The following is a 52,673-nucleotide window of genomic DNA, read 5'->3' as shown; positions in this document are numbered from 1 at the left end:
TTAATAAAATATTAAGTTTCACTCGTATAATCGCAGGGATATGGCCTGCAAGTTTCTACCGAATTACCGTAAATGATTCGACTATGGGTGAGTAATGGATCTTGTTGCATAATGGACGGCTTTTCCCATTCATTTTTCATTCATGCCCAAGAAATATTGCTTCACTCCAAAAAAGTGCCGCAATGTTTCCTGGGCTTTTTTATTTGCCGGGAAACGATTGCCTAGTTTATGGGTCAATAAACATCCACGATTGGGAGGAACCTTCATGCAACTTTTAAAGGAAAAAATCTTGTCCGAGGGTCAAGCTTTATCAGAAGACATTTTAAAAGTAGATTCATTCTTAAACCATCAAATGGATCCTCTGCTAATGAAAGAAATTGGTAAAGAATTCGTAAAACGTTTCGGACAAAAGGAAATAACGAAAGTGCTGACCATTGAATCTTCAGGCATTGGACCTGGTTTGATGGCTGCGTTAGAATTGGAAGTTCCGCTAATTTTTGCACGTAAACGTAAATCACTTACTTTAACAGATGATTTAGTGACGGCGTCCGTACATTCTTTTACAAAAAAAGAAACCAACACAATTACGGTTTCCAATAAATATATTGAAGCTGGGGATAAAGTTTTGATCATCGATGACTTCCTTGCGGTCGGACAGGCAGCCCGGGGCTTGGTGGATATCTGTAAGCAGGTTGGAGCAGAAGTGGCCGGAATTGGCATCGTTATTGAAAAAGCATTTCAAAGTGGTGGTAAGGATCTTAGGGAACAAGGTTTTCATGTGGAATCTCTTGCGCGAATTGCAAAGTTGAAATTCGGTGAGATAACGTTCGCTGAGGAAAAGGAAGGGGCAACCGCCAATGTCTAATCAATCACCATTGAAAGTTGCTTCCTTAGGATTACAACATGTTCTTGCAATGTACGCAGGTGCAATTGTCATTCCATTGATTGTCGGTGGGGCACTGGGATTGACTGCAGCACAGTTAACTTATTTAGTATCGATTGATATTTTAATGTGTGGAATAGCAACCTTATTGCAAGTGTGGAAAAATAAATTCTTTGGAATTGGGCTTCCGGTCGTCCTAGGCTGCACATTCACAGCAGTTAGCCCGATGATTGCAATTGGTACGCAATATGGAATCAACTCCATTTATGGATCTATTTTGGTGTCGGGATTGATTGTCGTTTTAATTAGTAAATTCTTCGGAAAACTGGCAAGGTTCTTCCCACCCATTGTCACTGGTTCGGTCGTTTTGATTATTGGCATTACGCTCATTCCTGTTGCAATCAACAATCTTGGCGGAGGTCAAGGGGCTGCTGATTTCGGTGACTTGAATAATGTAGCTCTTGGCTTTGGAACTCTATTATTCATCATATTCATGTATAAATTCTCAACGGGATTCGTACGCTCCATTTCTATTTTATTGGGGCTGTTAGTCGGAACTTTTGTAGCTTTCTTCCTTGGAAAAGTGGATTTTAGCTCAGTGGTCAGTGCCACGTGGCTGCACTTGCCACACTTCTTCTACTTCGGCACTCCGACATTCCACGTCACACCGATCATTACAATGACCTTGGTGGCGATTGTCAGCTTGGTGGAATCGACTGGTGTTTATTATGCCCTTGGTGAAATTACGGACAAAGAGATTTCAGAAGACGATCTAGCTCGCGGATATCGTTCTGAAGGTCTTGCCATCATGATTGGCGGTTTGTTCAATGCGTTTCCATATACGGCTTTCTCACAAAATGTGGGATTGATTCAATTGTCAGGCATTAAAACAAGGAATGTCATTTATACGACAGCAGGTATCCTTATTTTCATAGGTTTTGTTCCGAAAATTGGTGCATTCACGACCATTATCCCTTCCTCCGTACTTGGCGGTGCAATGGTTGCGATGTTTGGTATGGTGATTGCCGCTGGAATAAAGATGTTGAGCAAAGTGGATTTTGCTTCCCAAGAAAATTTATTGATCATCGCTTGTTCAGTAGGCATGGGCCTTGGGGTAACAGTCGTTCCCGAGTTATTTGCCCAAATTCCTCAAAGCTTTCAAATCTTAACGGAAAACGGTATTGTAGCCGGAAGTTTGACAGCCATTTTCTTGAATATCGTCTTTAACATCGTCCCGACAAAAGGGAAAGTAAAGGAAGAGCGTATAGAAGGGCAAAAAGTAGCCTAATTAAAAATTGATTCGGTAAACTTGATAGATTCACCTAATAGATGTCCCCTGATCCTCAAACAATTGAGGATAGGGGCATTTTTTTATTTTGCCCGGAGATTGATCACAGATCATGATTTTTTCATGAAATGGGGTTTTGTCAGATAAAAGGAAACTCTCTTCACTTTTTGAATATATTGATAGTATAAGTTCAGGAAAGTAGTGATAGAGATGGAGAAAAAATATTGTATTCATTGCCGGACCATTTTAAGTCAGGAGTACAGGTGCAGAGTGTGTGGAAAAGAGGAGTTTCAAAATATCATTATTCAAGTACAAAATCAATCCTCATTAAAGAAGGGAGAATGAAAGCCCCCCCTTACCGAGTATTAAGGTAAGGGGGTTTTATTATTTATGACTACATTTCAATCATTAAGATGATATGAATCGTACCTGCCCCATCCATTGAAATGGGTAAATGGATTGCTTCGTTAAATCCATACATTTTGGTTTTGCCCACAATGACAGTGGGCGGTGTAATATCCATTATTGTATCCTCGCTAGCTAAAGAGGTGGCGACATTGCCTGCGAGCATATTGCCGAGTTCTGCAGCGAAAGATTCAAGCATTTCACCTTCTAATGGCATGCCAAACATGCTTTCACCTATCTTGCTCATGCATCCGTTTGTACCTTCGATGATTAATCTTCCACAGATATCCCCTGTCATCCCATGAGGACGCTAATGGATTCCTGTTCGAAAGGCTGTCTAATGAGGGATGGCTTTTGAATGTCTAAAGAGAAAGGAAGAACGGACTTGACCGCCAGGATGGTTCCGTTTAAAACTTTTGTAATTATAGCGTTGATTTCCAAATTCAATCCCCAGTTTGTATGGTTATGTTCTCTATTTTAACAATAAAATAGGTGTTTTTACCTATTTTTCGAGAAAAAAATAAAAAAATAATAAACCATCAATAAATATACCCATTAAGCTATAAAGCATAAAAGGGTTTATGGTGGGTATATTAACCATATAAAGAATAATAAGGAGTGGGTTCATGCCATATTTATTATCTGCATCACATTTAAAGCTCCCATATTTGCTTTCACAGGAAAAAATAATGGAATTTTCGAGAGAAATATTCGGACCTTCATTTAAGAATATTGAAAGATTACTAAAGGCCTTTAAGAATGGCCAAGTAGAAAATCGTTATTTTACAAATGATCTTGATTGGTTTAAAGAGGAGCATACTTTTGCCGATCGGAATGATTTATACATCAAGCAGGCGGTCGAGTTTGGGAAAGAGGCGATAGAAAAATGTCTAGCAAACACAGAGTTTTTAAAAAACGAGCTGCAGGCAAATGAACTAGATGCTTTTTTTTATATTTCAAGCACGGGGATGGCTACCCCGACCATCGATGCCAGGATAATGAATGAGCTCCCATTTAACCCGCATGTCAAAAGAATTCCGATTTGGGGGCTCGGATGTGCAGGGGGAGCGAGTGGACTATCGCGTGCATTTGAATATTGCAAAGCATACCCGAACGCAAAGGTCATTGTCTTAAGTGTGGAATTATGTAGTTTGACATTTCAACGGAATGATATTTCCAAAAGTAACTTGATTGGAACCTCCCTGTTTTCTGATGGAGTAAGCTGTGTCTTGGTTTGCGGCGATGAAGTGCCATGTGAACAGTTTTCAAGAAAAGGACGTCATTTAAAATTTTTGGATTCCCAATCTACGCTTATGCCGAATTCTTTGGATGTAATGGGGTGGGATGTGAAAGACCAAGGTTTATACGTGGTCTTTTCAAAAGATATCCCTACTATCATCAAAGAGTGGCTTAAACCGAATGTCCAAGAATTTTTAATGGAGAATGGGTTGGAACTCCAGGATATAAAAGATTTCATTGCTCATCCTGGAGGAAAAAAAGTCATTGATGCTTATCACGAAGCTCTGGGATTCGATGAAAGAAAGACGGCTGAATCAATGAGTGTATTGAGGGAATTTGGCAATATGTCCTCTGCTACCATATTGTATGTCTTGGAGAGGTTCATGCAGCGCGGCGGAAATGAAGGTGAGTTGGGCTTGGCTGCTGCATTGGGTCCTGGATTTTCATCGGAACTTGTGTTAATGAGGTGGAAATGATGATATTCGCCATTTTCATTATTTTGATTGCCTTACAGCGCATCGTTGAATTATATATTGCCAAACAAAATGAAAAACAGCTGAAAGTGGACGGAGCCGTAGAATACGGTAAGTCCCATTACAGATGGATGGTTCTGATGCACCTAAGTTTTTTTATAGTTCTCATTATTGAAGTGAACGTGTTTGAAAGGAATGTCGCTGGTCTATGGCCGATTTGGCTGACCCTTTTTCTGATTGCACAGTCAGGAAGGATCTGGGTAATCAGTTCTTTGGGGAAACATTGGAATACAAAAATTATAGTGGTTCCTAATGCAGAGGTAGTCATAAAAGGTCCTTATAAATATTTTAAACATCCGAACTATATCATAGTAGCAACCGAAATTATTGTTATTTCCTTATTATTTAGTGCATATTATACAGCAATCATCTTTAGTTTATTGAATGCATGGATGATGGCAGTAAGAATACCCCTTGAAGAGAAGGCACTAAAAGAACATACGGAATATTCTGTGGTTTTTAAGGGAAAATAATAAAAATTTCAATTTCTTATTGAAAATGATTATCGTTCGTGATAAGATTCTAAATGAAGATGAAAATTATTCTCAATCACATATCGATAAATTTTTTAATGAACTTTAAAGCTACCCAATATATTAGAGGATGGTGTATGTAATGGTCTGGTTATTCATTATATTGACAATCGCTACATATAGTTTTGTGATGAAACATGTATTAAGTAATATTCAAAAACCTGCAAAGGCAGTAAAACCTTATAGAGAGTCATCAGTGGAAAGCCAAGCTGCATTTAACCCCACCCCTACAACCAGGTAAACAACCTGGTTTTTTTTGTGCTTTCAAGACTTATACCCAAGGTATATTCAAACGATTTGAATCCACTTTGAGTGGTTTTTTGAACATGGCCTGTAAAGATTCATATAGTAAAACTAAAAGCTGACGGTATGAATAATGAACGAAATCGTTTACAATAAGAGTATTAAAATGACGATAGATTAAGGGGTATGGATTCATGATTCAAGAAACATTAAAACAACAGTCTAAATTGGGGATTTTGACTGCCATGTATGAGAAATTTCAATCGGCAGGTGATACAGGCAACGCTGATAAACTAAAACAGTTAATCATGAAAGTGAATAAAGAGGAGTTCATCATTGCTTTTTGCGGGCATTTTTCTGCTGGAAAATCAAGTATGATCAACTTTCTCCTTGATGATCAAGTATTGCCTTCAAGTCCTATTCCAACGAGTGCCAATACGGTTAAAGTCCAAAAAGGTGAAGATTATGCCAAAGTCTTTTATCATAATCAGCCGCCTGTCTTATTTCCTGCACCTTATGATTTTAAAGAGGTCAAGAAATTTGCCAAGGATGGTGATTCAGTATCGGCAATAACAATAAGTTCCAATCATTTCTCCCTTCCGGATTCATGTGCGATCATGGATACGCCAGGTATCGATTCGACTGATGATGCACATAGAGTTTCTACGGAATCTGCCTTGCATCTTGCAGATGTCGTGTTCTATGTTATGGATTATAATCACGTACAATCAGAAGTGAACTTCCTTTTCACTAAAGAATTGTTAGAAGCTGAAAAACCGACATACTTAATTATTAATATGATTGATAAGCATGATGAGAACGAGCTTAGCTTTCAAGACTTCAAGCTCTCCGTTTCTGAAGCATTTGCGAACTGGAATGTCTATCCGGATGGGATCTTTTATACGTCTGTAAGAGATTTGAACAACAGCGAAAATGAAATAGAAGTGGTCCGCCGATTTATATATGAAATGGCAGGCAAAGGTCAAAATGATGGGAAAGATGCCATCATGCAATCGGCTAATGCCCTTGTGGAAAGGCATCTTAGTTGGCTGAAGGAGCAGTTTGAAGAGGAACATGCCGATGATTTTGAAGTATTGGCAGAACTTCCTCACGAAGAGCGAATTCACCTGACGAATCAAGTGGACAGCCTATTAAAAGAAAAAAATTCATTAACTGGACGTATAGAGGGTATCAAGTTCCAATATGCCGATGCATTAGAAACAATTTTGAAAAGTGCGTACATCATGCCCGCGTCTACACGGGACCTAGGTGAATCTTTCTTGGAATCGGCACAGCCGGATTTTAAAATGGGATTATTATTTGCCAAGAAAAAAACGGAAGCCGAGCGTGAGATACGGATCAAAACGTTCTTGTCGGATTTACAAGAAAAGGTGAAAACCCAGCTTGAATGGCATCTTAAGGAGTTAGCGGTTAAAACGCTTAATCAAGCGGAAATCCATGATTCAGCACTTGAAAGTAAGGCTCAGTCACTTCAAATCGAGGTCACGGAAGATTACATAAAAAACTCCTTGAAGCCTCAAGTTGATATTACGGGTGAATACGTCTTAAACTATACGAATGATTTGGCCTCAGCCATCAAAAAGAAAGCCCGTGATATATCAGAAGAATTATTGAATAATGTGGTTGCCGTTATGGAAGGAATAGTTGAACAGCAGTCCATATCCATCGATAAGGAGCTTGAAGGTTTTTCTGAATTTGCGGAAGCCCTGAAAGTTACTGCGGCAATGAACACGGAAATCGAGTTTCAAACGGAACGATTTGAGGCCATTGCCAATCAAACCGAATCATTAGTCGATGAACGCGATATCGATATGCTATTAACACAATGGAACGAAGAAGAAAAAAATATTACAGTCAAAATCATGAATACCGATGAAGGAAGTACTCCAATGCCATTCAAGGTACAACCTGAAACGGATCAAGATAAAGAAAACAAGGAAGCTGTACCATCTGTGACTGTTACTTCATCGGATGCTCCTGATTTACGCGGCAAGGAAAAGCTGATGGAAACATCAACGAGTTTACAGCAGGCGGCAAAGCTGATTCAACCGTTGAGAGGGTTTCAGTCACTTTACAAGGAATTGACAGATAAGGCAAAACGCTTGGAACAGCAGACTTTCACGGTTGCCCTTTTCGGTGCATTCAGTGCGGGTAAATCTTCCTTTGCCAATGCGTTAATGGGAGAAAGCGTCCTTCCTGTTTCACCTAATCCGACAACTGCTGCAATCAATAAAATCATGTCTTCCGACGCTGAGCACCCACATGGCACAGCAACCGTCAAATTAAAGACAGAAGTCATGCTGCTAGAAGATGTAAGCCTGGCTTTAGCTGCTTTTGATAAATCGGCAAAGACACTAGATGAAGCCCATCATTTAGCAGGGCAAATCATTGAAAAAGCAGGGGAAGTGGATAAAGGGAAAACACATTTATCCTTCCTTAGGGCTTTTCATCAAGGAATGCCCCAGCACAAAAATGATTTAGGAAATGTAGTCACGGTTGATCTTGAAGGGTTTAAACGTTTTGCTGCAGAGGAATCCAAGTCGTGTCTTGTTGATTTGATTGAATTGCGTTATGACTGTGAAATGACAAAACAAGGGATGGTGCTTGTTGACACTCCTGGGGCGGATTCGATAAATGCCCGTCATACAGGCGCTGCTTTCGAATATATCAAGAATTCTGACGCCATCCTTTTTGTGACCTATTACAATCATCCATTTTCCCGGGCAGATAGAGAGTTCTTGATACAACTTGGACGTGTGAAAGATTCTTTCGCCATGGATAAAATGTTCTTTATTGTCAATGCTGTCGATCTTGCACAAACAACTGACGAATTGGACGAAGTGATGGATTATGTCACAGATCAATTGAATGGATTCGGTATCCGTTTTCCAAAACTGTTCCCGCTTACGAGTAAAGGAGCGTTGTTGGAAAAACAAACGCCTGGTTCATTTAAGCATTCGTTCCTTCCGAATAGCGGAATTTCGAAATTCCAAAACCAGTTCGATTCTTTCATCGAAAACGATTTAACTGGACTTGCCATTGAATCAGCTAAAGCGGCTGTAAAAAGAACGGAAGAACTGCTCAGTGATGTAATTACAGCTTCCAAGCAGGATGAAAAAGCCAAACGAAAAGCCCTGGAGTCCCTTTCAGGTGAGGCACAAGCCATTACGGAACTTCTCTCCGTCATAAAAGGAGATGCAGAAAAACAACGCTTGAAAAAAGAAATTGATGAATTGACTTTCTATAGCAAACAACGGGTCTTTTTCCGGTTTAATGATTTCTTCAAAGAATCGTTTAACCCAGCCGTTTTAAAGGATGATGGAGGGGATCTGAAAATTGTCCTCAAGCAAGCCCTTAAGAACCTATTGGAGGCGTTAGGCTTTGACCTTGCCCAGGAAATGCGGGCGACAGCCTTAAGGACAGAAATGTTCGTAAATAAATTGTTGAATGAGAAACAAAGCGGTTTGCTTTTGCAAATGCAAAAAGTAAGAAAAACACTATCATTACAGCCTTATGAACCAAATGATAGAGAGTCCCTTGAATTTACTGGTGCTTTTGACCAATTGGATACGGGGGAATTCAAAAAGGAATTGTCGTTATTTAAAAATCCTAAGTCTTTCTTTGAAAAAAATGAGAAAGTGAAAATGAGTGAAGGACTTCAGCAGCGTCTGGATGAACCTGCCCTAGTGTTCGTGAAAGAGCAGGGTGAACGGATCTTCGATATGTATAAAGATGTACTTGATCAAGAGTTACTGGCGATTCAAGAAGAGTATAAGACGGAAATAGCGGATATCTTTGCAGGTTTACGTGCAGCTTTAGAGGAAAAGGTCGATATTCCTTATTATGAAAAAGCAGTAGCGGAATTGGCAAAAATGCAATCGAAATAGTAACGAGGTTCCATTCATGAAAGAAATCCTTATTTCTCGATTGAGATACCTAGAAAAGCAAGAGAATAAGATCGTATTGATGGCTGCTGTTACTGGCAGCCATTCTTTTGGTTTATCCTATATGCTCATAAAGATAAACGAACATACCTCAGTTTGAGTCAGCCCGTTCAAGTGATTTAATTGAAAGAAGGCTGATACGAAGGCTGGGTAATATTTTAATCCTTTAGTCATTCGGTAATAATCTGTTTGTGAATAGCTTGATTTAGATTTGATGGATCAAAATGATAACGTGGATGGCTCGTATATTTAGGGATAAACAAAAAGAAGGATGTACAATCAACAAGAAAAGTGAAAAGAATCTTTCGTTATTAGAAGGGAAATCACTTTCCTTAAAGAATGAAATAAATAAGCAGCTTAATCAATATGAAATAGGGGGATTTGCAGATGGGGTATATAATGGAAAAAGAAGAACTGTTACCGTTGTTGAATTCAGTAGATATCAGAATATGTGACTGTCGCTTTAAGCTAGGCTCTCCAGATGTTGGGTATAGTGAATACGAAAAAGACCATATTACCGGTGCAGTTTATTTCGATCTTGAAAAAGACTTATCGGGGGATGTTCAAGAACATGGCGGAAGACATCCTCTTCCTGACCTAAAAACGCTTAAAGATAGACTGGAATCCAAGGGAATATCCAATGATACGATACTTGTTGCTTATGATGGAGGGGAAGGTTCCTTTGCTTCGAGGTTTGTCTGGCTCCTGAGCTATCTCGGACATCAGAAAGTGTATGTACTTAACGGCGGATATCGGGCCTGGAAGGATGCGGGCTACCCGATTGACACGAATCAAAAAGAGTATACTTCAACAGAATATCAAATAGATTTGAATGAAACCGTTTTTGCATCTTATGAAAAAGTGAAGGATTATACAACGAAGAGGCCTGATGATACCGTATTAATCGATTCAAGGGAATCTAAACGGTTCGAGGGGATCGAGGAGCCGATTGATAAAAAAGCCGGACATATACCTGGTGCAGTCAATAAGGTGTGGACGAAGGTTCTGGAAAATGGCTATTATAAGAAAAAGGATGACCTTCAGGCGAATTTCACAGACATCGGCAAGGATAAGGAAATCATTGTATATTGTGGGTCCGGTGTAACCGCATCTCCCAATTATGTCGCTTTGAAAGAAGCGGGTTTTAAAGATGTGCGAATATATATTGGCAGTTTCAGTGACTGGATTTCCTATGATGATAATCCTATTGACTGATATTGTTTCCAATTAAACGTCCCTTAACAAAGTGGACAGGTATGGTAAAATGGAAGTACATCATGATAGAGGTGATAATGTGTTAATGAAAGAAAATGAGCAGCATCCTTCCTTTATGCTTGTCGATGGGATGGCGCTATTATTTAGAGCTTTTTATGCAACGGCAGTTACTGGTCAGTTCATGATTAACTCAAAAGGCATTCCGACTAATGCCGTTCAAGGATTTTTGAAACATATGCTGACGGCGGTGAATCATTTTTCACCTAGTCATGTAGCAGTTTGCTGGGATATGGGCAGCAAAACTTTCCGTAATGAATTATTTGATGGATACAAGGCTAATCGTTCAGAAGCTCCAGTCGAAATGATTCCTCAATTCGAACTGGCGAAAAAAGCGGTTGAAGCATTTGATATTCCGAACATAGGGCTCTCCGGATATGAAGCGGATGACTGTATCGGGACGATTGCGAAGGCATCTGCCCAACATAGCCGAGTGGGTATTTTGACAGGCGATCAAGATATGCTCCAGTTAATAGATGAAAACATATCCGTACTTTTGTTGAAAAAAGGGTATGGTAATTATGAAGTGCATAATCCCGATAGCTTTTTTGAGTGGAAAGGGATCACGCCAAGGCAAATGATCGATTTAAAAGCTCTAATGGGTGATACAGCTGATAACTATCCCGGAGTTAAAGGAATTGGGGAGAAGACAGCGTTGAAATTATTGATTCAGTACCAAAGTATTGAAGGGATTCTTGAAAATGTAGCTTCATTGACGAATGGCCAGCGAGCTAAGATTGAAGCCGCCGTCGATATGCTTCATTTATCCAGACAACTTGCAGAAATAAAATGTGACGTACCCATATCATGTTCTTTGGATGATGCGGTCTATCAGTATGATCGTGAGAAGGTCAAAAGTCTGGCAAGGGATCATGAATTCAGGGCTTTACTTCGTATGATTTAATAATGGTACAAAGCGAAGGCTCTCAGTATGTAGAAAAAAAGGTTTCGGAATGGTCTCATTCCGAAACCTTTTTGATTTTTTATTGGATTTGTAGCAGTTTTAGTAAATATTCATTTTACGGACAAAGTGATTCGCTGGCACCAGTTGATCTCGCTGAAAAGAATCATGTTTAGAAAGCATCCTTATCCCCTCAAGTTTAATCCTTCTATTTTAATAAAAAAAGACTGTGGAGTAAGTTCTATCTAAATATTAAAATATTGGAAAGGAAGGTACGAGACTCCTGCTTAAAAAAGCGCGTCAACGGGAGACCCCGCAGGCGCCGAGGGCGGACCGCCCGCGGAAAGCGAGTGCCTGTAGTGTAAATAAAAAACTCTAGGCAAACTCGATTTTCATCGAGTTAGTCTACAAACTGAGGAGCTACCCAAATGGAGCTCCTTTAATTTGCAGGATGAATTTTTTGTCGAAAAATGGATAGTCAAAATCTTTTATTTACGGTAAGATGAAAATAAGGCAAGAAAGATGGAGTGATGCAAAAAGTGGGGAAATCAACAGAAGAGTATGTTAGTTTTTTAGAAGGTAAGGGGTTCACTTTCGGTAATGACGCCATTGGTTTTATTTATTTTGGTAAGCGCTACACGGACGCAAGTGATATATTAGTCAATGCTGCAATAGAATTGACTTTGAAGGTTCAAAAGAATTTTGATGGTAGCTTTTATATCTCGTTTTTGGAAAATTTAAAACAAAATGGCATAGAAACACGTAGCGCAGCGGTATCGTTTGCAAAAGACCAGGGGTTGCTAAAATAAATCGGACTTCGTTATTTGGAAGTCCGATTTATTTATTTAGATTTTCAAGAAAACTCCTGTGTTATCGTTTTCTTTTTCCTCGAAGGAAGCTCAGCAAGAATCATCCCTAAGAAAATGAATGCGCATCCGATGATGGAAGCGGTAGTCAATTTCTCCCCAATCAGTATGTATGAGGATAAAGCAGCAAAAACGGGTTCCATAGAAAAGATCAATGCCACTCTTGTAGGCGTCGTATAGGCTTGGAAAAAGGTTTGAGCGAAAAAAGCGAACGCCGTCGCAAGGGCTGCCGTGACAAGTAAAGCAGTCCAGACGTCTTTCTGTAACATGACCTCCGAGCTGAAGATGACAGAATGATTCTCTTTGAAAATCAAGGCTGAAACAAAGGATAATAAAGATACGGTAGAAATCTGTATCAGCGTCAACGGTAAAGCGGGAAGCGTCTTGGCATACCTAGCGGTTGTAATGATCTGCATGGCAAAACTTATTGCGCATAAAAATACCAGTAAATCACCGATGTTCAAATTTGAACTGTCAGCGAAGGTCATTAAATAGAGCCCAACTGTTGCGGCTGCAACACCTAACACTGTATTGCGGGAAAGCCTTTGCTTTAAAAGCAGCAGAGAAAAAACAGGTACCATGACAACACTTAATCCCGTTATGAAGCCCGTCTTCGCTGGTGTTGTATAATTCAATCCGACCGTTTGAAAACCATAACCAAGAAAAAGCCAAACCCCGATATGAATTCCTGCTTTAAAAAGGCCTTTATTCCAAGTCTTTCCCCTATTGTGAAAAGTCAATGAATATGGGATGAGCAATAAAACTAAGGCCATGAAGAAACGGACGGCATTAAATGTGAAGGGGTCAAGAAATGACAAGGCGTTTTGAACCATGACAAAAGTGACACCCCAGATAAATACAACGAATAATAATGAAATATCAGCTGTCTTGTTCATGGACTTCCTCAATCTTATTTAATCGAATCGCTCGCCTAGCCAACTCATCAGCGGACTTGTTTTCGAGATTTGGAATCCATTTCATGAAAAATAACTCAAGCTCGTCGGAAAGGGTAAGCGCTCGATCAAGTAATGGGGCATACTTATTTTTTGCAAATCTTTTTTCAATGGCTTGGTTGATGGCTTGGGAATCAGTCCGAAAAGACACGACTTGATATTTATTGGCTATACAAATTTCTAGTGCTTTAATTAAAGCATGATACTCCGCTTCATGGTTTTCCATCATTCCAAGCGGAATGGAATGCCGCTCGACCACTCCGTTATTATTGATGAAAACACCTGCACCACTTGGACCTGGATTGCCCGCACTGGCACCATCAATATACACTTCAATCATGATGTGCTCCTCCTTTTCGTTTAAGTTGTTAATATGCTATGATTAAAAACTATTTCATATAAAAATATTAAGATTGAAACATGAGAATTTCAGGCTGATATGGGAACTATAATTAAAGAAGTGATTCAATTGCTTACATTATATTATAAATGGTATTACGAAAGATAGGTATCAAAATTGTACGACTGTACTGCTTGAATAGTGAGATGATAAGGAGCTGGAAATCTTTGAAGGTAATTATGCAATGGACATATCATGCTTCAAAAAAACCATCCGCCGATTTCGTTTCGGATTGGCTTGATGCCGGTATTGCACTAGTCATTACAGAAGACCTTGAAAAGGCAGGCAGGCTGAAAGAAGTGGAATTCAAGGATGAATTCGATACAACATGGACAAAGAAGGAGTTAAAGAAACTCTTAACGGAAGTTGAGGAAGAACCGCAGGATGTGACGGTTTATTTTGATGGTGGTTATCAAAAAGCAGAAGGGGTGGCGGGAATTGGTGTAGCCATTTACTTTCGTCAAGGTAAAAAGTTTTGGCGTTTACGCACTAATGTAAAACTGGAGCAATTCGAATCCAATAACGAAGCGGAATATGCAGCCTTTCATGAAGCCGTTAGGCAGATGGAAGAACTTGGGGTCCATCACCAAAGCTGTGTATTTAAAGGGGATTCGCTTGTTGTTTTAAATCAACTTTCCGGTGAATGGCCCTGTATGGAAGAAAACTTAAATAAATGGCTGGACCGCATTGAAGCGAAACTGGATAAGTTAAAGATCATCCCGGTCTACAAGCCAATTTCACGTAAAGAGAATCAGGAAGCAGATCGATTGGCCACTCTAGCTTTACAGGGAAAAGCCATTTTCAGCAAATCAGAAATTGCTGAGTCAAAGGAGCCATATCAACAATGAACAGGAAAAAAATATATGAAGAAGTAGAAGATGTGCTCGCTTCATTTTGCCAAGATTGTTTTTTACGAAAACATTTTCGAAAAGAGAAGGGGCGTGCTTATGCTCACCAGTTCTGTATATCAGAATGTACAGTTGGTGAGAAGTTAAAACAGCTGGGCAATGAACTTAGCGACCGCTCGTAAATATATGAAAACTGTTTTTATAAATACATGATTACATGAAGGATATGGTATTATAGGTAAAAAATAGAGAAATGGTGTAGGCGCTGAAGAATAGAAACGGGAAGCCGAATAGTAAATGGATTCCACCTCTTACGATCCCTGAAATTGATTTCATAATGGAAGAAATGAATTAAGGGAAAGAAAGTGAACCCGCTTTAACTGAATATCATGTGCAACCTAAAGTGAAAATCCTTAAAAGGTAATGAAGGAAACATACAGCAGAAATCGGTTGAAGTAATTAAGTCGAAAATTTCACCTGCCATTGTGGAGGCTGCAAAGAATCCGGATATTTATTACCCTTTCGAAGAGGTGCAAACAAAGAACGAGTACACTTATAACCATAATATCGGGGTCGGGATCATTGGCACTTATCTAGGGATGAAGCTTGGATTATCGAAAGAAAGCCTTTCCGAACTGACATTGGCCGCCACCCTGCATGACGTGGGCAAAACAAGCATTCCCGAGAGTATATTGGAGAAATCAGGGAAATTGACAGCGACAGAATATGAAGAAATGAAGCGCCATACCATTTATGGGTATGAGTTACTTAAAAATATCCCTGACGATCATTATGATCAATCCAAACGATCCCCTTAAAGTTTTAATGAAAACAAGTACAGGGATCATAGATTTACGAATGGAAAAGGAGATGCAGATCGAACGGATCATAGGTTAACAAAAAGCCCGATTATAAGAAATCGGGCTCTTGGTCATTATGCTTTACCGAATCGAAATAGGCTTTGAGCATCACTTTATTTTCGCTGAAGTCTGCAATCGTATATTGGTCAAGGACCTGTAGAAAAGCGTCCAAGGCATTATTCAGGACAAATTTCAAAGAACAAACAGGAGAAATCACACAATTATCGTGATCTTTAAAGCATTCCACTAAATAAAAATCCTCCTCGGTCTTCCGTACCAGTTCACCTACATTTATTTCAGCAGGTGATTTTGCAAGCCGGAAACCGCCATTTCTTCCACGTATCGTCTCTATATATCCTAATTTCCCTAGATTATGAACAATCTTCATCAAATGATTTTTAGATAGTTGATAAACCTCTGAAATTTCTTTTATATTGGATAATTTGCTTTGGTCGTGGGAAGCTAGGTAAATCAACACTCTAAGTGAGTAATCGGAATAACTCGTCAACCTCATGTTTTATCGCCTCACATTCTATCCCCATTTGACTATATCATAAATGTGAACATTTTATAAACATGAAAACTTATTTCTTGAAAAGATGTATTAGAAATATTGCTTTAAATACAAATTCGTTTTAATATAAACATGTATTTAAAATACTTGTTAATGAAGAGAGGTTTATCTATGCTATCCCAGAAAACGATCGATATTATCAAATCCACTGTACCTGTTTTAGAAGTACATGGTACAACTATAACAACTGTATTCTACAAAAATCTTTTCGAAGCACATCCTGAATTATTAAATGTTTTCAATCACGCCAATCAGAAAAAAGGGCGTCAGCAAACTGCACTTTCCAACACGGTTTTGGCTGCAGCTAAACATATAGATCAACTTGAAACGATATTACCTGCCGTAAAGCAAATAGCACAAAAACACAGAAGTCTCGCAGTTAAACCGGAACATTATCCCATTGTAGGACAATATCTATTAGGTGCTATCAAGGAAGTATTACAAGATGCTGCTACAGAAGAAATTCTCCAAGCTTGGGGAGAGGCCTATGGAGTCATTGCCGATGTATTCATTAGCATCGAAAAGGAAATGTACGACCAAGCTTCCAATCAGGTCGGTGGATGGTCGGATTTCAAACCATTCACTGTGGTTGAAAAAGTACGAGAAAGTGATGTAATCACTTCCTTTTATTTAAAGCCATCAAATGAAGATGAGGTTCCATCATTTCTTCCTGGACAATATATCACCGTTCGTATCGAGATACCAGGTGAACGATATTTATTCAACCGTCAATATAGTTTGTCCGATGTACCAGGAAAAGATTACTTCCGGATTTCCGTTAAAAAAGAAAAGCCGGGAATCTCTCCTGATGGTAGGGTCTCTAACTACTTACATGAATCCATTCAGATGGGCGACAGTATAGACGTAACGGCTCCTGCAGGTGATTTCACGATCGATTTGGAAAAACGAACACCTGCAGTATTCTTGAGCGGAGGCGTTGGCATAACACCTTTCATGAGTATGGTCCATGCCGTAGCTGAACAAAAACCTGATCGTGATGTCCAATTCATTCATGCGTCCGATAATGGTCATTTACAGCCGTTTAGAATGGAATTAATAGATATTAAACACAAGCTTGCCAGCTATCAATTATCCTTTGTTTTTAAAAATCCGAGTGAGGATGATAAGAACATGCCGAATTTTGAGAAGGAAGGGTATATCGATAAGGAATTATTGAGCCGTCATGTAAAACCTGAAGCTGATTATTATGTGTGTGGTCCTGTTCCTTTCATGAAAGCCATCATCACTTACCTAAAAGAGTTGGGGATCGACTCGGATAAAATTCACTATGAGTTCTTTGGACCGGCCATAGCGTTATAAGGTTCATTCATCTTAGGAATGTTATTGACATCAAGAAGATAATTTAGCATACTATATTAAAACCATGAACGTTGAGAGAAGATTAGTATGCGAGAATTACTGTGACAGAGAGCGGCGTCAATTGCTGGAAGACCCGCGACAGGAAAGCGCAGAACCTGCTTCTTGAGTCCTATGCAAAACATAGGCGCAGATCCTGGCGTTAACAGGCAAAGTGGAATGCATCAACTTGCATTCAATGAAGGTGGTACCACGGAGAGAAGCCCTTTTCGTCCTTATTTCAAGGATGAAAAGGGCTTTTTTTCATGTCTATGCTATTTATTGGAGGAAAAAATCGATGGAAAAGAAGCGCATCGTTGTAAAGATAGGAAGTAGTTCTTTAACGAATACACAAGGTGAAATCGACCAAAACAAATTTTCCGATCATATCCAGGCTGTGGCAGCATTAAGGAAAGCGGGACATGAAGTGGTCCTTGTTTCATCAGGTGCGGTAGCGACAGGTTTTCGCAAGCTCGGATATCCTACGAGACCTGTCACTCTTAAAGGGAAACAAGCGGCTGCAGCTGTAGGGCAAAGCCTATTGATACAGTCATATATGGAACAATTAGGGCACTTTGGAATCGTTCCAGCGCAGATTTTATTGACACGGAAAGATTTCTCGAAAAAAGATCGATATCAAAATGCATATGCAACATTAATGGAATTACTTGAACGCGGCATACTTCCAATTATTAATGAAAACGATACGGTATCGGTCGAAGAGTTGACATTCGGTGACAATGATATGCTTTCAGCCCTCGTGAGCGGGTTGGTTCACGCTAACCATTTGATCATTTTAACGGATATTAATGGGCTTTATGATTCCAATCCCCAAACAAATCCAAGTGCCAAACGATTTGATAAGCTTTCCGAAGTTACGGCGGATTTATTGCAAATGGCCGAAGGAGCTGGTTCCAGTGTTGGTACAGGTGGTATGAAATCGAAGCTGATTGCAGCCCAAACAGCACTGTCTCTGGGAGTGAAAGTATTTATCGGATCTGGTGAAGGGAGTGAAAAACTTCTTACGACCCTGGAGGGCAATGGTGATGGCACCTATATCGGCAATGATGTCTTGACGACTGTAACGAAAAACAAACAGTGGATTTCCCTTCATTCACAAGTATCCGGAAAAATATTCGTTGATGAAGGTGCTGAAAAGGCTTTAGTTTCAAATGGCAGCAGTCTATTACCGGCTGGGATTTATGAAATTAAAGGTGTGTTCAGTAAGGGGGATGTCGTCGAGGTCTATGGTGCAAATGGATTATTGGGGCGGGGGGAGGTTCTTTATTCTGACGAAGAATTAAAACAGGCTATGGGCAAGCGGACAACCGAGCTTGTGTTCACATCCATAGAGGTCATCCACCGCGATAAATGGGTGAAAGCATAGGGGAAGATCAATTTTAGCGAAGGAAAAGGGGGCAATTTGAAAATGAGTGAAGTGATTGCGAAAGGAAAGGCAGCGAAAGCAGCAAGTTTCCAGCTAATTGGATTGACAACGGAAAAGAAGAATGAAGCACTTGAGAAAATTGCCAAGCAACTTATTATCGATAAAGATTTTTTGATAAAAGAAAACCAAAAGGATCTGGAAGATGGCAGGAAAAAAGGCTTCAGTGAGTCTACATTGGATCGAATTATGTTAAATGGTAACCGTATAGATGACATGGCTGCGGCCATTATGCTTTTAATCGATTTAAATGATCCAATTGGGGAACAATTGGAGACGATCGAAAAAGAGAATGGTTTATTAATTAAAAAGTTACGGGTGCCGATCGGTGTAATCGGGATGATTTATGAAGCAAGGCCGAACGTGACCATCGATGCAGCTACATTATCCTTGAAAACGGGGAACGCCGTCCTATTAAGGGGCAGCTCGTCAGCCAAGAACTCGAATATGGCCCTAGTCTCTTCCATTCATAAAGCTTTAGAGAAAACGGAAATTCCAGTGGACGCTGTTCAGTTAATCGAGGATACAAGCCGTGAAACCGCTAAGGAACTTTTTCATCTTAATGAGTATTTAGATGTTTTGATTCCCCGCGGTGGAAAGAATTTAATTGAAACGGTCATTAAGGAGTCCACTGTTCCCGTCCTCGAAACGGGGGCAGGTAATTGTCATATTTTCATTGATCAAACGGCAGATATCACCATGGTTGAGAAGATTGTATTGAACGGTAAAACACAGCGGCCTTCCGTATGCAATGCAATTGAGAGCCTTTTAATACACGGAAAATGGTTTGAAGAAAATGGAAAACGAATTTTGGAAATCCTCGACGAAAAGGGTATTGAAGTTTACGGAGACAAAGCAGTTTGTAACGCTTTTCCGAAAGCGAAAACGGCTACGGAGGAAGATTGGTCAACTGAATACCTAGCATTGAAAATCAGCGTGAAAGTAGTAAACGGTGTATCGGATGCCATTGAACACATTAACCGATACGGTACGAAACATTCCGAAGCAATCCTAACAGAAGATGAACAAAACGCTTCCTTATTTTTAAATAAAGTAGATGCAGCAGCCGTTTATCACAATGCTTCCACTCGCTTTACAGATGGTTTTGAATTCGGTTATGGAGCAGAAATCGGCATATCCACGCAAAAGCTTCATGCACGTGGACCAATGGGTTTACCTGCCTTAACATCGAGCAAGTATTTCATTTATGGCCAGGGGCAAATCCGGGAGTGACATTCATTTTTGCATAGAAGGTTATTAAAACTCAATTAAGGGTATTGTATAGTACATTACTTTTAAAGGAGCAGATACTTATGGACAAGAGGTTTATAGCAATATATGAAAATGAAAATGAAGCGATTTCGGCAGTCGGAAATTTAAAGGAACAAGGATATAACTCCGATCAAATATCAGTAGTAGCAAAAAACATTGATAACTTACCAAATGAAGCTGAGGAAGTCAGCCCAGCTAAGACTGATGGATTGGTAGCTGGGGCAGCAGCTGGAGGAGCTGTCGGATTGACTGGCCTACTTATTGGAATGAGTGCATTAGCCGTACCGGGAATTGGTCCGATTTTGGCAGCAGGCCCGATTTTCGCCACGTTTGGCGGAGCGGCAGCCGGTGCAGCATCAGGAGCAGGCGGATTGAGGAAGCCATTATTGGATATTGGACTGAAGGAAGCGGAAGTCGATAAATATGTGGAAGACATCAAGTCCGGGAAAATCCTTGTCATTGCCGATTCTTCGTTAGTTCGTAAGTAAAAATCACCATGGAACAATTTAAGAAGATTGACAACAAACCCTGTCCTCAAATACCCAATATGTGTTTATTGAAAAACCCCGTTCAGGATTTCTTGAACGGGATTATATGTTTTTAGCCTAATTTTATTATCAGTTACTAAAAAATCAAAAGGAATTCCCCATTTGTATGAAGAATATAAGGAATATGTACTATTAGTGTGAAAGGAATGAAAATTATGAAAAAAATAGGTGATGAATAAAATGATATACCAGTAATTTGTTTTTATACTGAAGTTCATGTTACATGCGTATTCTAACGATGAAGATCAGAGGAACATAAACATTCGAAGAAAAAGGTTAGTGGCGTTTGAATGTGACACCCATACCCCTTTAAATAGGTGACTAATGTTTTTGGATCATTATCAAAACATTCGAAAAAACCCACGATAACAGGGTTTTTTATTTTTCAAAAGAGATTTTTCATAAATGAAATATCTAAATAAATTGCGGACGATTAATTTTTTTGGAAAGTGCCAATTGGTAATCAGGATAGCAAGCCATTTAATTTTCATATGATTGAAAATTTTGCTTGCCATTCTTAGCTATCTCGATTATTTCAAGTCCATGTTTAATGCTAGTAGATAATATCCAATAAACCTATATGATTTTGAGGTGTGTGCTTTGATAAAAATTAAACTCGTTGTTCCTCGAAAAGGGTATATAACGGACGCTTTTGAAAGATTTGAGGAATTCAACCAATTGGAAGAAGCGGAAAATAATGATGATGGTTCAGTGAAGTTTGTGTTAGAGGAGGTAGTTGTGGATGCTGATCAGATTGTGAAGCTGAAGCTTGATGCTGATGTAGTCATCTCACGGGGATTAATCACGAAGCTTTTAAAGGAATGCAATGAATTAATTCCTATCGTTGATATACCTGTACAAGGTATAGATCTCATTCGTTGTCTGTATGATTGCAAGGCACGTTTTGGCAGTAAAAAAGTGGCCGTTATTGGAGCGTTAAATATGATTTATGGCGTGGAAAACCTTTCTGATATCGTTGATTTGCCAATCCAGTCCTATATATTAAATGATATCGAGTCCTCCGCCAGTTTAGTAGATTTAGCGGTCAGTGATGGCTGTGAGGTGGTGCTAAGTGGTTTAAGTACCTGTAAATATGCTGAAGAGATAGGATTGGGAGCCATTCTCGTTAATACTGGAAAGGAATCATTTCGGCAGGCGTTGATCGAGGCGAAAAGAGTAGCTCTTGTCAGTAGAAGGGAACAGGAGAAGACCAAGCGCTATCAAACGATTCTTAATTATGCCTATGAAGGGGTTATTGCTATAGATTTAAAAGGGCAAATATCTGTATTTAATACGGCGGCTCAGGAGATATTATCCATTTCCAAGGGGAACTTAATTGGAAATTCTATATATGAAATAATAAAGCATGGAAAATTTCGTGATATGTTTTTAAGTGACGATGAATACGAAAAAGATATCGTTGCTTACCAATCTATTCAATTATCGGTAAAAAAAGTTGGGATATTTTTAAAAGGTAAAAAAGTGGGGGATATGGTCGCCTTTCAAGATGTTACACGCATTCAGGAAATGGAAGGGAAATTCTATCGGAAGTTACATTTACGCGGACATGTGGCTAAGTACACATTTGATGATATATTGTATCGGGGTCCCGAAATTAAGCGGACGATTGAAACAGCTCAACATTATAGTGAAGTAGATTCAAACATTCTTATAATTGGAGAAACCGGAACGGGCAAGGAAATATTCGCCCAAAGCATACATAATCATAGCAGCCGGAAAAATAAACCGTTTGTAGCCATTAATTGCGCGGCGCTTCCCGAAAATTTATTGGAAAGTGAGCTCTTCGGATATGCAGAAGGAGCTTTCACGGGTGCTATGAAAGGCGGAAAGCAAGGATTTTTTGAACTTGCTCATAGAGGTACCATCTTTTTGGATGAAATAGGGGAAATCTCCCCAAAAATGCAAAGCCGGCTGCTCCGTGTCCTGCAAGAGCGGGAAATTATGCGCATTGGCGATGATAAAGTAATTCCGGTTGATGTGAGAATTGTGTCGGCAACGAACAAAGACCTCATGCAAATGGTCAAAAGTAATGACTTTCGCGAAGATCTGTATTATCGCTTGAGTGTACTGGACCTTTTATTGCCTCCACTTCGGGAACGCAGGGAGGATATTCCGTTATTGGTGAATGCTTTTATTCAGAAAGGTCATTCGGATCAAAAACAAATTAAGATTACGGATGCTGCCAAGAAAAAGCTGAGTGAAGAGAACTGGGAAGGGAATATTCGCCAATTGCAAAATTTTTGTGAGCGATTAAGCGTTCTTTATAAAGACAAGTTAATTGATGTGTACGATATCGAAATGTTTTTTCCGAATAATAGTAAAAAGAAAATAGTGTTGAAACAAGAGGAAGAAAGCGGGATGTCGCCTGGGATACATTTATCCGAGCGTGAAAGAATTGTTCAAACGTTAATAAGGGTTAATTATAATAAGGGAAAAGCTGCCTCTGAGTTAGGGATGAGTCGCACGACTTTATGGAGAAAGATGAAAAATTTACATATTGAAACAAATTGAAACATAAAGAAACAAATTAATTCATTTTGAAACAATTTGTTAACTTCATTTATGTCTTGATTAAGAACGAAAAGGCTTGTTTCTTGGATAATACTGATGTTTTTTATGTTGGCACAATTATTGTATATATACAAAGGAGTAGGAAAGATTTATCCTTCCGGGTTAACAAGAAAGGGTGGTGGGCATGTGAGTCATTTAGTGTATATTCCACAAGATATTGAGAAAGAGGGCAAAAGTTATTTAGTGGAAAGAGGCTATAAGATTAAAGTAGGGTCTGACCTGGCGCAAGAAATTCTAATCGAAGAAATCAAGGATTGTGATGCAGTATTAACGAGATCGACGGCTGTAATAAATAAAGATGTTATTCAAGCAGCTGAAAACCTCAAAGTAATCGCTAAGTATGGAGTGGGCTTGGACAATATTGATATCGAAGCAGCTACAGAACGTGGCATTTATGTAACAAATACGCCAGAGGCAAATGCGAATGCTGTAGCTGAACATGTAATGGCATTGATTTTATCATTGTCCAAAAACTTAAACTTGGCTGATAAAGAGCTGCGCAGTGGGAATTTTGCTATCCGTAATCAACTTTTTGGCATGGACTTGGAAGGCAAGACTTTGGGGATTATTGGACTAGGTAGAATCGGCAGAATACTGGCCAAAAAGGCTTCGAAAGGCTTCGATATGAAAGTAATTGGCTACGACCCCTATGTTACAGCCGGCATGGACTCGGAATTAGAGATAGTAACAGATTTAGAATGGTTATTCAGAAACTCTGATGTTATAAGTCTGCATCTGCCGTTAACGAAAACAACGAAGGGTATAATCGGAAGCCGTGAGTTTACCTGGATGAAACCTTCTTCCTATTTTGTAAACGCTTCCAGGGGCGGTGTAGTGAAGGAAAGTGATTTAGTAAATGCTTTGCAAGCGGGCAAAATTGCCGGCGCTGGAATAGACGTGTTTGAAGTTGAGCCTCCTGATAAATGGAATCCTCTTTTTAAATTGGATAATGTGATTGTCAGTCCTCATAATGCGGCATTGACGAAGGAAGGTTCGATACGGATGGCTGTACATGCTGCCATGCAAGTGGAACAAGTTCTTACTGGTGTAAAACCGAATTGGGCTGTAAATGAGCCCTTAACTAAAGGGGTGTCAATGTAAGTACACGTATGTTTTTTAAAATAGCAAGGTATTAAAAAGTTCAGGTTGGCATTTGTTGATAAGGATGGTGAACAAATGAAGAAAATGATCTATGTGATAAGTGTGATACCAGCACTCGGCTCGCTTTTTGTTATCAATCGAATTGAACCTTATGTTTTAGGAATGCCATTTGTTCTTTTTTGGGCCATATTATGGGTATGTCTTACATCTGTATTTTTGATGATTGCTAATAAACTTGATCCTGCAACTAAGGAGGAAGAAGACTGATGAATGCAGCCCTGCTTGTTATCTCTTTCTTTCTCGTTCTGTGTATTTGGTTAGGACTTCAAGCACGAAAAGGTAAAAATATGAGTTTGGAACAATGGGCTATAGGTGGAAGAGGTTTCGGCAGCTTTTTGCTCTTCTTTTTGATTGCAGGTGAAATGTTTACGACATATACGTTTCTGGGGGCCAGCGGCGGAGCTTATAGATCCGGTATGCCTCCTGCCTTATACGCTTTCAATTGCTTCTATTTTGTAATCGCCTATTGGCTGTTGCCGCCAATTTGGAGGTATGCCAAAAAAAACAATGTCATATCTCAATCTGATTTTTATGACAAAAAGTACAATAGTCCGGCTTTAGGTATTCTTGTGGCGGTAATTAGCGTTATTTCAATTATTCCTTATCTGATTATGCAGTTGAAAGGGTTAGGAATAATCGTATCGGAAGCCTCCTATGGCTCCATCTCTCCTAATGTGGCTATAGTTGTAAGTGTAATTGCAATCACAATTTATGTAACGGCTTCAGGAATGCATGGTGTAGCATGGACGGCCGTCATTAAAGATATCATGATTTTGGCAGTTGTCGTCTTTATGGGGATTTATTTTCCACTTCATTATTACGGTGGTTTGCAGCCGATGTTTGAAGCAATCGATACAGCAAAACAAGGATTATTGATATTCCCTGAACAAGGAATGAGTATCTCTTGGTTCATTTCCGCTACGATTATGACGGCACTTGCCTTCTATATGTTTCCTCATATGTTAGCGGGAGTGTTCTCTGCAAAAAGTCCAAAATCACTTCGTTGGAATGCTGGGATTATGCCAATTTATCAAGTAATCATCATTTTTTCGCTTTTTATTGGTTTTTCTGCGATACTTCAAGTTCCGAATTTACAGGGAGCAGAAGCAGACTTGGCTTTATTTAAAATGGCGAAGATGTCATTCGATCCCTGGTTTGTTGGAGTGATTGGAGCATCTGGGGCGATGGCCGCCCTAATACCTAGTTCACTCGTGTTGACGGCTACGGCCACGATACTTTCAAAAAATGTATATAAGGTGTGGAAACCAAATACATCAGATGAACAACTTCGGAGTTTGAGCAGGATGTTAGTACCGGTCATTTCTATAGTGACTCTATACTTTACGTTCAATGGCGGGGAGTCAATTTTTACGTTGTATCTTATGGCATATAGTTTCATGGCACAGTTGTTCCCAGCTCTTTTTTTCAGTCTGTGGAAAAAGAATCCCGTTACCGTTCAAGGAGCTTTTGTCGGCATGATTGTGGGAATTCTGCTTGTCATATACTCGACTACTTCAGGTACGACACTTGCCACATTATTTCCATCACTACCGCAAGCAGTACAGGATCTTGATGTGGGGTTAGCTGTATTACTTATAAACATTGCAGTAACTTTGGGGGTTAGTGCTGTGACAAGAAAAACTTCAATCCATGTGGAAGAAGATGGTGAACAAGTTTCGGGTATGGGGAAACTTGTTAAATAATAGTAAAAATGAGTTCAATATTCATATAAACATAAATTACTAGAACAAAAACACGTTTTTGAAAGCGGGAGGCTTGATTATGAAAGTTAATGGAGGAAGAGCGGTCGTAGAAGTAATGGCTAAAGAAGGGGTAAAAAAAGCTTTTTGTGTACCAGGTGAAAGCTATCTTAGTGTAATGGACGCACTATATCAACATTCTGAAATAGAACTTATTTCTGCCAGGCATGAGGGTGGTGCCTCTTTTATGGCAGAAGGGTATGCGAAGGCTTCTGGTGAGGTAGGAGTTTGCATGGCAACACGTGGAGTGGGTGCGACAAACTTAGCTATCGGTATCCATACTGCTGCTCAAGATTCAACCCCTTTGGTTGCGCTTATTGGGCAGGTTGAACGCCCTTTTAAAGAAAAGGAAGCATTTCAGGAAGTAAATTTGACGGGCTTTTTCAGTCATTTATGTAAATGGACGGTAGAAATCGATCGTGTCGAAAGGATCCCGGAATTATTGCAACGGGCGTTTCATATGGCACGGTCGGGACGTCCGGGCCCTGTATTAGTGTCTTTGCCGCATGACATGTTAGAGGATGAGGCAGAGTTGAGCATCAATCATTCTTATCGCTCGCTTCCTCCTCAACCACATATGGAAGATGTGAAGCAGGCTATAGAGACGTTACGAAACGCGAAGCGCCCCGTATTGATTGCTGGTGGCGGTGTGATTCATGCTAGGTCTAACAGGCTGCTTGTACAGTTTGCCGGGGCAATGAAACTACCTGTTGTAACCGCTTTCCGCCGATTCGACGCGTTTCCGAATTCCCACCCTTGCTATGCAGGATGGCTTGGGTTTGGGACACCTCAATATTTACTTGATGCAATCCGAGACGCAGATGTTGTTTTGGCGTTAGGGACGAGATTCTCTCAAGTAGGAACACAAGATTACACCTTGCTTTCTAAACATACAAAACTGATCCATGTGGATATTTGTCCCGATACTTTTGGTAAAGTGTATGCTCCTTCTCTTGCCATTGAAGCCGATGCCAAGAGTTTCTTAGAACAAGCGGTGCAAGCGCAAGGTTCAGATTCTTCTATTTCAAATGAAGATAATGTAAAAGAATTGCACGATAAATATATGGAATTTTCTGAAACGAAGCCCGACTACACAGAAGATTTCGTGGACATGGACGGATTCATGCATGACATTGCTGCCAGTCTTCCAAAGGATACCATTATTACAAATGATGCAGGCAACTTTTTTGGATGGCTATCGAGATATTATCGCTTTGAACATGAAAATACTTATGTGGGGCCAACATCGGGGGCCATGGGATATGGACTGCCTGCGGCAATAGGGGCAAAACTGGCGCAGCCTCACAAACATGTGGTTTCTTTTTCAGGAGATGGCGGCTTTATGATGACTCTCCAGGAGATTGAAACGGCTGTACGATATAAAATTCCGATCATATCCATTGTTGTGAACAACAATATTTACGGAACAATTCGTGCACATCAAGAAAGGCATTTTCCAAATCGGGTCGTTGGAACGGACTTGTCCAATCCTAATTTTGCCGAATTGGCCCGCTTATTTGGAGCGCATGGTGAAAAGGTTGAAAAAAATAGTGAATTTGCGCCAGCGCTGCAAAGGGCGATTGCTTCAGGGCTTCCGGCTGTTATCGAGGTTACAGTCAATCCAAAGATTCTTTCTGTAGGCCAAGACAAGAAAGAAGTACACGAAAAGCTCGTGTCCAACAAATAGTAGCCGGCATAAATGCTTAGGTATTGTTTGCATTAGAAGGTAGTAGGAACGAATAAAAGGAAGGTTTTGGGGAGGTTTCAAAGATGTTAAAACCATATTTAGTTGTCGAATGGAACGATACGGAAACAGATGCAAAAGGCTGGCTGGTCGTTCATAATTTTGTGAAAGGCTACGCAGGCGGCGGTACGAGAATGCATCCAACGGTTACAAGAGAAGAGGTAGAAAGGTTAGCTGAGGCGATGGCTTATAAGTATGTAGCTTGTGAGTCTGAGACGACTGGCGGTTGTAAAGCGGGAATTGCCTATGATTATAAAGCGCCAGACGCGTATGCAGTATTAAGAAGATTTCTAATTGCGATGATGCCTTATATAGACATCGGGGTATCTTTAGGCAGTGATTTAGGTACCAAATATGACGATGTGCTCAAAATATTTAAAGAATTTGGTATTGATATCCCTCTTACGAAATCAATGAAGCAAAACCCGAATGTTCTGCAAGGGATAAAAGACTTCGATGAACTGTTGACGACAAAAATTGACGGGTTGTTTTTAAACGATGTCGTTACGGGCTACGGTGTAGCATTTTCCGCAGATGAAGCATGGAAATTTAAAAACGGAAAAGATGAAGCGAGAGTTGTCATTCAAGGATTCGGATGTGTAGGAGCAAGCTGCGCATTGAAAATGTGCCAGTTAGGTTATAAAGTGGTTGGAATTTCTGATGCAGCCCTTTTAGTAACGTGTGAAGAAGGATTAGATGTCCAAAAGCTTATTGATCACAAGAATTTGTACGGAGAAATGGATAAAGCATTTTTTGAACCGCATTATGATGTAAGATCGAACACGGAATGGCTCGATATAGATTGCGACATTTTAATTCCGTCCGCACTCGAAGATGTCATCCACAGTTCCAATGCTAATAGCGTAAAAGCAAGCTTGATTGTGGAAGCGGCAAACATTCCCCTTTCTCCTGAGGGGGACGAAATCATAAAACAAAGAGGAATTGATCTTGTCAATGATTTTGTAGCCAATCTGGGGGCGATAAGATTTTATGATGTGATTATTTTCGGACTAGTTAAACCAAACCCACAAGCTGTAGTTGATGATATTGAAAAACTATGTAGAAAAAATACGTATCAATTGTTTACAGAGGCAAAAAACCAAAATAAATCTCAAAGAGAAGTAGCTTATGAAATATTTAAACCAACAATAGGCGACTTGCTAGAATATGGGGAGCCTTCCGAAGCGTTATCTGCACAATGATGTGCTTTGATTTCAGAATAATGGCAACTCTCGTTATCTTGTGTTAATTAAAGGTGTATAGGCCAGGTATTCGATTAGAAACGGAGGGTATTCATGCAAACAGTACCTGAAAATCAGCCAAAAGAATTACAGCGATCAATGAAGAGCAGACATTTATTTATGCTCTCCTTAGGTGGGGTAATTGGAACAGGCCTTTTCCTGGGATCAGGTTATGCAATCGGGGAAGCCGGACCCGCAGGAGCGATTATTGCCTATTTGGTCGGTGGTTTATTAATGTACTTGGCGATGATATGTCTCGGTGAATTATCGGTAGTGATGCCGGTGTCCGGTTCCTTTCAGGTCCATGCAACGAAATTTATTGGACCCGCCACTGGATTTGTCATTGGATGGATTTACTGGCTGAGCTGGGCTCTATACGTAGGCCTGGAATTTGTAGCGGCTGGTTTGCTCATGACTAGATGGTTTCCTGATATACCAGTATGGGTTTGGTGCACGATATTTACCGTCCTTTTGTTCAGTATTAATGCGTTAACAACAAGAAGTTTCGCAGAAACAGAGTACTGGTTCTCAGGGATTAAAGTACTTGCCGTTATTCTGTTCATCATTATCGGTGCGGCAGCGATGTTTGGATTGATTCATATGGATGCAAAGCCTGCTCCGTTTTTTTCTAACTTTATAGGTGATGGACTATTCCCTACAGGGTTCACAGGTGTGTTTGTATCGATGATGACGGTCGTATATGCATTTCAGGGATCAGAAATCATGGGGGTTGCAGCAGGAGAGACGGAAAACCCGCAACAGAGCATTCCGAGAGCGATTCGAAATATCGTAATACGTGTGTTGCTATTTTATGTACTAGCAATCTTTGTCTTGTCGGCTATCGTTCCGTGGCAAGAAGTTGGGGTGATGGAAAGCCCATTTGTTACTGTGTTTGAAATGGTAGGCATCCCTTATGCTGCCGACATTATGAATTTCGTAATTTTGACGGCAGTCCTTTCTGTTGGGAACACGGGTCTGTTTGCATGTACGAGGATCCTTTTCTCCCTTTCTCAAAACGGTATGGCGCATGCTTCATTTGGAAAGCTCAATCGGCGTGGTATACCAATTAACGCCTTACTTATCAGCATGGTCTTTGCCTTGCTGTCGTTACTTACTAGTGTAGTAGCAGAAGAAACGTTATTTGTTGTGTTACTGTCTATAAGCGGGGTTGGAGGATTACTTACTTGGATAGCAATTGCGTTGGCACAGTACAGATTCCGTAAGCAATATATCAGAGAAGGCGGAAAGATTGAAGATCTGAAGTATAGAGTACCTTTCTTCCCATTTGTCCCGATTCTCTGCATTCTTATGTGTCTAGGTATTTTCGTTTTCACCGCTTATGACCCGACACAGCGTAATTCGTTGTATTGGGGATTAGGTTTCGTCGTTGCTAGCTATATATTTTACTATTTTAGATATACGAGAAGGAAAATAGAGGTTCCGGTCTTATCAAATGAACCGCCCAATGATTTCGTTCAATAGAAAATATTGTTCATATGCAGACAAAGTGCAACCATAAAGAAAATCTACCATCAATAGAATGTGGGAGGAAATCGTATGCGTTATTTAAATTATATTAATGGAAAATGGAAAGAACCAACTACTGGGGAGTATAAGGAAAACCTTAGTCCCCATAATGGAGAAAATTTAGGGGAATTTCCATCTAGTGCGGCCGCAGATTTACATGATGCAGTGGCTGCCGCAAAAAATTCATTTCCTGCTTGGAAAAAACTATCGTTTCAGCAAAGGGCTTCATACTTGCAGAAAGCAGCTGATATTTTGAAAAAGAATATGCAGGAAGTAGGTCGGGATTTGATAAAGGAAGAAGGAAAAACATTCTTGGAAGGGATGGGGGAAGCCAATCGAGCTGCTAGCATTCTTGAATATTATGCTGCTGAAGCCCGGCAGCCACTTGGAGAAGTAATTCCTTCAGCGAATGCCAATACATTTTTGTACACAACTCGTACTCCGCTCGGTCCGGTTGGTTTGATTACACCATGGAACTTTCCAATTGCCATCCCTGTGTGGAAACTGGCACCGGCCCTTATTTATGGGAATACAGTCGTAATTAAACCGGCTGACCTTACACCTAAGTCAGTTTATCATGTGATAAAAGCATTGGATGAAGCGGGTCTTCCGGCTGGAGTCATTAATTGTGTATTCGGAAGGGGTTCCGTCATTGGTGCTGAATTAGTGGAACATCCGGATGTGAAGGCTATATCTTTTACCGGTTCGAATCAAGTAGGTCAGCAAATTCAAAAACAAGCCATTGAACATGGGAAGAAAGTGCAAGTGGAAATGGGAGGGAAAAACCCGCTCGTCGTACTAGCTGATGCTGATCTAGATAAAGCAGTGGAAATTGCTGTAGGTGGAGCTTTTAAGTCCACTGGGCAAAAATGCACAGCCACTAGCAGGGTGATTGTCGAAGAAGGAATTTATGAAGCATTCCGTGACCGTCTTGTAGCTCGTACGAAAGAATTAAAAGTGGGCGACCCTCTCAACGAAGAAACATATATTGGTCCGGCTGTATCTAGATCACAACGCGATGGCGTGCTTGAAATGATTGATGTTGGGAAATCAGAAGCAACGCTATTGTGTGGAGGAGAGATTCCGACTGAAGAGGAATTGGCGAACGGTTTTTATGTACGACCGACTATCTTTGAAAATGTTGCTCAACATGCCCGCATTGCACGTGAAGAAATCTTTGGACCAGTCATCGCACTTTTTAAGGCAGAAAATTATGAGGAAGCAGTTAAGATGGCGAATGATACCGAATATGGATTGAGCGCAGCAATTTGCACGAATAATTTAACGGCGGCTCAAAGATTTATTGAGGATGTAGAAGTGGGTCTTGTCCATGTCAATTCGGAAACAGCAGGAACTGAACCGCAAATGCCATTTGGCGGATGTAAAAATTCAAGTGCAGGCAGCCGTGAACAAGGGAAGAGTGCAGTTGAATTCTATACAGAAGTCAAGACAGTCTATATGGATCGGGTATAACTAGAATAAAAATTGTACGAAGCGGTTTTATTGAAAAAAATCAGATAATTATCAGGAGGGACTTTCAATATGTCAATTAAAGAAAATGTACAGTTCAGCCCTACACTACCATATTCAAGTTATGTCGATCCAGAAGTATTTAATGAAGAAAGAAAAAAGATTTTCAGTAAAAATTGGATATTAGTCGGGCATACCAGCCAACTTGAAAAAGTAGGCGATTTCTTGACATTGGATATCGCAGGTGAGCCTATTATCGTTTCTCACGGTACTGATGGTGAACTGCGTGCTTTCTACAATATTTGTCCTCATCGCGGAATGAAAGTAGAAAACTCTGACAAAGGAAATAAAAAAGTTTTACAATGTGGATACCATGGATGGACGTTCAAATTAGATGGAAATGTAAATAGGGCTCCTAATTTTAAAACGAATGAACTGGGAGAACACAGCTGTATGAAATCCATTCGCTTAGAAGTTCAGAATGCTATGGTTTTTGTCAATCTGGACCAAAATGCCGCTTCTCTGGCAGAAGTATATCAGGAATTTTTAGAGGGAATGAAAGAGTATCCCTTCTTTGATTCTCTAAAACTAGTTAGGGAAACTCGGCGTGAAGTTAAAGCTAATTGGAAAGCTGTTGTTGACAACTACCTTGAATGTGATCATTGTTCTATTGCCCATCCTGGCTTTGCAAAATCTTTTGATATATCGAACTTTTGCACAACGACACACGACAAATTCACCTATCAATATATGGCAGCGAGCAAGAATGCTGAAGGTGACCAAGCGCGCTTTTATTGGATTTGGCCAAATATGATGATTAACGTTTATCCAGGAGACGGGAATGTGAACACCATTCAAGTAGTTCCTGTTGATGCAGAGACATCACTAGGTATTTATCGTGATTACTCCCTCAATGAAATCACAACAAAAGAAAAAGAAGAATATTTTAAATTTGTTGATCAAGTAAGGCAGGAAGATTTTGACCTGGTGGAAAAATTGCAAAAAGGATTGAGTTCCCAGGCATTTACAAATGGTATCTTTTCTCCGACCGAACATGCTGCAGTCTATTTTCACGAACTTATTGATAAGAACCTCCAAGACTAATTACTTTTTTGGAAAGGATCTATCGTAAAGTAGTTTTACCTCGTTAAGTAGACAGTTTCAAAGGCTACACAACCAACCCGTTTGAATCGGCAGGTAACCGATTCCAACGGGTTGGGGTGTTTTTTATCTTATATTTTTTTAAGCGCTAATCGTTGGCTGATTCCAACGGGTATAGTAATTTACGAACTTCCTTTTGCATTTATTCCTCGTGTGAGGTTCTGTTCATCCTTTGTTGTTCTTCAGAGAGAAACTCAAAAAAAACATTCATGGCAAAAAGCGGCTGATCATTTACCCTTTTATAGTAATTACTTTTCCTGGCATCTGTTAAATAGTTACTTTTTTTCATTCTTTCCAACATATATTTTTGGCTCATTTTCACTATTTCTTTTTGATTGTGTTTATTTTCTTTTAAGAGAGCAAACCCAACAGCTCCTACCAATGCATAAATTCCAAGAGCAATTTTCGAGATGGGTAATGATTCGCCCTTAAATAAAAGGAAAAAAAGATTAATGATGGAAAAACCTATCATCACAGTTGATAAAAGTCTGTATTTCATATTTTTTTTCAACAAGGGAGATAATTTTGATTGAAGCTGTTCCATTTCGGCTTGCATGAAGCGCGGTATCTTATTTATTTTTATATTCATTGTTTCCTCCTTATTATCTTGCATGCATTCAATAAGTATGGTGCACGATAAAATCACACCTATTTAATGAAACAGGAAAGGAACCTAATAGTATATATCTTATCGTTTTGAAGGGCATTTGTCATTTAATATACTTCAGGTGGGAATTCCGCTAAGAGGAAAAGTGAAAATGAACGTGAAGAAACGAGCAAACGATGAAAAAAAAGCTGTTAATGATGAAAAACCTCTATTCCCTCATGTTGTGGAAATTTTATATGCAGGATTATTACATGATCAAAATATATTAACAAAGCTTTGATTCATCATTTGATAATGGTAAAATAGTATTAAAATGGAAGGTGTTAATATGTGTTTTACCATTATAATTATTGAAGGATAGCCAACTCTCGCCTTTTTTTGTCATAAATACATGACTATCGTAATATTTTGTTCTTTTAAATCGAGTTTTGGTGCAAATCAATATATAATTAGAAAGCGAGATTATAGATACAAAGATTAAGGAGGGACATAGAATGATGGAATGGGCTCTAGTCATTTTATTTGGTGCAGCAGTTTTACTGTTCATTTTGTCGTTTATTAAAAAGGATTCAATGAAAGTGGACAGTCAATTGGAAATGCTTGCTAGCAATTTTGGAGATGAAATGAATGTATTACATGAAAAAATCAGGAACATCGAGATAGATGCTGAAATTACGGTGCAAGAGTCGGGCATACTTGCCATGTCTTCCGAAAAGCGGAACTTGTTGCGTGAAGTACTCGACTTACATAAGCGGGGCTATTCTTTTGAAAGCATCGCGTTGAAAACAAAACAGCCGGAAAATGAAATAGAACGCTTGCTTACTCCTTACATAGTAACGAAGAATGAAAGGAGAAATGTTGCCAATGACATCTAAATCAATGCGCAGCTTTGCAGGGGGTCTTATTGTTGCCGCTGGATTGTGCGGTGCAGTATACTTCTTTGGACCAGGTGAAGCGACCGGCACATCAGAGAAACTATCGGAAGATGATATGAAAGAGTCTCTGGCTTCGAAAGGGTATGTTATTCATTCTGAAAAAGAATGGGAAGATCAGATAGCAGAAGAGCAATCTATTAAAGATAAGGCGGAAGCCGAAAAAGAAACAGAAAAAGAAAAAGAACCAACTGAAAAAATCATCTACCGTACAGTTCTGAAAGTATCTAAAGGCTCGACAAGCATCGATGTAGGCAAAACACTTCAAAAAGCAAAAGTCATCAAGAATGCCAATGAATTTTCTGACGAGGTTGAGAAAAAAGGCAAGGCCAACGGATTACGTCCAGGAACATATGAGGTAGATAGCGAGATGACGACGGATAAAATCATATCCATCATATTTAAATGACCATAAAAAACGACCATCTTTATGATAGTCGTTTTTTTATGCTTTGAACTCCCGTTTAATCATTTTAGGCTTAAGAAAAAACAGCCATGTTGTTTTTGGACTTACCAGTATCGGATTCATAGATAGCTATTTAAGTTCGTTTATTCATTGTGTTTTTAAGTTTACCTATAATAAGCAATAATAAAGGCATGATCAGACCAAAAGTCGATGCAAAGAATAACCAAATATTATTATTGAACTCTCCAGATACCTGGACCGTTGGAAAAATAATGATTGAAAGAAAGATCATAATCATTCCTAAAGCAGTAGTAAACACCGTTCTGGTATAGGTTGTAATGATCCAAATCGTAGCGATAATAGCTTCAATTCGCACGTGGAAATCCCCTACATTAATCTTTTTCGCCAGAGTATAGCTTGGGGCAATATTTCTTGTGGTAGAATCGGGACCATTAACTAATATATCCAGCAATGCAACCCCGGTGCCGAGAAATGCCGCAAGCCACGCATCCTGCTTTGCAATGGAAGCTAAAGGAGAAGGAGTATGAAAATAACGGTTCCAACTGAATACAAAAGGACTAAAATCATCAATTGATGAGATGAAATTTTGAAACTATCAGTCATTCTTATTCACTTTTGTGTTTGGTTTATCAGATGTAGAAAGAGACCAGATAATTACAGGGATAAGTACTAATGGCAGTATACCACCGACAAGAGATAGTGTTGCGTAGCTTGAATTTGCCACAACCATTCCTGAAAGTACCCCAGCTAATGCCCCAGCCAATGCAATTAACACATCTACTTTTCCTTGAGTCTTTGCACGAGAGGAAAGGGGCGTCCCATCAACGATGAGTGTAGTTCCAGTAATCAAGCCAAAGTTCCAGCCAAGACCAAGTAAAGCCAGTGCACCGATGAGACCTGGCATTGAATTGGCAGGTGCCATGGCAGCTAGTGCTCCAGCGGCCAGTAAAGTAAATCCGGAAGCAATTGCCATTACAGTTCTACCCAACTTGTCCACGAGGTAACCAGTCATCAGGGATGGTAGATACATAAAACCGATATGGACGCCAATCACCATACCAACCTGACTTAAATCATGTCCGTGATGTTTCATATGTACAGGTGTCATTGTCATAATAGCAACCATGACAACTTGAGTTAAGATCATTACTGTAGCCCCGACAATAATACCTCGTTTGTTTTTTTTCGTTGTTAAAGCATGTGTACTTAGAAGTTTATTGTCGTCTGCCACCTGTCCCTCAGCAATGGCCTTTGCAATCATGAAAGGGTCTGGACGAAGGAAAACCAAAAGAATAAAACCAGCAAGAATGAAAGCTGCGGCCGCTAAAATAAACGGTCCTGCTAGTGCTGGAATCCCCATCGATAAGGCAAACTCACCCATCACATTAACCGAGTTTGGACCCGCTACAGCCCCAAGTGTTGTTGAAACCATTGCGATGCTGATGGCCGTAGCACGCTGAGTCGAATTGGCTAAATCGGTTCCTGCATAACGAGCCTGTAAATTAGTAGCAGTCCCGGCACCATAGAACAGTAATGAAGCGAAAAGCAGGGGAATACTATTGGTTACTGCCGCCACCACCACACCGATTGCCCCAATCCCACCAGTCATAAAGCCCGTTACGAGACCTAAACGTCGACCATATCGTTGGGAGAGTCGCCCAACGAGTAGCGCCGCCCCAGCGGAACCTAGAGTGAATAGGGCAGTTGGTACTCCAGCAAAACTATCCGTCCCTAACATATCCTGAGCGATTAGTGCTCCGACCGTTACCCCTGCTGCAAGTCCGGCCCCTCCAAAAATTTGTGAAATGACAACAATCATTAACGTCCTACGATACAGCTGGCGTTGTCTTTCATTCGAATCAATGTAACTTTTTATCAAAGGCGACTGACCTTGTGACATGATGCGAACCTCCAATCTAATTGTTTATCATGTTGTAAATAAGCATGAATGATAAAATAGCAACAGCTAATACGTAAATCAACTATAAAGAGATTTTTTTATTTAAACAATAAAAAGGTGAAAATATATTCATCTTTAATAAAAATTTCGCTACCTAAGGATTGAACTGGGCGGCTTTTCTAGGGAAATGAAACTTGAATGAGGGAAAATCCTGTTTGGACAATTTAAACGATTCTAGGCGGCTTGGTGTTTAGGAAGCATGTAAAGCAGGCAGTCGGCTCCATCTAAGACAATGGTGTGGGATGATTCCGGAGTTGAACCAAAAAAAATCTTCTGCCATTAAAATTTAGAGAACCATGCACACTGAATTGTAGTATCGTACGAATGATCGCTGTTTTGAAATTAAATCGATCAGTGTCCGTTAAACAAATGATGTTTAGAGATATTTCATACCTATTTTAGAAAGTTTTAAGATTTGTATGTTACTTTTAAATGGTAAATCCGCATTTAAGAACAAGCTAATGATAGTGTTAACTCAACAAACTGTATAAAAAACAATTATATAGTGCCTAATAAACATTTATAGGAGAGGGAAAAGTAAAAACGGAGTTGATTAATATGTCAATTAAAACGAGGTTTCTGTTGTCTTACGTTGGAGTGGTATTCATCTCTATCGTTTTACTGTTGGTCGCTGGGTTTTTAATTATTTTTACGATTACAGGCGACACAAAATCGATAGAGCATTTTTACAAAAAATCTTATGTCCAAAAACCATTGACTACAGTAGAAGAAAGTGCATTTCTTGATTTAAAGCTCTTGGCTAAAAATAATCCTGCACAGCTTCTAAATGAAGAGCAGTTGAAGAAAATAAATCAGAAGGATATTGGGATTGTCGTTAGAAAAGATACGAAAATTGAATATGCTTCCCCCTCTCTCGATAAACAGGCATTGGTTAAGTCTCTTCCCGGATTTGAAGAAACGAACATCAATACGCGAGATACGATTAAGATCGAAGACTTTTTTTTCACATATGTGAAATTTGATTTTTATTTTTCAGATAAAAGTAAAGGAAGTATTTTTGTACTAAGAAAGGCGAGTTCCTCAGCCGAGTTGGCTCGAGAGTTGTTTCCGATTTTATTTGGTTTGTTGCTATTTTTATTTATTATGATTATTGGGCTGTTAAACTATTTAGTATCACGAAGCATCATCAAGCCGATCTCACTTCTTAAAGAAGGTGCGAAACGAATAAAATCAGGAGATTTAGACTTTGAAATCAATGCTACATCGAATGATGAAATTGGAAAGTTAAATCGGACATTTGATGAAATGAGAATAAAATTAAAAGAGTCTGTTAAAATTCAGCTTCAGTATGAGGAAAATCGGAAAGAACTATTATCCAATATTTCACATGATTTGAAAACACCTATTACTTCAATTATTGGATATGTTGAGGGGATAAAAGACGGTGTAGCAAACACCCCTCAGAAAATGGAAAAGTATTTATCAACTGTATATTTAAAAGCGAAAGATATGGATTCATTGATAGATGAATTGTTCTTATTTTCCAAGCTGGATTTAAAAAAAGAGCCATTCACTTTTGAAACGGTGGAACTTGATAAATATTTGAGAGACTATGTAGAAGAACTTCATATAGATTTATTTCAAAAAGGGATTCAGATTGAACTGTGCCATATGAATAAACCTGTATTCGTGACAGCAGATAGAGAGAAATTAAAACGCGTATTGGCTAATTTGATCAGTAATTGTGTGAAGTATACGAATGAAGAAAAAGCGAGCATTTCCATTACTCTGCATGAAGGGCTCTATGATGTAGTAGTACAAGTGACAGATAACGGACAAGGAATAGAACCTTCTGCATTACCTTTCATTTTTGATCGCTTTTACCGTGCAGAACAATCAAGAAATTCCCTGACAGGTGGAAGTGGCTTAGGACTTGCGATTGCAAAACAAATTATACAAGAGCATAAAGGGGATATTTGGGCTACTAGTGAGATAGGAAAAGGCACAAGTGTCTTCTTTACCTTAATGAAAGGTGAGGAAAAATGAAAAAAATATTACTTATTGAAGATGATGTCAGCATTGCAGAATTGCAGAGAGATTATTTAGAGATTAATGATTTTAGTGTCTATATTCAACATACAGGAGATGCTGGTCTTCAACATGCCCTTCAAAAAAACTATGATTTAATAATACTGGACATCATGCTTCCCGGAGTAAATGGATTTGAGATATGCAAACAAATACGCGCTGTCAAAGACATTCCTATCTTACTTTTGTCCGCCAAAAAGGAAGATATTGATAAAATCCGAGGTCTTGGTTTAGGGGCAGACGATTATATTACAAAGCCATTTAGTCCTAGTGAGCTGGTAGCAAGAGTGAAGGCGCATTTAGCGCGTTATGATCGTCTAGCAGGAAATCAAACCAAAACAAACACAGTTTTTGTTCATGGAATTTCGATAGATAAGTCGGCACGGAAAGTACAAATTAATGGCGAGGAAGTGCCGTTTACTACAAAAGAATTTGATTTGTTACTATTTCTTGTGATGCACCCGAACCAAGTGTTGAGCAAAGAGCAGCTATATGAACGTAATTGGGGGCTGGAGTCAGCTGCGGATGTTTCAACCGTGACCGTTCATATTAGAAAATTACGTGAAAAAATTGAAAGAGAGCCGGCACATCCTAAATTCCTGGAAACCGTTTGGGGTGCCGGATATCGTTTTAATGTTTAATAGTGAGTTTTATGACCCGTCACAATGTGGCGGGTTTTTTTAAAATCATTAATAAAATTTATAAATACGTTTATCTTCTTTTTAGAAAGATTATAGAGGGTGATTAGGAGGTGTTTAGGATTAAGCACGAAAATCATTTTAAGACGGAAAATGTACAGTGGGAGGAGAATTTCAAGGAGCCCCATGAATTATTTGGATCATTCTATTTTAAGGATACTTGGTGTAACTGATCTCCTTTTGGTTAATGCGAATTCGGAGAGAAAATTTCTAACAATTAATAAAAGGGGCGTGTTTATTATGTGGAAGTGGTTGTCATCATAGGGTTGCTTCTTTTGCTTGGACCTGTAATAGCTTCACCGATTTTTTAAACATCACTCAGGGCTGCAGAATATGACCTGAGTTTAACCGCCATGAAAAATCCCCAATCAGAGAGACTAGTAAGACCATTTTATCAAATGTCCTCCTTTTGCCTGTCTACCTGTAGGGGATACTTCCAGCTTATCGATTCGTAAAAAGAAGTTCAAAACATGATGCTCATGAACTTGAGATCATAACTTTCCTTAATTATTTTGGATTGATTTTTCTTGTTCTTTTTTGATTTTCAAGGCTACTAAACTGGCAAAGTCATGAATGATGGTGGCTGCCAATAGTGATGTGATTTGTGTTGGATCATAGGGTGGGAGGACTTCCACCAGGTCGAATCCAATAAAGTTGAATCCTTGCAGGGAACGAATCATCTCTAAGGTTTCAAAACTATTCAGACCGCCGACCTCAAGGGTGCCCGTACCAGGTGCACAGGATGGATCAACAAAATCAATATCAAAGCTCAAGAAACATGGTGTATCACCAATGGTCTTCTTGACTTCCTTCACAACATCCATGAATCCTCTTTCCTTCAGCTGAGGCGTAGTTATCACGTTGTAGCCGAGATCCGTGCTGGAATCTATATCTCCTGGATGATTGAGCGTACCTCTGATTCCTATTTGGAAAACTTTATCCGTTTGGAGCAAACCTTCCTCATATGCACGGATAAACGGAGAACCATGCCAATACTTCTCATCATAATAAGTATCCCATGTATCTGTATGTGAATCAAAATGAAGGAGTGCTACAGGCCCATGTATTTTTGCGGCAGCTCTTAGATTAGCTAAAGTTACTGAATGATCTCCTCCAATTGCTATGGGGATGATTCCGTTTTTCATCAAATCTGACATAGCGGTTTCAATTAACTCATAGCTTCGGTGTATATTATGGGGAATCACCGAAACATCGCCAATATCTATTGCATTACATTCGTCAAACGGGAAAACCTTTTGAATGGGGTGATAAGGAAACAATGTCATCGATGCTTGGCGGACTGCCTGTGGGGCAAACCGTGCTCCTACCCTGAATGAAGCAGCTGTATCAAAAGGCATTCCTACCACTGCCAATTTGGCATTTTCACGTGAAGAAGGTAAGCGCATAAACGATCCGGTCGTACAAAACTCTGGTTTAACATCAGGTGATAAAGGATATTTCATTTTTCTATTCCTCCATTTTCTTATAACTTTTAATAGGCTTAAACATTCATTTTAAATTGAACTCATTTAACTATTATGCAAATACCATGCCAATTCATATTAAGAGATTTACTGCTGATTATTACTAGGTTTCATTTGTAAGGGAGTATGCAGGCGCGAATAATCTATGGAAAATTGAATCGTAATTTTAATAAAAGACCGTAATACTACATTTCCATGAAGCCAGCTAAGGATGTGTCTTATAAGGGAATTTCAACGTATTTTTAGCGTTTATATTTATTGAAATAAACAGCAATCATTTGGCACAGAATTTGCATAAAGGTATACAGTTAAAACTTTTCAAAAGAGGGAGGCATTGAAATTTATCTATTAAGAAATTGAACCTACTATTTGAAAGCGGTTTCAAGGAGGAATGATAGGTGGAAAATGAGGTTACATTGAAAAGAACACTGAAATTATGGCAAATTGTCATGATGGGGCTGGCTTATATGACACCCATGGTCGTTTTTGATACATTTGGCATTGTATCTGGGATTACGGGCGGCCATGTGCCGACTGCTTATATCGTTGCATTGGTGGGGATGCTTTTTACAGCCGCAAGCTATGGAAAACTTGTAAAGGTTTTTCCTGCTGCAGGTTCTGCCTATACTTATACACAAAAGGCCATTAATCGACATTTAGGATTCCTGGTAGGTTGGTCTTCGTTGTTAGACTATCTGTTTTTACCTATGGTAAATGCATTGTTGACCAAAATTTATCTGACAGCATTATTTCCAGAAGTCCCAACATGGCTTTGGGTAGTATTGTTCGTAGCAATTGTCACCATACTCAATCTCCGAAGTGTCAATGTGCTGGCCAACTTTAATGCCCTTTTTGTTTTAATTCAAATTGCCATCATGGCAGTGTTCATCATCCTTGTTGTCAAAGGCTTGCACAATGGAGAAGGTACAGGAGAAGTGTTTACAATAAAGCCTTTCATAAATGGGGATATGGACTATTCAACAATCATAACGGGAGCCACGATCCTTTGTTTTTCCTTTTTGGGATTCGATGCGGTAACGACGCTATCTGAGGAAACGCCGAACCCGAAAAAAACGATTCCAAAAGCGATTTTTTTAACAGCACTTTGGGGTGGAATCATCTTCATTACCGCATCTTTCTTTATTCAGCTCTTTTTTCCGGATATATCCCGTTTTAAGGAACCGGATGCTGCATTACCGGAAATCGCCCTTTATGTAGGCGGGAAGCTATTCCAATCCATTTTTCTTTGTACGACGTTCATTAATACGCTAGCCTCTGGACTAGCATCGCATGCTAGCGTTTCCCGTCTTTTGTATGTTATGGGCCGTGATAAAGTGTTTCCGGAAAAATGGTTTGGATTTATCCATCCTAAGTGGAAAACGCCAGCCATTAATGTTCTCCTGGTTGGAGTCATTTCATTGTCGGCTCTATTCTTCGATTTAGTGACAGCCACGTCACTGATCAACTTTGGTGCATTAATGGCATTTACCTTTGTTAATCTGTCAGTTATCAGCCATTTTATCATCCGGGAAAAGAAGCATCGAACGGTTAAGGGATGTATCAATTACTTGATCATGCCATTAATTGGAGCTATATCAATTGGGATACTCTGGATCAACCTTGAGACAAGCTCACTAATAATGGGATTAGCGTGGTTTATTCTTGGCTTTTGTTATCTATTATATATTACAAAGGCATTCCGGAAAGCTCCGCCCCAATATCAAGTTGAAGAAATTCAGATATAGACAAACGGATAAAAAAACGCATTCCAATAGGATGCGTTTTTTATTTCAACTTCATTTTTTACATATGCAATCCTGAATTGATTATGAATGGATACATATGTCTGGATGAGTTTTGCCTGGCGAACATGAATGCAAAGGGCTATCCATACGGTGTTTTCAAAACTGGCATGAAAGTTGCTTAATCTATTAATAGAATAAAAGTGAGGTGCTAATATGACAGGCAAAACAAAGAGTATTGAAAAACGTCAAATGGATAATCCATTGCAAGAATTTCAGGATATTTTAAAAGAAGCCATTCATGTTTTGGACTATCCAGATCTGGTTTTTGATTTTTTAAAAGCGCCAATGCGTTTTTTGGAAGTCAGTATTCCCATTCAAATGGATAATGGGGAGACAAGGATGTTTCAAGGGTATCGGGCTCAACATAATGATGCAGCCGGTCCAACGAAAGGCGGGATTCGGTTTCACCCGGATGTCACTGCCAATGAAGTCAAGGCATTGGCGGGTTGGATGAGTTTGAAATGCGGGATAACGAATCTTCCATATGGAGGGGCAAAGGGTGGCATTGTCTGTGATCCCCGTCAGATGAGTTCGTTTGAACTAGAGCGATTAAGCAGAGGGTATGTCAGGGCGGTCAGTCAATTAGTGGGACCAACCAAGGATATTCCTGCACCGGATATGTATACAAATTCCCAAATAATGGCCTGGATGTTAGATGAATACGATCACATCAAGGAATTCGATTCACCGGGCTTCATTACAGGTAAGCCACTGACTTTAGGAGGATCGAAGGGCAGGGAAACGGCTACTTCCAAGGGAGTATTATATACGCTTCAAATGGTAAGTGATTTAAAGGGGATTCCTATTGAAGGTATGAGGATAATCATTCAGGGATTCGGGAATGTTGGCAGTTATTTGGCCATGTATTTGCATGAAATGGGAGCTAAGGTTGTAGGGATAGCGGATGAACTTGGGGGTTTATATGACCCTAACGGCTTAGACATTCCTTACCTTTTGGAGAATAGGGACTCTTTTGGGGTCGTATCGAATTTATTCAAAGATTCAATATCCAATCAAGCATTATTGGAAAAAGAGTGTGATGTGCTTATTCCTGCTGCTATTAGTGGAGTGGTGAATAAAGATAATGCCGAACGATTGCAGTGTGAAATCTTAATCGAAGCAGCAAATGGACCGACAACAAAAGAAGCAATCAAAATTCTTGATGGAAAAGGTGTAATGCTAGTCCCGGATATTTTGGCGAATTCAGGAGGCGTGATCGTCTCGTATTTTGAATGGTGCCAAAATAACCAAGGTTATTACTGGACGGAAGAGCTTGTTGATGAACGATTGAAAGAAAAAATAACAGCCAGCTTTTTGAATGTCTATCAAACATCTCAAAAATTTTCCGTGAATATGAAAGTTGCTGCTTATATAGAAGGGATTCGTAAAATAGCAGAAGCATCACGGGATCGAGGATGGGTCAGATTCTGAACTAATTAAAGGCTTACAAGAAAGGAGGCAATCAATTGAATTTTGATATTCTTTCGGAAAATAAAGAAAACCAGGCCATACATCATTATTGCTTATTATCAAGAAATTATAGATATGATGTGACCATTGTATATTCGGCTCAGTTTTACGGTAAAGCAATGGTAACTTCCATTCAAAGCGGAAGAATGATCCTTCTGTGTGCCGATGATATTAATTTAGATCAGTACTGGGCTCCGACCCTTGGCATTGAACAAGAAGATATATCCGAATTTCAAGACTTTCTAAATTTGGTCCTACAATCCCCATTTCATTTTGAACAATATTGAGGAAGGAATGATGTAAATGTATGTTGATGTAATCCTTAGCACTTGTGATGGCAGGGTTGAAAAAATTTCGATATCCAAAAACTCCAGATTCTACGAATGGGAACAGTTATTTCATATTAAGAAAGAAGACGGACGTGTGGAAATCATTGATATTGGCCTCAGCGGTGAGGTCGAATCTTTGGAGGTAATGGAAGGGGAAAAAGTGGTGGCTGGTGAGGTCCTCGCCTATTTTAAAGAAGATTTATTTGTGACGGGGAGCGATTAATATATAGGAAAAGAAGATGAAATGTTTCATCTTCTTTTTTTTGCTTACTTGCTAATCATCCGCCTCATTTTGGTTAAGAATAGAACTTTGAGTGTATGTCCCTAGGACCAGTATGCACACAGTGGACAAAATCAAACAGGAAAATCCACCTATCTATCCACAAAAGACTACTAACATAGCAACTTAGTAGAGATTCATATGCTTATTATTTTCAAGGTGCACTATTGTCACATCATTTTCAGGAGAAAATTGGCGAATTATAGGCATTATGTCATTTTTGCACGTATTCTGCATAAATTTGTAATGATAATGTAAATTTAGGTAAATATATTTGTCATTTAAGGGTGATAAAATAATGAAAAAGACCTAATCGGGGGAAAAATAGAAAATGAAAAAAATTATAGCTTCAGTTGTAGTTACCGGATTGTTATTATCGAATCCATTGGTCAGTAATGCAGCACTAGGAGACCGAACATTAAAAAGTGGAATGACTCATAAAGAAGTAAAACAACTACAAGAGGTTCTAAAGAAAAAAGAATATTTTAAGAGTAATAATACCACTACCTATTTTGGAACGGTTACTAAAAGTGCAGTAGTAAAGTTTCAAAAAAGTAAAGGCTTAAAAGCTGATGGCATTGTAGGGCAGAATACATATAAAGCATTAGGCATAAAAAAGCAGACAGCCATGAACAATTCAAGCAATAAATCTACAGCGATAGTAAAAGAAGCAAAAAAACATTTGAATGTACGGTATGTATGGGGTGGAACTACGCCAAAAGGTTTTGATTGCAGCGGATTCCTAAAATATGTTTTCGAAAAAAGTGCAGATGTCACCTTGCCAAGAACGGTATCGGAAATTTATAAAAAGGGGACAAAGGTGTCCAAACCACAAGTTGGCGATGTGGTCTTTTTTGAAACCTATAAATCCGGTGCCTCACATGCGGGTATTTATATAGGGGGTAATCAATTCATACACAGCTCCTCATCAGGTGTAACCATTACTTCAATGGATAATAGTTATTGGGAAAAAAGATATTTAGGAGCTAAAAGAATGTAATAGTGATAGCAGCCAGTTCCTTTTTTATGAGACTGGCTTTTATTTAGACAATCTAGCAATATGTTATTGCTAATAATAGGATGTTGGAATATACAGAAAGGAAGCAGGAATGGGAGTTTGGAAAAATGGCTGTTCTGAAATTTGGTTATGTATGAATGAGCAGCAGATTACATGAAGGAATTACGGCTAGAATGAAGGGACACTTTTAAAAAGTGTCCCTTATTTTTCAGGTATTTAACTGTCTTCTTGAGGCAAGTTGTTCATGTATTGTTCCTTGGAAACTAGGTCATGTTACATGTTTCTTGGATAGGCGATTTGTGATGGTATCTTCTTGTGGTGAAGTTCGTCGAATGTAAAAAGCCAGGATGAACGCAACTATTGTTAACCATGTAGCGATCATAAATGCATCATCTACCCCCATTACGCTTCCCTGTTTAATGGCCATGGCCATTTGAGTTGTATTTTCTGATGATATGTGCTCTTTAGTTAAAATTCCCTGTACATGTTTCGTACCCTGATTTGTCATTATTGACACAAAGAACGCCATGCCAACAGCACCTGCAACCATTCTCAATGTATTCACCATTGCTGTTCCATATTTATTTAGACTAAGTGCCAATTCGTTTAGTCCAGCTGTGAAGATAGGCATCATCAGTAATGACATACCTAACATTCTTATCGTATATACCCACACCACATAAGAAAAAGAGGTATCTGTTTCAAGCCGCGTTAAAAGATAGGTTGTAATAATAGTAATAGCAAGTCCGCTTACTGCCAGCCATCTTGCGCCAAATCGATCAAATAGCTTTCCTGTTATAGGAGACATGATACCCATTAGGATACCCCCAGGCAATAGCATGAGTCCAGATTCCATAGGTGTAAAGCCACGGATATTTTGCATATAAATTGGCATAATAATCATTCCAGAGAACATGCCCATCGTCGCGATAATGTTGATGATTGTCGTTAATGTGAACATCCGGTAACGGAATATACGAAATTCCAAAATAGGATGCCTTACAGTAAATTGCCTCCATACAAATAACCCTAAACTGATTCCGCCAACAAGGAACATAGTCAGGACTTCGAAGCTGTCCCATCCCTTAGTACCGCCTGTTGCAAATCCGTATAGAACTCCTCCGAATCCGATGGTGGATAGAATGACACCAATTTTATCGAGTTTAGGTCGGCTCGTTTCACCCACCTTTTTAATGATAAAAATGGCAAAAATTAAGTCAAGAAGTGCAAATGGGAAAATGATAAAAAACAGGACTCGCCAGGAATAGTTTTGTACAATCCATCCTGATAACGTAGGTCCAATGGCTGGGGCAAAATTCATTGCGATACCGAATATACCCATTGCAAAACCGCGTCTGTTAGGAGGAAATATAGTGAAAATTACGTTTGTAATCAAAGGGAATAAAATCCCTGCACCTGCAGCTTGAACCACACGTCCGATTAATAAGACAAAGAAGCTGGGGGCAATTCCACATAATAAAGTTCCTAAAGCAAACAGTCCCATCGAAGCAAGATATAATTGTCTCGTATTAAATCGTTCCATTAAGAAAGCTGTAATCGGGATGACAATCCCATTGACCAACAAAAAGATAGTTGTAAGCCAATTAGCTGTTGCAGCTGATATTTCAAAATGATTCATCAATTGAGGCAACGCGATATTGATTAAAGTCTGATTCAAGAAAGCGACCAGAGCACCAGCCAGCATTACCGCAAACATGGGGCCTGTACGAAAAGTAGAGCTTGTTGTTTTGTCGTGATTCATTCTTATGGCACGTCCTTTTGGTTGAGTTAGTACATATTGTTACTTCCTGCTATTTTAAGTTATAGAAACTAAAGCGACTATAATAAGTTAATATTCCCCTCTTTCTTAAAGAAAATCAACCTACCTTTTCCAACAATATACACCAACTTAAGGTATTTACCTAAATCTACGACTTTAAAAAGATATTTTTCTTTTTTAACACCTGCGATTGACCATTTGATCCATTCTGCAGGTATGTTTTAAAGATGACGATGAAGCTCTATGAAATTTACAGAAAATCCAGATATTCCCTTCTTGGTATTATTAAAAGGTGCTTATTTAAATATGGCGCGTAATAAGATTCTGTCACTAAAGAACCATTTACATGAAAATCAGCCTCCCATAAAATAAATGTTAGATACAAATAGTTGGAAATGTTAGCCAAAGCAATTTCACAGGCAGGTTCAGATAATGTAGCTAAGGCATTCGCCCCGATCGCTCGTTTATGTAAAATATATACTATTAAGGGAGTGGGATTGTTGAAAAAGAGACTTTGTATTATTGGTAGTGGTGTAGCGGGTCTGCACCTAGCTTATGCTCTAAAGGACGACTTTGATATCACTGTCATTGAACGTCAATCACCAGATCAGATAAGAAAAGGCCGAATCATGTCCACCCAGGTGCATTTTGGATCAACAAGGACTCGTGAAAAACGTTTTAATATGCCGAAATGGGGAGAACAAACACTTCTTGAAAGCATTCATATTACAATTGGAAATCAAAAACTATTTGTGGGAATGTTGCAAGAACCGGCGTTATCTGTTGATCAACGTTTGTATTACTCTCATTCTATTAAAGATCTTATAGAAAAAAGAGTTTCCTTCCGTTTTGAAAAGGTAGATAAAGAGAATGTGGAAGTACTAATTGATGAGTTCGATTTACTTATTGATTGTACTGGGAAAAATGGACCTCTTTTGCCGTTTCCGATTGAAGAGGCTCTGACTCCTTACCAAACTCCTCAGCGAAAATGTATCGTTGGATATTTCACAGGAATAAGAGCAAACACTCCCCTAGGGGTAAGCGTTACGGTTCTTCCAGGGTTGGGTGAAATGTTTGAAATACCCGCAATAACAGAACACGGTCCTGTGACCATACTATTCATTATGGGCATACCAAACACTGAATTGGATGTATTTAAAGGTATAAAAAATGCAGAAGAGTTTACTCTTAAAATGAGGAGTACAGTTCAACAGTTCTTCCCGGAAATTCATAACCGAATTGATGGAAATAATTTTGCTTTATGTGATGAAAGTAGCTTTCTTCAAACAGCCTTAACACCGGTTATACGAAAGCCGTATCTCATGGTTAATAATAAGTTGGTTGTCGGCTGTGGGGATAGTGTGTTTCTAAACGATCCTATTTCGGGTCAAGGCTGTAATCTTTCTTCTTACTGTGCTGAACAATTGTATGAAACCCTTATTGAATACAAAGATTCTAAGTGGGACGCAGACACAGGGAAGTCTTATTGGAATCGAACGAAACAGTATGTAAAAGAGGTAACGGAATGGACAAATGCCATGACGGAACCATTACCTGAGCATGTTATTCAATTGCTGCTACAGGGTGCTCAGGACCAAGTACAAGCAAACGAAATTGCTGAATGGTTTGCCAATCCGACAAAAGCGTTTGAAGCGTTTTTTTCAGCCACAGCGACGATACATAAAAATAATCAATGACCGGCATTAAGATTAAAAAGTTTAGTTTCATAATGAATCCGTTTATGTACCCCGTTGCTTTATTCACGCAATGCAAGAGTTTAATGAGGCATTTGAAGTGAGGGAACATATGTTTTATAATGTGTTTTGAATATAAAAATATGGGGGGATGTTTATGTATATGACAATTTCAGATTTTATTAAAGAATGGAATAAGGAAGCCATACTGACACAAAGTGTTTTGGATAGCTTGACTGATGATGCATTGGAACAAAAAGTTTATCCTGAAGGTCGGACTTTAGGAAGAATTGCGTGGCATTTCACAACAAATATCCCAGATTATTTAGCACATTTTGGACTTAAAATAGACAGGATTGATAATGGGGAAAGCGTCCCATCTTCTGCAAAAGAAATTGCCATAACTTTTAAAAATGTAAGCTCACACGCGGCTAAAATAATTGAACAACAATGGACAGACGAATCACTAGGACAAATACAAGAAGCGTTTGGAAGACAGGAATCAAATGCTTCAATCCTAATGGGATTAATCAAGCATATTGTTCATCACCGCGGACAAATTACAGTTCTTATGCGTCAGGCAGGAATTAAACCATATGGGGTTTATGGGCCACCAAAAGAAGATTGGGTTCATTTAGGTGTAAAAAATCCACCACTTTAATAAGAGTGTTCTACCAAAAAGGGTAAGCAATGATCTTCAACAAAACGGGCGCTATTGTTGAAAAAATACATCCCAATTTCTCATTTATCGAACTGAGAGATTGGGATGTTTAATAGTGGAATTTCTTTAACGTTGTAAATTCGCGTAATGCTGTCTGAACCCCTAAAAGTACTTAACCCTTTTGGTTATGCTTTTTTATCGATTGCTTCCCATCTAAGCTCGTCAATCATTTATGTGATGGAGCTGAAAATTCCTATGTAGCTAGTCTTATCTAACAGAGATAAACTCTTTACTTATATGTTTCATTTTCTAAAATGATCACTTTTTCCTCGTTTGAGTTTTTCCCTATTTGTTTCGTATTTTCAACCAACCGAAAAATATTATCACAGCATTGCTTGGTTCCTAAAATTAATAATGGTACACCAATCAAATCAATTTTTAATTGTTTTGATAAAAATCCTCCAATTGACATGACGAACGGTACAGTTGGTGATGTATTTGAGAATATTATTTTTTCATGAAATGGATGTTTGCTTTGAAGTAATAAGATTAAATTTTTTAATGCTGGAACAACTAGTTTGGAGGATTTCCGTCCTATAGTATAGACAGAGTCTCCATTTTCATCTATACCATGAAAAATGATTTTCCCTGCATCATCTTTAGATAATTTATTGAAATAGTTCACATTTAATATTTCATCTTTAGTTAGTTTTCGTTCAGATTGGGTAAGTTCTTTTAAATGATAGGCGGCTGCCAGGGCCGTGGTATGTGTCCCACCATAGTCATTATAGATATAAATCATGTTATCATCCTTTATATATATTTTTATCTATGGTTACCATTATGGTCATTTATTCTAGTTCCAATTCAATTATTATCTTTTAGCTCTTACCTCGCAGTTTGTGTCGAATCCATTTTATCGCTAAAGAAATCTCTTATATTTAGCTTGAATGTAAAAAATAACAAAAAAACAATGTTTATGGTCATTGAGTGGGCTGATTATACAGCAAGTGGATTTAGTTATAGGGCAGTATTTTAAAGAGAAGGAATAATAGTAGAAGTTTTGTAGAAAAATGTCGATATTTACGAATATCTTTATCGTCATTTCTAAGATATTATTATATTGTATTGTATGTACTTTAACACTTTTATGTGGCAATGCAACCATAATATCGATGCTCAACTTTAATGAGTGGGGGAAAATAAATGAGTGTAATCATCGAGAAGAAACAAGTGGAAAACTATACTCATATGGAAGATGTAATGTTGGTTGAGAAAATTCAATATGGTGATGAAGATGCACTGGACTATTTAATCAAAAAATACAGATGTGTCGTTCAATCTAATGCTGTGAAGTATTTTTTAACGGGTGGAGATAAGGAAGACGTCTTTCAGGAAGGTATGATTGGATTATATAAGGCGATTCGCGACTACAAGGACTGCAAAAAGTCTTCTTTTAGGTCATTTGCGGAACTGTGCATTACCAGGCAAATCATAACGGCGGTTAAAGCGGCTATCCGCCAAAAGCATTCGCCCTTAAATAATTATGTTTCATTGTATAGGCCTATCTATCAAGGGGAGTCGGAACAAGCCTTAATTGATCTAATCCCTGAACAAAGACAAATCGACCCTGTCACGATTTTAATAAAATCAGAAGAAATGACAGATATAGAGCTAAATTTAGCGGAAGTCCTAAGTGAGTTGGAAAGTAGAGTGGTGGACTTGTATCTGGAAGGTCAAACATATCTAGAAATATCAAAGGAACTGGATATTCAGGTAAAGACGGTCGATAATGCTCTTCAACGGGTAAAAAAGAAGTTGGATCGGTACTTGGAATCAAGGATTTCGGAAGAATAATCACTATAAGCATAATAATGGCAAGATTTTTGTATATTTATTGATTAGTCATTGAAAACATCGAAACGATTTGTGATAAAAGTGAAAGTAAAAATACATACATGTTCTTAAACAAGAATCTTCCGATACACCATTTAACACGCTGAAGGATATTTCCAAAGAATCTTTTGCATTATTTATCCTGAATTACTGTCTAGAAGAAGTGTATGTTTAAATTATTGTCGATTGGATAAGGGATTGATGAAGTTGACAATAGCTTCACGACTTTTAGAAAACAAAAAAGTAATAATTGAGGATAATAAGGTTATTATAATTATTGGAAAATCCTTGTACTTGAGCTACTGATCCTGATTGGCAGCTTTTCTTAATGAACAAACAGGGGCAATAATTCGATAAAGAGCTGTGCAATGAACTGCACCCCAATTGTTAGACAACATCTAACAATTGGAGGTGCAGTTTTTTTGACTAAATATACGATAGACGAAAAATTACATGCAGTTTTAGAGTACTTAGAAGGGAAAAAATCCTATAAATCCATTGCACAAGAAAGAAATGTAGGTTTATCCCCTCTGAAAAGATGGGT

At 39.0% G+C, this 52,673-nt stretch carries 48 protein-coding genes and 1 riboswitch; of the genes, 38 read left to right on the top strand and 10 right to left on the bottom strand.

Features of this window, described 5'->3' with window-relative positions; genetic code table 11:
- The first annotated feature begins 2 nt into the window (after positions 1-2).
- Positions 3-104, top strand: a riboswitch (purine riboswitch).
- Between the two features lie 161 nt (positions 105-265).
- Positions 266-865 carry a xanthine phosphoribosyltransferase gene (locus tag ACFWE9_RS08730; protein ID WP_230157029.1) on the top strand — a complete coding sequence of 200 codons (600 nt, stop codon included), beginning with the start codon at positions 266-268 and terminating at the stop codon, positions 863-865.
- Complete coding sequence (locus ACFWE9_RS08725) at positions 858-2,171, top strand: nucleobase:cation symporter-2 family protein (RefSeq protein ID WP_377356468.1); 1,314 nt, start codon at positions 858-860, stop codon at positions 2,169-2,171. Before ACFWE9_RS08730 ends, ACFWE9_RS08725 begins: the two co-directional genes overlap by 8 nt.
- 394 nt (positions 2,172-2,565) lie before the next feature.
- Here the strand turns inward: ACFWE9_RS08725 and ACFWE9_RS08720 are convergent, their stop codons facing one another.
- Positions 2,566-2,823, bottom strand: a complete 258-nt coding sequence (locus ACFWE9_RS08720) for a chemotaxis protein CheC (protein WP_377356466.1) — start codon at positions 2,821-2,823, stop codon at positions 2,566-2,568.
- A 379-nt stretch (positions 2,824-3,202) separates the two neighbouring features.
- On the opposite strand from ACFWE9_RS08720, the gene ACFWE9_RS08715 reads away from it, so the two are divergent.
- The 7 genes from ACFWE9_RS08715 (at position 3,203) to ACFWE9_RS08685 (ending at position 12,071) form a co-directional block, all read left to right on the top strand.
- Positions 3,203-4,291, top strand: coding sequence for a type III polyketide synthase (locus ACFWE9_RS08715; protein ID WP_377356464.1), 1,089 nt, complete (start codon positions 3,203-3,205; stop codon positions 4,289-4,291).
- On the top strand, positions 4,291-4,821 hold the full coding sequence (locus tag ACFWE9_RS08710; RefSeq protein ID WP_377356462.1) for an isoprenylcysteine carboxyl methyltransferase family protein: 531 nt from the start codon (positions 4,291-4,293) through the stop codon (positions 4,819-4,821). Before ACFWE9_RS08715 ends, ACFWE9_RS08710 begins: the two co-directional genes overlap by 1 nt.
- 497 nt (positions 4,822-5,318) lie before the next feature.
- Positions 5,319-9,032, top strand: a complete 3,714-nt coding sequence (locus ACFWE9_RS08705; protein WP_377356460.1) for a dynamin family protein — start codon at positions 5,319-5,321, stop codon at positions 9,030-9,032.
- Positions 9,033-9,048: 16 nt separating this feature from the next.
- Positions 9,049-9,189, top strand: a complete 141-nt coding sequence (locus tag ACFWE9_RS08700) for a hypothetical protein (RefSeq protein WP_230157037.1) — start codon at positions 9,049-9,051, stop codon at positions 9,187-9,189.
- A 287-nt stretch (positions 9,190-9,476) separates the two neighbouring features.
- The gene (locus ACFWE9_RS08695; protein WP_377356458.1) at positions 9,477-10,304 is read left to right on the top strand and encodes a sulfurtransferase; all 828 of its coding nucleotides are present in this window, start codon (positions 9,477-9,479) and stop codon (positions 10,302-10,304) included.
- A gap of 85 nt (positions 10,305-10,389) precedes the next feature.
- Positions 10,390-11,265: a 5'-3' exonuclease gene (locus tag ACFWE9_RS08690; RefSeq protein ID WP_230157097.1), complete on the top strand. Its 876-nt coding sequence runs from the start codon at positions 10,390-10,392 to the stop codon at positions 11,263-11,265.
- A 527-nt stretch (positions 11,266-11,792) separates the two neighbouring features.
- Positions 11,793-12,071: a DUF6123 family protein gene (locus ACFWE9_RS08685; RefSeq protein ID WP_230157040.1), complete on the top strand. Its 279-nt coding sequence runs from the start codon at positions 11,793-11,795 to the stop codon at positions 12,069-12,071.
- 44 nt (positions 12,072-12,115) lie between these two features.
- Here the strand turns inward: ACFWE9_RS08685 and ACFWE9_RS08680 are convergent, their stop codons facing one another.
- Both ACFWE9_RS08680 and ACFWE9_RS08675 read right to left on the bottom strand, forming a co-directional pair.
- Entirely contained in the window at positions 12,116-13,024 is a 909-nt protein-coding gene (locus tag ACFWE9_RS08680; protein ID WP_230157042.1) for a DMT family transporter, read from the bottom strand.
- Positions 13,008-13,421, bottom strand: a complete 414-nt coding sequence (locus tag ACFWE9_RS08675; protein ID WP_230157043.1) for a reverse transcriptase-like protein — start codon at positions 13,419-13,421, stop codon at positions 13,008-13,010. The genes ACFWE9_RS08680 and ACFWE9_RS08675 overlap by 17 nt, the downstream gene beginning before the upstream one ends.
- A 227-nt stretch (positions 13,422-13,648) precedes the next feature.
- Here ACFWE9_RS08675 and ACFWE9_RS08670 point away from each other — a divergent pair, with 227 nt between their 5' ends.
- The 3 genes from ACFWE9_RS08670 to ACFWE9_RS08660 all read left to right on the top strand — a co-directional run bounded on the left by ACFWE9_RS08670 (position 13,649) and on the right by ACFWE9_RS08660 (position 15,147).
- Positions 13,649-14,329, top strand: coding sequence for a reverse transcriptase-like protein (locus ACFWE9_RS08670; protein ID WP_377356455.1), 681 nt, complete (start codon positions 13,649-13,651; stop codon positions 14,327-14,329).
- Positions 14,326-14,511 (top strand): zinc-finger domain-containing protein, encoded by a 186-nt coding sequence (locus tag ACFWE9_RS08665; RefSeq protein WP_230157045.1) that lies wholly within the window; start codon positions 14,326-14,328, stop codon positions 14,509-14,511. The genes ACFWE9_RS08670 and ACFWE9_RS08665 overlap by 4 nt, the downstream gene beginning before the upstream one ends.
- Positions 14,512-14,814: 303 nt before the next feature.
- The gene (locus tag ACFWE9_RS08660; RefSeq protein ID WP_377356453.1) at positions 14,815-15,147 is read left to right on the top strand and encodes an HD-GYP domain-containing protein; all 333 of its coding nucleotides are present in this window, start codon (positions 14,815-14,817) and stop codon (positions 15,145-15,147) included.
- A 91-nt stretch (positions 15,148-15,238) separates the two neighbouring features.
- Here ACFWE9_RS08660 and ACFWE9_RS08655 read toward each other — a convergent pair whose 3' ends face one another.
- Positions 15,239-15,703 carry an RrF2 family transcriptional regulator gene (locus tag ACFWE9_RS08655; protein WP_230157047.1) on the bottom strand — a complete coding sequence of 155 codons (465 nt, stop codon included), beginning with the start codon at positions 15,701-15,703 and terminating at the stop codon, positions 15,239-15,241.
- A 171-nt stretch (positions 15,704-15,874) separates the two neighbouring features.
- On the opposite strand from ACFWE9_RS08655, the gene hmpA reads away from it, so the two are divergent.
- The 13 genes from hmpA (at position 15,875) to ACFWE9_RS08590 (ending at position 32,982) form a co-directional block, all read left to right on the top strand.
- The gene (hmpA, locus tag ACFWE9_RS08650) at positions 15,875-17,083 is read left to right on the top strand and encodes an NO-inducible flavohemoprotein (RefSeq protein ID WP_230157048.1); all 1,209 of its coding nucleotides are present in this window, start codon (positions 15,875-15,877) and stop codon (positions 17,081-17,083) included.
- Positions 17,084-17,417: 334 nt separating this feature from the next.
- Complete coding sequence (gene proB, locus ACFWE9_RS08645; RefSeq protein ID WP_230157049.1) at positions 17,418-18,506, top strand: glutamate 5-kinase; 1,089 nt, start codon at positions 17,418-17,420, stop codon at positions 18,504-18,506.
- 42 nt (positions 18,507-18,548) lie between these two features.
- Positions 18,549-19,796 carry a glutamate-5-semialdehyde dehydrogenase gene (locus ACFWE9_RS08640; protein ID WP_230157050.1) on the top strand — a complete coding sequence of 416 codons (1,248 nt, stop codon included), beginning with the start codon at positions 18,549-18,551 and terminating at the stop codon, positions 19,794-19,796.
- 80 nt (positions 19,797-19,876) lie between these two features.
- The gene (locus tag ACFWE9_RS08635; protein ID WP_377356450.1) at positions 19,877-20,323 is read left to right on the top strand and encodes a general stress protein; all 447 of its coding nucleotides are present in this window, start codon (positions 19,877-19,879) and stop codon (positions 20,321-20,323) included.
- Between the two features lie 660 nt (positions 20,324-20,983).
- Positions 20,984-22,915, top strand: coding sequence for a sigma 54-interacting transcriptional regulator (locus ACFWE9_RS08630; protein WP_230157053.1), 1,932 nt, complete (start codon positions 20,984-20,986; stop codon positions 22,913-22,915).
- A gap of 186 nt (positions 22,916-23,101) precedes the next feature.
- On the top strand, positions 23,102-24,076 hold the full coding sequence (locus ACFWE9_RS08625; protein ID WP_230157054.1) for a hydroxyacid dehydrogenase: 975 nt from the start codon (positions 23,102-23,104) through the stop codon (positions 24,074-24,076).
- An 84-nt stretch (positions 24,077-24,160) separates the two neighbouring features.
- Positions 24,161-24,343: a DUF3311 domain-containing protein gene (locus tag ACFWE9_RS08620; protein WP_377356472.1), complete on the top strand. Its 183-nt coding sequence runs from the start codon at positions 24,161-24,163 to the stop codon at positions 24,341-24,343.
- Complete coding sequence (locus ACFWE9_RS08615; RefSeq protein WP_377356448.1) at positions 24,343-25,839, top strand: sodium:solute symporter family protein; 1,497 nt, start codon at positions 24,343-24,345, stop codon at positions 25,837-25,839. Before ACFWE9_RS08620 ends, ACFWE9_RS08615 begins: the two co-directional genes overlap by 1 nt.
- 79 nt (positions 25,840-25,918) lie before the next feature.
- The gene (locus ACFWE9_RS08610) at positions 25,919-27,583 is read left to right on the top strand and encodes a thiamine pyrophosphate-dependent enzyme (protein WP_230157060.1); all 1,665 of its coding nucleotides are present in this window, start codon (positions 25,919-25,921) and stop codon (positions 27,581-27,583) included.
- 83 nt (positions 27,584-27,666) lie between these two features.
- A complete protein-coding gene (locus tag ACFWE9_RS08605) occupies positions 27,667-28,842 on the top strand; it encodes a Glu/Leu/Phe/Val family dehydrogenase (RefSeq protein WP_230157062.1) in 1,176 nt (391 codons plus the stop codon).
- 93 nt (positions 28,843-28,935) lie between these two features.
- On the top strand, positions 28,936-30,363 hold the full coding sequence (locus ACFWE9_RS08600; RefSeq protein WP_377356445.1) for an amino acid permease: 1,428 nt from the start codon (positions 28,936-28,938) through the stop codon (positions 30,361-30,363).
- 75 nt (positions 30,364-30,438) lie between these two features.
- A complete protein-coding gene (locus tag ACFWE9_RS08595; protein ID WP_230157066.1) occupies positions 30,439-31,881 on the top strand; it encodes an aldehyde dehydrogenase family protein in 1,443 nt (480 codons plus the stop codon).
- Positions 31,882-31,950: 69 nt separating this feature from the next.
- A complete protein-coding gene (locus ACFWE9_RS08590; protein ID WP_230157067.1) occupies positions 31,951-32,982 on the top strand; it encodes an aromatic ring-hydroxylating oxygenase subunit alpha in 1,032 nt (343 codons plus the stop codon).
- A 199-nt stretch (positions 32,983-33,181) separates the two neighbouring features.
- Here the strand turns inward: ACFWE9_RS08590 and ACFWE9_RS08585 are convergent, their stop codons facing one another.
- A complete protein-coding gene (locus tag ACFWE9_RS08585) occupies positions 33,182-33,628 on the bottom strand; it encodes a DUF5392 family protein (protein ID WP_230157068.1) in 447 nt (148 codons plus the stop codon).
- A 169-nt stretch (positions 33,629-33,797) separates the two neighbouring features.
- Between ACFWE9_RS08585 and ACFWE9_RS08580 the strand changes: the two genes are divergently transcribed.
- From ACFWE9_RS08580 to ACFWE9_RS08570, 3 genes are all read left to right on the top strand, one after another.
- Positions 33,798-33,926, top strand: coding sequence for a hypothetical protein (locus tag ACFWE9_RS08580; protein ID WP_290370541.1), 129 nt, complete (start codon positions 33,798-33,800; stop codon positions 33,924-33,926).
- A gap of 214 nt (positions 33,927-34,140) precedes the next feature.
- A complete protein-coding gene (locus tag ACFWE9_RS08575; RefSeq protein WP_230157069.1) occupies positions 34,141-34,521 on the top strand; it encodes an endonuclease Q family protein in 381 nt (126 codons plus the stop codon).
- A complete protein-coding gene (locus ACFWE9_RS08570) occupies positions 34,511-34,987 on the top strand; it encodes a hypothetical protein (RefSeq protein WP_377356442.1) in 477 nt (158 codons plus the stop codon). The genes ACFWE9_RS08575 and ACFWE9_RS08570 overlap by 11 nt, the downstream gene beginning before the upstream one ends.
- A gap of 130 nt (positions 34,988-35,117) precedes the next feature.
- Here ACFWE9_RS08570 and ACFWE9_RS08565 read toward each other — a convergent pair whose 3' ends face one another.
- Together ACFWE9_RS08565 and ACFWE9_RS08560 are read right to left on the bottom strand one after the other, a co-directional pair.
- Positions 35,118-35,360 (bottom strand): hypothetical protein, encoded by a 243-nt coding sequence (locus ACFWE9_RS08565; RefSeq protein WP_230157071.1) that lies wholly within the window; start codon positions 35,358-35,360, stop codon positions 35,118-35,120.
- 240 nt (positions 35,361-35,600) lie between these two features.
- Positions 35,601-36,905, bottom strand: a complete 1,305-nt coding sequence (locus tag ACFWE9_RS08560) for an MFS transporter (protein WP_230157072.1) — start codon at positions 36,903-36,905, stop codon at positions 35,601-35,603.
- Between the two features lie 618 nt (positions 36,906-37,523).
- Between ACFWE9_RS08560 and ACFWE9_RS08555 the strand changes: the two genes are divergently transcribed.
- Positions 37,524-38,972, top strand: coding sequence for a sensor histidine kinase (locus tag ACFWE9_RS08555; protein WP_377356440.1), 1,449 nt, complete (start codon positions 37,524-37,526; stop codon positions 38,970-38,972).
- Entirely contained in the window at positions 38,969-39,655 is a 687-nt protein-coding gene (locus tag ACFWE9_RS08550; protein ID WP_377356438.1) for a response regulator transcription factor, read from the top strand. The genes ACFWE9_RS08555 and ACFWE9_RS08550 overlap by 4 nt, the downstream gene beginning before the upstream one ends.
- A 560-nt stretch (positions 39,656-40,215) precedes the next feature.
- Here the strand turns inward: ACFWE9_RS08550 and speB are convergent.
- Complete coding sequence (gene speB, locus ACFWE9_RS08545; RefSeq protein ID WP_230157075.1) at positions 40,216-41,175, bottom strand: agmatinase; 960 nt, start codon at positions 41,173-41,175, stop codon at positions 40,216-40,218.
- 419 nt (positions 41,176-41,594) lie between these two features.
- Between speB and ACFWE9_RS08540 the strand changes: the two genes are divergently transcribed.
- From ACFWE9_RS08540 to ACFWE9_RS08520, 5 genes are all read left to right on the top strand, one after another.
- Positions 41,595-42,941 (top strand): APC family permease, encoded by a 1,347-nt coding sequence (locus tag ACFWE9_RS08540; RefSeq protein WP_377356436.1) that lies wholly within the window; start codon positions 41,595-41,597, stop codon positions 42,939-42,941.
- 213 nt (positions 42,942-43,154) lie between these two features.
- On the top strand, positions 43,155-44,432 hold the full coding sequence (locus tag ACFWE9_RS08535) for a Glu/Leu/Phe/Val family dehydrogenase (RefSeq protein ID WP_230157076.1): 1,278 nt from the start codon (positions 43,155-43,157) through the stop codon (positions 44,430-44,432).
- A gap of 35 nt (positions 44,433-44,467) precedes the next feature.
- Positions 44,468-44,758, top strand: a complete 291-nt coding sequence (locus tag ACFWE9_RS08530) for an SAV0927 family protein (protein WP_230157077.1) — start codon at positions 44,468-44,470, stop codon at positions 44,756-44,758.
- Between the two features lie 16 nt (positions 44,759-44,774).
- A complete protein-coding gene (locus ACFWE9_RS08525; RefSeq protein WP_230157079.1) occupies positions 44,775-45,023 on the top strand; it encodes a biotin/lipoyl attachment domain-containing protein in 249 nt (82 codons plus the stop codon).
- 388 nt (positions 45,024-45,411) lie between these two features.
- Entirely contained in the window at positions 45,412-46,080 is a 669-nt protein-coding gene (locus ACFWE9_RS08520) for a C40 family peptidase (RefSeq protein WP_230157080.1), read from the top strand.
- Between the two features lie 286 nt (positions 46,081-46,366).
- Here the strand turns inward: ACFWE9_RS08520 and ACFWE9_RS08515 are convergent, their stop codons facing one another.
- A complete protein-coding gene (locus ACFWE9_RS08515) occupies positions 46,367-47,860 on the bottom strand; it encodes a DHA2 family efflux MFS transporter permease subunit (RefSeq protein WP_230157081.1) in 1,494 nt (497 codons plus the stop codon).
- 509 nt (positions 47,861-48,369) lie between these two features.
- Between ACFWE9_RS08515 and ACFWE9_RS08510 the strand changes: the two genes are divergently transcribed.
- Positions 48,370-49,575, top strand: coding sequence for a styrene monooxygenase/indole monooxygenase family protein (locus tag ACFWE9_RS08510; protein ID WP_377356470.1), 1,206 nt, complete (start codon positions 48,370-48,372; stop codon positions 49,573-49,575).
- Between the two features lie 154 nt (positions 49,576-49,729).
- Entirely contained in the window at positions 49,730-50,233 is a 504-nt protein-coding gene (locus tag ACFWE9_RS08505) for a DinB family protein (protein ID WP_377356433.1), read from the top strand.
- A gap of 289 nt (positions 50,234-50,522) precedes the next feature.
- On the opposite strand, the gene ACFWE9_RS08500 is transcribed toward ACFWE9_RS08505, so the two are convergent.
- The gene (locus ACFWE9_RS08500) at positions 50,523-51,035 is read right to left on the bottom strand and encodes a DUF3189 family protein (protein WP_230157083.1); all 513 of its coding nucleotides are present in this window, start codon (positions 51,033-51,035) and stop codon (positions 50,523-50,525) included.
- A 404-nt stretch (positions 51,036-51,439) separates the two neighbouring features.
- On the opposite strand from ACFWE9_RS08500, the gene sigH reads away from it, so the two are divergent.
- A complete protein-coding gene (gene sigH / locus ACFWE9_RS08495; protein WP_230157084.1) occupies positions 51,440-52,090 on the top strand; it encodes an RNA polymerase sporulation sigma factor SigH in 651 nt (216 codons plus the stop codon).
- The last annotated feature ends 583 nt before the right edge of the window (positions 52,091-52,673 follow it).

The organism is Peribacillus sp. NPDC060253 (genome assembly GCF_042727425.1).
In the GTDB taxonomy this organism is placed as follows: domain Bacteria; phylum Bacillota; class Bacilli; order Bacillales; family DSM-1321; genus Peribacillus.
The sequence above is the reverse complement of the archived record's forward strand: the minus strand, read 5'-3'. Positions and strand labels throughout refer to the sequence as shown.

Excerpts from the sequence above, each read along its gene's own strand:
- ACFWE9_RS08560 (WP_230157072.1), bottom strand. The coding sequence starts at position 36,905 with ATGTCACAAGGTCAGTCGCCTTTGATAAAAAGTTACATTGATTCGAAT.
- ACFWE9_RS08620 (WP_377356472.1), top strand. The coding sequence starts at position 24,161 with ATGATCTATGTGATAAGTGTGATACCAGCACTCGGCTCGCTTTTTGTT.
- ACFWE9_RS08600 (WP_377356445.1), top strand. The coding sequence starts at position 28,936 with ATGCAAACAGTACCTGAAAATCAGCCAAAAGAATTACAGCGATCAATG.
- ACFWE9_RS08725 (WP_377356468.1), top strand. The coding sequence starts at position 858 with ATGTCTAATCAATCACCATTGAAAGTTGCTTCCTTAGGATTACAACAT.
- ACFWE9_RS08520 (WP_230157080.1), top strand. The coding sequence starts at position 45,412 with ATGAAAAAAATTATAGCTTCAGTTGTAGTTACCGGATTGTTATTATCG.
- ACFWE9_RS08675 (WP_230157043.1), bottom strand. The coding sequence starts at position 13,421 with ATGATTGAAGTGTATATTGATGGTGCCAGTGCGGGCAATCCAGGTCCA.
- ACFWE9_RS08505 (WP_377356433.1), top strand. The coding sequence starts at position 49,730 with ATGTATATGACAATTTCAGATTTTATTAAAGAATGGAATAAGGAAGCC.
- ACFWE9_RS08640 (WP_230157050.1), top strand. The coding sequence starts at position 18,549 with ATGAGTGAAGTGATTGCGAAAGGAAAGGCAGCGAAAGCAGCAAGTTTC.
- ACFWE9_RS08730 (WP_230157029.1), top strand. The coding sequence starts at position 266 with ATGCAACTTTTAAAGGAAAAAATCTTGTCCGAGGGTCAAGCTTTATCA.
- ACFWE9_RS08710 (WP_377356462.1), top strand. The coding sequence starts at position 4,291 with ATGATATTCGCCATTTTCATTATTTTGATTGCCTTACAGCGCATCGTT.
- ACFWE9_RS08720 (WP_377356466.1), bottom strand. The coding sequence starts at position 2,823 with ATGAGCAAGATAGGTGAAAGCATGTTTGGCATGCCATTAGAAGGTGAA.
- ACFWE9_RS08655 (WP_230157047.1), bottom strand. The coding sequence starts at position 15,703 with ATGAGGTTGACGAGTTATTCCGATTACTCACTTAGAGTGTTGATTTAC.
- ACFWE9_RS08715 (WP_377356464.1), top strand. The coding sequence starts at position 3,203 with ATGCCATATTTATTATCTGCATCACATTTAAAGCTCCCATATTTGCTT.
- ACFWE9_RS08550 (WP_377356438.1), top strand. The coding sequence starts at position 38,969 with ATGAAAAAAATATTACTTATTGAAGATGATGTCAGCATTGCAGAATTG.
- ACFWE9_RS08500 (WP_230157083.1), bottom strand. The coding sequence starts at position 51,035 with ATGATTTATATCTATAATGACTATGGTGGGACACATACCACGGCCCTG.
- ACFWE9_RS08610 (WP_230157060.1), top strand. The coding sequence starts at position 25,919 with ATGAAAGTTAATGGAGGAAGAGCGGTCGTAGAAGTAATGGCTAAAGAA.
- ACFWE9_RS08685 (WP_230157040.1), top strand. The coding sequence starts at position 11,793 with ATGCAAAAAGTGGGGAAATCAACAGAAGAGTATGTTAGTTTTTTAGAA.
- ACFWE9_RS08705 (WP_377356460.1), top strand. The coding sequence starts at position 5,319 with ATGATTCAAGAAACATTAAAACAACAGTCTAAATTGGGGATTTTGACT.
- proB (WP_230157049.1), top strand. The coding sequence starts at position 17,418 with ATGGAAAAGAAGCGCATCGTTGTAAAGATAGGAAGTAGTTCTTTAACG.
- ACFWE9_RS08700 (WP_230157037.1), top strand. The coding sequence starts at position 9,049 with ATGAAAGAAATCCTTATTTCTCGATTGAGATACCTAGAAAAGCAAGAG.
- ACFWE9_RS08615 (WP_377356448.1), top strand. The coding sequence starts at position 24,343 with ATGAATGCAGCCCTGCTTGTTATCTCTTTCTTTCTCGTTCTGTGTATT.
- ACFWE9_RS08570 (WP_377356442.1), top strand. The coding sequence starts at position 34,511 with ATGACATCTAAATCAATGCGCAGCTTTGCAGGGGGTCTTATTGTTGCC.
- ACFWE9_RS08580 (WP_290370541.1), top strand. The coding sequence starts at position 33,798 with ATGAACGTGAAGAAACGAGCAAACGATGAAAAAAAAGCTGTTAATGAT.
- ACFWE9_RS08525 (WP_230157079.1), top strand. The coding sequence starts at position 44,775 with ATGTATGTTGATGTAATCCTTAGCACTTGTGATGGCAGGGTTGAAAAA.
- ACFWE9_RS08575 (WP_230157069.1), top strand. The coding sequence starts at position 34,141 with ATGATGGAATGGGCTCTAGTCATTTTATTTGGTGCAGCAGTTTTACTG.
- ACFWE9_RS08680 (WP_230157042.1), bottom strand. The coding sequence starts at position 13,024 with ATGAACAAGACAGCTGATATTTCATTATTATTCGTTGTATTTATCTGG.
- hmpA (WP_230157048.1), top strand. The coding sequence starts at position 15,875 with ATGCTATCCCAGAAAACGATCGATATTATCAAATCCACTGTACCTGTT.
- ACFWE9_RS08665 (WP_230157045.1), top strand. The coding sequence starts at position 14,326 with ATGAACAGGAAAAAAATATATGAAGAAGTAGAAGATGTGCTCGCTTCA.
- ACFWE9_RS08690 (WP_230157097.1), top strand. The coding sequence starts at position 10,390 with ATGAAAGAAAATGAGCAGCATCCTTCCTTTATGCTTGTCGATGGGATG.
- ACFWE9_RS08635 (WP_377356450.1), top strand. The coding sequence starts at position 19,877 with ATGGACAAGAGGTTTATAGCAATATATGAAAATGAAAATGAAGCGATT.
- ACFWE9_RS08555 (WP_377356440.1), top strand. The coding sequence starts at position 37,524 with ATGTCAATTAAAACGAGGTTTCTGTTGTCTTACGTTGGAGTGGTATTC.
- ACFWE9_RS08535 (WP_230157076.1), top strand. The coding sequence starts at position 43,155 with ATGACAGGCAAAACAAAGAGTATTGAAAAACGTCAAATGGATAATCCA.
- speB (WP_230157075.1), bottom strand. The coding sequence starts at position 41,175 with ATGAAATATCCTTTATCACCTGATGTTAAACCAGAGTTTTGTACGACC.
- ACFWE9_RS08585 (WP_230157068.1), bottom strand. The coding sequence starts at position 33,628 with ATGAATATAAAAATAAATAAGATACCGCGCTTCATGCAAGCCGAAATG.
- ACFWE9_RS08515 (WP_230157081.1), bottom strand. The coding sequence starts at position 47,860 with ATGAATCACGACAAAACAACAAGCTCTACTTTTCGTACAGGCCCCATG.
- ACFWE9_RS08590 (WP_230157067.1), top strand. The coding sequence starts at position 31,951 with ATGTCAATTAAAGAAAATGTACAGTTCAGCCCTACACTACCATATTCA.
- ACFWE9_RS08605 (WP_230157062.1), top strand. The coding sequence starts at position 27,667 with ATGTTAAAACCATATTTAGTTGTCGAATGGAACGATACGGAAACAGAT.
- ACFWE9_RS08695 (WP_377356458.1), top strand. The coding sequence starts at position 9,477 with ATGGGGTATATAATGGAAAAAGAAGAACTGTTACCGTTGTTGAATTCA.
- ACFWE9_RS08595 (WP_230157066.1), top strand. The coding sequence starts at position 30,439 with ATGCGTTATTTAAATTATATTAATGGAAAATGGAAAGAACCAACTACT.
- sigH (WP_230157084.1), top strand. The coding sequence starts at position 51,440 with ATGAGTGTAATCATCGAGAAGAAACAAGTGGAAAACTATACTCATATG.